General features: G+C 41.2%; 58 protein-coding genes and 7 tRNA genes (1 of these 65 cut by a window edge). 45 read left to right on the plus strand and 20 right to left on the minus strand.

Annotated features, from left to right (window positions below; genetic code table 11):
• Positions 1-114 precede the first annotated feature (114 nt).
• Both ACWIUJ_RS07635 and ACWIUJ_RS07640 read left to right on the plus strand, forming a co-directional pair.
• Positions 115-852 carry a C39 family peptidase gene (locus tag ACWIUJ_RS07635; protein WP_454170042.1) on the plus strand — a complete coding sequence of 246 codons (738 nt, stop codon included), beginning with the start codon at positions 115-117 and terminating at the stop codon, positions 850-852.
• Positions 853-991: 139 nt separating this feature from the next.
• Positions 992-1768: a hypothetical protein gene (locus ACWIUJ_RS07640; protein WP_454170044.1), complete on the plus strand. Its 777-nt coding sequence runs from the start codon at positions 992-994 to the stop codon at positions 1766-1768.
• A 26-nt stretch (positions 1769-1794) separates the two neighbouring features.
• On the opposite strand, the gene ACWIUJ_RS07645 is transcribed toward ACWIUJ_RS07640, so the two are convergent.
• Positions 1795-3099, minus strand: a complete 1305-nt coding sequence (locus ACWIUJ_RS07645; protein ID WP_454170046.1) for an adenosylmethionine--8-amino-7-oxononanoate transaminase — start codon at positions 3097-3099, stop codon at positions 1795-1797.
• A gap of 112 nt (positions 3100-3211) precedes the next feature.
• Between ACWIUJ_RS07645 and plsY the strand changes: the two genes are divergently transcribed.
• The 4 genes from plsY (at position 3212) to tenA (ending at position 7170) form a co-directional block, all read left to right on the plus strand.
• Positions 3212-3883 (plus strand): glycerol-3-phosphate 1-O-acyltransferase PlsY, encoded by a 672-nt coding sequence (gene plsY, locus ACWIUJ_RS07650; protein ID WP_454150059.1) that lies wholly within the window; start codon positions 3212-3214, stop codon positions 3881-3883.
• Between the two features lie 19 nt (positions 3884-3902).
• The gene (locus tag ACWIUJ_RS07655) at positions 3903-4280 is read left to right on the plus strand and encodes a dihydroneopterin aldolase (protein ID WP_454150057.1); all 378 of its coding nucleotides are present in this window, start codon (positions 3903-3905) and stop codon (positions 4278-4280) included.
• Positions 4281-4504: 224 nt separating this feature from the next.
• Entirely contained in the window at positions 4505-6325 is a 1821-nt protein-coding gene (locus ACWIUJ_RS07660) for a Na/Pi cotransporter family protein (protein WP_454150055.1), read from the plus strand.
• 173 nt (positions 6326-6498) lie between these two features.
• Positions 6499-7170, plus strand: coding sequence for a thiaminase II (gene tenA, locus ACWIUJ_RS07665; protein WP_454170048.1), 672 nt, complete (start codon positions 6499-6501; stop codon positions 7168-7170).
• A gap of 105 nt (positions 7171-7275) precedes the next feature.
• Here the strand turns inward: tenA and ACWIUJ_RS07670 are convergent, their stop codons facing one another.
• The gene (locus tag ACWIUJ_RS07670; protein ID WP_454170050.1) at positions 7276-8040 is read right to left on the minus strand and encodes a hypothetical protein; all 765 of its coding nucleotides are present in this window, start codon (positions 8038-8040) and stop codon (positions 7276-7278) included.
• Positions 8041-8171: 131 nt separating this feature from the next.
• Here ACWIUJ_RS07670 and ACWIUJ_RS07675 point away from each other — a divergent pair, with 131 nt between their 5' ends.
• The 7 genes from ACWIUJ_RS07675 (at position 8172) to arsR (ending at position 13755) form a co-directional block, all read left to right on the plus strand.
• Positions 8172-9248 carry an LptF/LptG family permease gene (locus tag ACWIUJ_RS07675; RefSeq protein WP_454170228.1) on the plus strand — a complete coding sequence of 359 codons (1077 nt, stop codon included), beginning with the start codon at positions 8172-8174 and terminating at the stop codon, positions 9246-9248.
• Positions 9249-9320: 72 nt separating this feature from the next.
• On the plus strand, positions 9321-10025 hold the full coding sequence (locus ACWIUJ_RS07680) for a F0F1 ATP synthase subunit A (protein WP_454150050.1): 705 nt from the start codon (positions 9321-9323) through the stop codon (positions 10023-10025).
• Positions 10026-10057: 32 nt separating this feature from the next.
• The gene (locus tag ACWIUJ_RS07685; RefSeq protein ID WP_454170052.1) at positions 10058-10630 is read left to right on the plus strand and encodes a thiamine phosphate synthase; all 573 of its coding nucleotides are present in this window, start codon (positions 10058-10060) and stop codon (positions 10628-10630) included.
• A gap of 105 nt (positions 10631-10735) precedes the next feature.
• The gene (locus ACWIUJ_RS07690) at positions 10736-11752 is read left to right on the plus strand and encodes a hypothetical protein (RefSeq protein ID WP_454150046.1); all 1017 of its coding nucleotides are present in this window, start codon (positions 10736-10738) and stop codon (positions 11750-11752) included.
• Positions 11752-12312 (plus strand): hypothetical protein, encoded by a 561-nt coding sequence (locus tag ACWIUJ_RS07695; RefSeq protein WP_454150045.1) that lies wholly within the window; start codon positions 11752-11754, stop codon positions 12310-12312. The genes ACWIUJ_RS07690 and ACWIUJ_RS07695 overlap by 1 nt, the downstream gene beginning before the upstream one ends.
• Positions 12305-12949, plus strand: a complete 645-nt coding sequence (locus ACWIUJ_RS07700) for a hypothetical protein (protein ID WP_454150044.1) — start codon at positions 12305-12307, stop codon at positions 12947-12949. The genes ACWIUJ_RS07695 and ACWIUJ_RS07700 overlap by 8 nt, the downstream gene beginning before the upstream one ends.
• Positions 12950-13074: 125 nt before the next feature.
• Positions 13075-13755: an acid response regulator transcription factor ArsR gene (gene arsR, locus ACWIUJ_RS07705; protein ID WP_454170230.1), complete on the plus strand. Its 681-nt coding sequence runs from the start codon at positions 13075-13077 to the stop codon at positions 13753-13755.
• Between the two features lie 39 nt (positions 13756-13794).
• On the opposite strand, the gene flgK is transcribed toward arsR, so the two are convergent.
• From flgK to thrC, 5 genes are all read right to left on the minus strand, one after another.
• Positions 13795-15618: a flagellar hook-associated protein FlgK gene (gene flgK, locus ACWIUJ_RS07710; protein WP_454170054.1), complete on the minus strand. Its 1824-nt coding sequence runs from the start codon at positions 15616-15618 to the stop codon at positions 13795-13797.
• 9 nt (positions 15619-15627) lie between these two features.
• The gene (locus tag ACWIUJ_RS07715) at positions 15628-16053 is read right to left on the minus strand and encodes a hypothetical protein (protein WP_454170056.1); all 426 of its coding nucleotides are present in this window, start codon (positions 16051-16053) and stop codon (positions 15628-15630) included.
• A 51-nt stretch (positions 16054-16104) separates the two neighbouring features.
• A complete protein-coding gene (locus ACWIUJ_RS07720; RefSeq protein ID WP_454170058.1) occupies positions 16105-16326 on the minus strand; it encodes a hypothetical protein in 222 nt (73 codons plus the stop codon).
• 87 nt (positions 16327-16413) lie between these two features.
• Complete coding sequence (locus ACWIUJ_RS07725) at positions 16414-16605, minus strand: hypothetical protein (RefSeq protein ID WP_454150038.1); 192 nt, start codon at positions 16603-16605, stop codon at positions 16414-16416.
• A gap of 2 nt (positions 16606-16607) precedes the next feature.
• On the minus strand, positions 16608-18155 hold the full coding sequence (gene thrC / locus ACWIUJ_RS07730; protein WP_454170059.1) for a threonine synthase: 1548 nt from the start codon (positions 18153-18155) through the stop codon (positions 16608-16610).
• 92 nt (positions 18156-18247) lie between these two features.
• Here thrC and ACWIUJ_RS07735 point away from each other — a divergent pair, with 92 nt between their 5' ends.
• From ACWIUJ_RS07735 to ACWIUJ_RS07755, 5 genes are all read left to right on the plus strand, one after another.
• The gene (locus tag ACWIUJ_RS07735; protein ID WP_454170061.1) at positions 18248-19870 is read left to right on the plus strand and encodes an ABC-F family ATP-binding cassette domain-containing protein; all 1623 of its coding nucleotides are present in this window, start codon (positions 18248-18250) and stop codon (positions 19868-19870) included.
• Positions 19871-19930: 60 nt separating this feature from the next.
• Positions 19931-20182 (plus strand): hypothetical protein, encoded by a 252-nt coding sequence (locus tag ACWIUJ_RS07740; protein WP_454170063.1) that lies wholly within the window; start codon positions 19931-19933, stop codon positions 20180-20182.
• Positions 20183-20190: 8 nt separating this feature from the next.
• Positions 20191-21204 (plus strand): DNA adenine methylase, encoded by a 1014-nt coding sequence (locus ACWIUJ_RS07745; protein WP_454170065.1) that lies wholly within the window; start codon positions 20191-20193, stop codon positions 21202-21204.
• A 67-nt stretch (positions 21205-21271) separates the two neighbouring features.
• Positions 21272-21445 carry a hypothetical protein gene (locus tag ACWIUJ_RS07750; RefSeq protein ID WP_454170067.1) on the plus strand — a complete coding sequence of 58 codons (174 nt, stop codon included), beginning with the start codon at positions 21272-21274 and terminating at the stop codon, positions 21443-21445.
• A 1-nt stretch (position 21446) separates the two neighbouring features.
• Positions 21447-22151 (plus strand): hypothetical protein, encoded by a 705-nt coding sequence (locus ACWIUJ_RS07755; protein ID WP_454170069.1) that lies wholly within the window; start codon positions 21447-21449, stop codon positions 22149-22151.
• Between the two features lie 17 nt (positions 22152-22168).
• On the opposite strand, the gene ACWIUJ_RS07760 is transcribed toward ACWIUJ_RS07755, so the two are convergent.
• Positions 22169-23602 (minus strand): M23 family metallopeptidase, encoded by a 1434-nt coding sequence (locus tag ACWIUJ_RS07760; protein WP_454170071.1) that lies wholly within the window; start codon positions 23600-23602, stop codon positions 22169-22171.
• 167 nt (positions 23603-23769) lie between these two features.
• Between ACWIUJ_RS07760 and ACWIUJ_RS07765 the strand changes: the two genes are divergently transcribed.
• The 3 genes from ACWIUJ_RS07765 to ACWIUJ_RS07775 are packed head-to-tail and all read left to right on the plus strand — an operon-like array spanning position 23770 to position 26390.
• Entirely contained in the window at positions 23770-24972 is a 1203-nt protein-coding gene (locus ACWIUJ_RS07765) for a peptidoglycan DD-metalloendopeptidase family protein (RefSeq protein WP_454150022.1), read from the plus strand.
• A gap of 21 nt (positions 24973-24993) precedes the next feature.
• A complete protein-coding gene (locus ACWIUJ_RS07770) occupies positions 24994-25665 on the plus strand; it encodes an NUDIX domain-containing protein (RefSeq protein WP_454170073.1) in 672 nt (223 codons plus the stop codon).
• A complete protein-coding gene (locus ACWIUJ_RS07775; RefSeq protein ID WP_454150019.1) occupies positions 25662-26390 on the plus strand; it encodes a plasminogen-binding N-terminal domain-containing protein in 729 nt (242 codons plus the stop codon). The genes ACWIUJ_RS07770 and ACWIUJ_RS07775 overlap by 4 nt, the downstream gene beginning before the upstream one ends.
• Before the next feature lie 28 nt (positions 26391-26418).
• Here the strand turns inward: ACWIUJ_RS07775 and ACWIUJ_RS07780 are convergent, their stop codons facing one another.
• Positions 26419-27639: a malic enzyme-like NAD(P)-binding protein gene (locus tag ACWIUJ_RS07780; RefSeq protein WP_454150018.1), complete on the minus strand. Its 1221-nt coding sequence runs from the start codon at positions 27637-27639 to the stop codon at positions 26419-26421.
• A gap of 224 nt (positions 27640-27863) precedes the next feature.
• Between ACWIUJ_RS07780 and ACWIUJ_RS07785 the strand changes: the two genes are divergently transcribed.
• From ACWIUJ_RS07785 to ACWIUJ_RS07860, 16 genes are all read left to right on the plus strand, one after another.
• On the plus strand, positions 27864-29231 hold the full coding sequence (locus ACWIUJ_RS07785) for a cation:dicarboxylate symporter family transporter (protein ID WP_454170232.1): 1368 nt from the start codon (positions 27864-27866) through the stop codon (positions 29229-29231).
• A gap of 153 nt (positions 29232-29384) precedes the next feature.
• A tRNA-Lys gene (locus ACWIUJ_RS07790) sits at positions 29385-29460 on the plus strand.
• Positions 29461-29478: 18 nt separating this feature from the next.
• Positions 29479-29553, plus strand: a tRNA-Glu gene (locus ACWIUJ_RS07795).
• 58 nt (positions 29554-29611) lie between these two features.
• A tRNA-Val gene (locus ACWIUJ_RS07800) sits at positions 29612-29687 on the plus strand.
• A gap of 66 nt (positions 29688-29753) precedes the next feature.
• A tRNA-Asp gene (locus tag ACWIUJ_RS07805) sits at positions 29754-29830 on the plus strand.
• 62 nt (positions 29831-29892) lie between these two features.
• Positions 29893-30081, plus strand: coding sequence for a 50S ribosomal protein L28 (gene rpmB / locus ACWIUJ_RS07810; RefSeq protein ID WP_454150016.1), 189 nt, complete (start codon positions 29893-29895; stop codon positions 30079-30081).
• A 16-nt stretch (positions 30082-30097) separates the two neighbouring features.
• The gene (locus ACWIUJ_RS07815; RefSeq protein ID WP_454150015.1) at positions 30098-31234 is read left to right on the plus strand and encodes a potassium channel family protein; all 1137 of its coding nucleotides are present in this window, start codon (positions 30098-30100) and stop codon (positions 31232-31234) included.
• Positions 31227-32447 (plus strand): bifunctional glutamate N-acetyltransferase/amino-acid acetyltransferase ArgJ, encoded by a 1221-nt coding sequence (argJ, locus tag ACWIUJ_RS07820; RefSeq protein ID WP_454150014.1) that lies wholly within the window; start codon positions 31227-31229, stop codon positions 32445-32447. Before ACWIUJ_RS07815 ends, argJ begins: the two co-directional genes overlap by 8 nt.
• A 20-nt stretch (positions 32448-32467) precedes the next feature.
• The gene (locus ACWIUJ_RS07825; protein WP_454150012.1) at positions 32468-33175 is read left to right on the plus strand and encodes a hypothetical protein; all 708 of its coding nucleotides are present in this window, start codon (positions 32468-32470) and stop codon (positions 33173-33175) included.
• Between the two features lie 50 nt (positions 33176-33225).
• A complete protein-coding gene (locus ACWIUJ_RS07830; RefSeq protein ID WP_454150010.1) occupies positions 33226-33477 on the plus strand; it encodes a YfhL family 4Fe-4S dicluster ferredoxin in 252 nt (83 codons plus the stop codon).
• A gap of 12 nt (positions 33478-33489) precedes the next feature.
• Positions 33490-34971 (plus strand): Ppx/GppA phosphatase family protein, encoded by a 1482-nt coding sequence (locus ACWIUJ_RS07835; protein WP_454170077.1) that lies wholly within the window; start codon positions 33490-33492, stop codon positions 34969-34971.
• A 1-nt stretch (position 34972) separates the two neighbouring features.
• Positions 34973-36160 carry a lipopolysaccharide heptosyltransferase I gene (waaC, locus tag ACWIUJ_RS07840; RefSeq protein WP_454170079.1) on the plus strand — a complete coding sequence of 396 codons (1188 nt, stop codon included), beginning with the start codon at positions 34973-34975 and terminating at the stop codon, positions 36158-36160.
• Positions 36161-36172: 12 nt separating this feature from the next.
• Entirely contained in the window at positions 36173-37102 is a 930-nt protein-coding gene (locus ACWIUJ_RS07845; protein WP_454150004.1) for a lipid A biosynthesis lauroyl acyltransferase, read from the plus strand.
• Between the two features lie 24 nt (positions 37103-37126).
• Positions 37127-38230, plus strand: coding sequence for an MlaE family ABC transporter permease (locus ACWIUJ_RS07850; RefSeq protein WP_454150002.1), 1104 nt, complete (start codon positions 37127-37129; stop codon positions 38228-38230).
• Positions 38231-39085 (plus strand): ABC transporter ATP-binding protein, encoded by an 855-nt coding sequence (locus ACWIUJ_RS07855; RefSeq protein WP_454170081.1) that lies wholly within the window; start codon positions 38231-38233, stop codon positions 39083-39085.
• Between the two features lie 13 nt (positions 39086-39098).
• Positions 39099-39548 carry a hypothetical protein gene (locus tag ACWIUJ_RS07860; RefSeq protein ID WP_454170083.1) on the plus strand — a complete coding sequence of 150 codons (450 nt, stop codon included), beginning with the start codon at positions 39099-39101 and terminating at the stop codon, positions 39546-39548.
• Positions 39549-39590: 42 nt separating this feature from the next.
• Here the strand turns inward: ACWIUJ_RS07860 and ACWIUJ_RS07865 are convergent, their stop codons facing one another.
• Complete coding sequence (locus ACWIUJ_RS07865) at positions 39591-41693, minus strand: methyl-accepting chemotaxis protein (RefSeq protein ID WP_454170085.1); 2103 nt, start codon at positions 41691-41693, stop codon at positions 39591-39593.
• A 274-nt stretch (positions 41694-41967) separates the two neighbouring features.
• Here ACWIUJ_RS07865 and ACWIUJ_RS07870 point away from each other — a divergent pair, with 274 nt between their 5' ends.
• The 3 genes from ACWIUJ_RS07870 to ACWIUJ_RS07880 all read left to right on the plus strand — a co-directional run bounded on the left by ACWIUJ_RS07870 (position 41968) and on the right by ACWIUJ_RS07880 (position 42560).
• Complete coding sequence (locus tag ACWIUJ_RS07870) at positions 41968-42276, plus strand: F0F1 ATP synthase subunit C (RefSeq protein WP_454170087.1); 309 nt, start codon at positions 41968-41970, stop codon at positions 42274-42276.
• Positions 42277-42363: 87 nt separating this feature from the next.
• Positions 42364-42448, plus strand: a tRNA-Leu gene (locus ACWIUJ_RS07875).
• Between the two features lie 25 nt (positions 42449-42473).
• Positions 42474-42560: transfer RNA gene (locus tag ACWIUJ_RS07880), tRNA-Leu, on the plus strand.
• 13 nt (positions 42561-42573) lie between these two features.
• On the opposite strand, the gene prfB is transcribed toward ACWIUJ_RS07880, so the two are convergent.
• Positions 42574-43665, minus strand: coding sequence for a peptide chain release factor 2 (gene prfB, locus ACWIUJ_RS07885; RefSeq protein WP_454170089.1), 1092 nt, complete (start codon positions 43663-43665; stop codon positions 42574-42576).
• Between the two features lie 23 nt (positions 43666-43688).
• The gene (locus ACWIUJ_RS07890; RefSeq protein WP_454149992.1) at positions 43689-44348 is read right to left on the minus strand and encodes a DUF305 domain-containing protein; all 660 of its coding nucleotides are present in this window, start codon (positions 44346-44348) and stop codon (positions 43689-43691) included.
• A gap of 129 nt (positions 44349-44477) precedes the next feature.
• Between ACWIUJ_RS07890 and ACWIUJ_RS07895 the strand changes: the two genes are divergently transcribed.
• Positions 44478-44553: transfer RNA gene (locus ACWIUJ_RS07895), tRNA-Glu, on the plus strand.
• A gap of 126 nt (positions 44554-44679) precedes the next feature.
• Here the strand turns inward: ACWIUJ_RS07895 and ppk2 are convergent.
• On the minus strand, positions 44680-45699 hold the full coding sequence (ppk2, locus tag ACWIUJ_RS07900) for a polyphosphate kinase 2 (RefSeq protein WP_454170091.1): 1020 nt from the start codon (positions 45697-45699) through the stop codon (positions 44680-44682).
• 91 nt (positions 45700-45790) lie between these two features.
• Here ppk2 and ACWIUJ_RS07905 point away from each other — a divergent pair, with 91 nt between their 5' ends.
• Genes ACWIUJ_RS07905 through ACWIUJ_RS07920 form a run of 4 tightly spaced genes read left to right on the plus strand, consistent with a single transcriptional unit; the run spans position 45791 to position 49888 of the window.
• A complete protein-coding gene (locus tag ACWIUJ_RS07905) occupies positions 45791-46468 on the plus strand; it encodes a CinA family protein (protein WP_454170092.1) in 678 nt (225 codons plus the stop codon).
• Between the two features lie 10 nt (positions 46469-46478).
• Positions 46479-47711: a hypothetical protein gene (locus tag ACWIUJ_RS07910; protein ID WP_454170094.1), complete on the plus strand. Its 1233-nt coding sequence runs from the start codon at positions 46479-46481 to the stop codon at positions 47709-47711.
• A gap of 35 nt (positions 47712-47746) precedes the next feature.
• A complete protein-coding gene (locus ACWIUJ_RS07915; protein WP_454170096.1) occupies positions 47747-48430 on the plus strand; it encodes a hypothetical protein in 684 nt (227 codons plus the stop codon).
• A 39-nt stretch (positions 48431-48469) separates the two neighbouring features.
• Positions 48470-49888 (plus strand): glycosyltransferase, encoded by a 1419-nt coding sequence (locus ACWIUJ_RS07920; RefSeq protein WP_454170098.1) that lies wholly within the window; start codon positions 48470-48472, stop codon positions 49886-49888.
• Positions 49889-49896: 8 nt separating this feature from the next.
• Here the strand turns inward: ACWIUJ_RS07920 and ACWIUJ_RS07925 are convergent, their stop codons facing one another.
• The 7 genes from ACWIUJ_RS07925 to atpD all read right to left on the minus strand — a co-directional run.
• Positions 49897-51480 (minus strand): glycosyltransferase family 2 protein, encoded by a 1584-nt coding sequence (locus ACWIUJ_RS07925; RefSeq protein WP_454170100.1) that lies wholly within the window; start codon positions 51478-51480, stop codon positions 49897-49899.
• Complete coding sequence (locus tag ACWIUJ_RS07930; RefSeq protein ID WP_454149978.1) at positions 51473-52237, minus strand: TonB C-terminal domain-containing protein; 765 nt, start codon at positions 52235-52237, stop codon at positions 51473-51475. The genes ACWIUJ_RS07925 and ACWIUJ_RS07930 overlap by 8 nt, the downstream gene beginning before the upstream one ends.
• On the minus strand, positions 52238-52645 hold the full coding sequence (locus ACWIUJ_RS07935) for an ExbD/TolR family protein (RefSeq protein WP_454149976.1): 408 nt from the start codon (positions 52643-52645) through the stop codon (positions 52238-52240).
• A 14-nt stretch (positions 52646-52659) separates the two neighbouring features.
• Positions 52660-53229 (minus strand): MotA/TolQ/ExbB proton channel family protein, encoded by a 570-nt coding sequence (locus ACWIUJ_RS07940; RefSeq protein WP_454149974.1) that lies wholly within the window; start codon positions 53227-53229, stop codon positions 52660-52662.
• 156 nt (positions 53230-53385) lie between these two features.
• Positions 53386-54672, minus strand: coding sequence for a hypothetical protein (locus tag ACWIUJ_RS07945; protein WP_454170102.1), 1287 nt, complete (start codon positions 54670-54672; stop codon positions 53386-53388).
• 184 nt (positions 54673-54856) lie between these two features.
• On the minus strand, positions 54857-55249 hold the full coding sequence (gene atpC / locus ACWIUJ_RS07950) for an ATP synthase F1 subunit epsilon (protein WP_454149970.1): 393 nt from the start codon (positions 55247-55249) through the stop codon (positions 54857-54859).
• A 10-nt stretch (positions 55250-55259) separates the two neighbouring features.
• Positions 55260-56170, minus strand: the 3' portion of a protein-coding gene (gene atpD, locus ACWIUJ_RS07955; protein ID WP_454149968.1) for a F0F1 ATP synthase subunit beta. It continues 487 nt past the right edge of the window; the window shows 911 of its 1398 coding nt (coding positions 488-1398); the start codon falls outside the window, past its right edge; the stop codon is at positions 55260-55262.

The raw sequence follows: 56170 nt of genomic DNA on the forward strand, positions 1-56170 counted from the left end.
TCATAATCTCTCTACCTCAAAGCCTCTTGATTCTAATGGAGTGAATCTATCAATGCCAGCTACACAAAACTATGTAGGAATGGTAGAGTTTGGGATAGGGTTTTAGAATCTCAAATGAAAGGAAGTGTGTTTGCAAGTATAGTGCTGGTGTTTGCGCTGATAAATGTGCTTAATGCACGCACGCTCCAAAGTGATAAGATTTTTATAGATGTAGAAGTTGCTTCTTGGGCGCAAATGCGCGATAGCAATCTCACCAAACAAGAGTATGATTATAGTTGTGGGGCAGCTTCGCTCTCTAGCATTTTTGCGCATTATTATGGGTTGGACAACGCAAGCGAAAAAGAAATCCTTGATTGGGTGCTCCTCTCTAAAGGCATTGACATAAATCAAAAAGAAGCAATCCAATTTGATGGGGAGATGAAGCAAAAGGCGCATTTGTCCTTTTATGATATGAGTGAGTATGCCAACTCTCGTAACTTTAAAGCATTAGGGCTAGCACTTGATATAGAATCTCTCTCTAAGCTCCAAACGCCCGTGATAGTGTATATAGTCGTGCGTGAAGTAGAGCATTTTAGCGTGCTTAAGGGTATGGATTCACAATTCGTGTATCTCGCTGACCCGAGCTTTGGGAACATTAAAATGAGTAGGGCGAAGTTTAAAGAAGCGTTTTATCCCAAACTACGCAAAAAAGGCGAAATCGATAACACGCAAGCCCTCAATAGACAAATGTTTGGTAAAATAATGGCGATACTCCCACAAGATAGCACAAGCGAGGCAAACGCGGAGTTTATGAAACTCCAAAAAGATTCTGGATTTGTGTATGAGGTAATAAAGGATATTACTACGCGATAAATTTTATAACTTATTACAAAAAGCAATGAAATATGAAAAGTTTGTAAATCAAGTATTTAAGCTAATTGATTTTTATATATAATCGCTTATGCCTTAATGCAATAGGCTTTAAGGTAAATTTTGCTTTAAGGGGTTTATAATGGATTACCTAATGGACGAATTTGCAAAATTTCTTAGCGCACTAGGCTTTATCACAATGGCAAATCTTAGTGCTGCAAGCTATGAGACGACCACCACAAGTGCGGATTGCAAAGAGCGAAATTGCTCGTATGAAAGCATTGGAGTCGGCGCGGCATATTATAACTTTAATGCGGGCGATGTCCTCTCTCCAGCATACTACTTGGTCGCTGATGGCAGGTATGTATGGAGTGCGAGAGCGCAAGTTGGACTTTTGGTGCGCGTAGGTATGGGCTCAAACAACCTTAGGGGCACATTTCCCACTACACTAAAGACAAAGGCTAGCTATTTTTTGCTTGATGCGAAACTCAAAGCTGGGTGGAATGTGCTAAGCAAGGATTATCCATTATTCTTAAATGTCTTTGGCGAGCTTGTTTCGCAAACCCCCACAAAGAGCTTTGGTCGTTCGTATAGCGTGGTTGGTTTAGAGTTAGATGGAAATATCCCTGTGGGAGGGAATCTAAAACTTACTTATGGTGCGAGTTATGGTGTATTAGTCGCATCATATTTCTATGACAATACACGGTCTAAAGTGCCAAACTCCTCTAGCAACTTTGAAGCAAGTGCCAATGTGGGTGTGAATTATGAATTTAGCAATGGCTATGCCTACTTTGCTCGCATTATTGGCAGATACCAAAGCATTGGTGCTTCAAGCGAGGCAACTTATGACAACACTCAAGTGAGCTATCCTAAGAGTAGCAACTACGCTGGAATGCTTGAAATGGGAGTGGAGTTTTAACCCTGCTTAATTAACCTATGAGATTCTCACAAGGTGCGGAGAATCTCATAGAGATTGAGAAAAATATAATCGATTTGTTCTTTAGTGGTGATAAAAGGTGGCATAAGGTAGATTGTGTTTCCTAGTGGGCGCAAAAGTAAGCCTTTTGCCAATGCTTTATTATACACTTCTACTCCCTTGCGCTCTCCCTCAAAGCCCACTATGTCAAAGGCGAAAATCATTCCCCTTTGGCGCACATTTGCTACGCAATCAAAGTTTTTAATCTCGCTCGCTTTTTTCCACATATACGCGCTTAAATTCGCATTGTTTTCTAACACATTTTGGGAATCAAAAATATCAAGCACCGCATTCGCACACGCACACGCAAGGGCATTGCCCGTGTAGCTGTGCGAATGCAAAAACGCTCTATGGCTCTGCTGATAGGGCGCGTAGAATTTCTCATATACCTCATCGCTTGTAACCACCACAGAGAGTGGCAAATATCCCCCGCTAATGCCTTTACTAAGGCACAAAAAATCAGGCACAACTCCGCATTGCTGATATGCAAACATACTGCCAACGCGCCCAAAGCCTACTGCGATTTCATCAAAAATCACATATACGCCACGCTTTTGGCACGCTAAAGTCGCATTTTTGACAAAGTTTGTGCTGTGCATTTGCATTCCCCCCGCACATTGCACCAAAGGCTCTATGATAAAGGCGATAATATCGGGGTGAGAATCAAGCAATGATTCCAAATCGTGCAATGCCTCTTGCTCGTTTGGATTGGGTGATTTGGCTTTAAGCGTTTTTAGTAAGATGGGCTCATAAATGTCTTTGTAGATTCCCACATCGCCTACGCTTAACGCACCTAAAGTCTCGCCGTGATAGGAATTTTGCAATGAAACAAACAGCGGGTTGCCTTTGGTAAGGTTAGGATTCTCTAGCACTTTAGCGTGATATGCCATTTTGAGCGCGACTTCTATCGCACTTGAGCCATTATCAGCAAAAAAGCACTTTTGGAGTTTAGAATCAAGCTTGCCACACAGACGCGAGGCAAGCTCGATAATGGGCTTATGGGAGAATCCAGCGAGGATTAAATGTTCTAACTCTTGGGCTTGGGCGTGGAGCTTTTGGCTAATGTAGTCATTGCAATGCCCAAAGAGATTAACCCACCAGCTTGAAATGCAATCCATATACGACTTCCCCTCAAAGTCATAGAGATATATTCCTTTAGCGTGTTGTATGGGGATTAGCGGGAGGATTTCCTCGTGGTCGTGCATTTGCGTGCAAGGATGCCAAATATGGCGTAAATCAAGCTCTTTTAATTGCGCTTGGGATAGGTTTTGCATACTTTACCTTTTATTGTCATAGAAATCTTTTTGCCAATTTTAAGCCAAAAAGAATAACACTTTGGTTAGAATATCGCTTTAGATTCTAAAATTCAAAGATAGTGGAGGACAAATGGGAATCTTTGGGGATATTGTCGATGTGCTGGGGAATATAAATAGTCTTTTTTACATTGTTGGGTATCTTATGGGTGGGATTCCATTTGGGTTGCTTTTGACAAAGATTTTTTATGGCATTGATGTGCGCTCTGTGGGCTCGGGGAGCATTGGAGCGACAAATGTGTATCGCGCGGTAAAAGAGATTAACCCAAAAAGCGCGAAAGTGTTTGCCGCTTGCACGATTTTGCTCGATGCGACTAAGGGGACGATAGTTGTCCTTGTGGCGAAAATGTTTGGGCTTAGCTTTGAGGCGCAGTGGCTTATTGCAATTCTTTGTATTATAGGGCATTGTTATAGCCCGTTTTTAGGCTTTAGCGGTGGTAAGGGCGTGGCGACCACTATTGGTTCGGTGATTTTGCTTATGCCTATTGAGGGTTTGTGTGGGCTTGTGGTGTGGGCGTTTGTGGGTAAGGTATTAAAAATCTCTTCACTTTCTTCGTTGCTTGGTGTATTTACGGGATTATCGCTCACTTTTGTTATCCCCTATGTTTTTGATTTGCCAGCTTGTATTGATATTAACGCGCAAATCAACTCACACATACCCGTAGTGCTTATCGGGCTATTTATACTTTATACGCATATTCCTAATATCAAACGACTGCTTCGCGGGGAAGAAAAAAAGATATAGTTGCGTTTAAGGAGGTCGTATGCGCTTTTGTGTGTATATTAGGGATTTAGAGTTTCGCACGATTATAGGCGTGCTAGAATCTGAACGCGAGAAAAAACAAGACATTGTGCTTAATGTCAAGATTTTTTATACCTATGAAAATGAGAGCAAAGATGCGCATAGCGTGGGGTTTTTAGACTATGCAGAAGTTGTCAAAGTCATTAAACACCACATTAAATCCAAAAAATATGGACTTTTGGAGGATTTGCTCATAGGGCTCAATGCGATATTGCGTAAAAAATTCCCAATGATTGAGAAAATGTCCCTGCAAGCCTTTAAACCAAGTGCTATTAAGGGTGCGCAAGTTGGGTTGGGATTAAAGAGCAATGCGAAGAGTTTATTGGCATTTTTTGCCTAGTGCGCGCTAAAATCAGCCTATTACGCACTCCAAGTATTATATCCCCTTGCTGGTGCTTAATAAAATTTTATGCTACATTTTTTTGCTTTTAATGTATAATTGAGCGTTTTTGCGTGATTTTACAAAGATTTTACAAATCTTAGTTAAATGCGTTTGGTTGCACTTTAATCAAAGATTCTACACCAAAATAGAGAATCTAAAAATTCATTGTAAAGGCGGTTTTTATGTTGGGTAAGTTTAGCAAGGCAATAAAGCAATATTACTTTTTTGTCATAGGGATATTAGTGATTTACGCGCTTGCTGTGAATGAGGAAATCGGCAAGCTGTGTGCGGGTGTGGCAATTTTGCTTTTTGGTATGCTCTTTTTGGGCGAGGGCTTTAGAGGATTTTCTGGAGGGATTTTAGAGAGAGTGCTCTCAAGCTGGACAAAGACGCCTATAAGAAGCGTGGCTTTTGGGACGATTGCTACGACTATAATGCAAAGCTCAAGTATCGTAACGGTGCTGGCGGTTACTTTTGCAGGAGTGTCGCTTATCACAGTAACGCAAGGTATTGGCGTTATGTTTGGTGCGAATTTAGGAAATAGTGCTGGCTCGTGGTTGATTGTGGGCGCGAGCTCTATTAGTATTTCTGCATTGGCGTTGCCTTTTATTGTGGGCGGATTGTTATTTAACTTTCGTCCAAGTAAGGCACAAAAATACTTTGGCAAGATTCTCGCTGGATTTGGATTTTTCTTTTTGGGCGTGTTTTACATTAAGGCTGGATTTGAGGGCTTTAAGGAAGTAATGGACTTATCTCAATACCGCTTAGAGGGGTATAAGGAAGTTTTTGGATTCTTGCTTATTGGTGCGGCGATGACAGCTATTATCCAAAGCTCTCACGGCTCTCTTGCCATTATCATCGCTGCGTATGCGGAGCAGCAAATAAGCTACTCAGGTGCGCTTGCTGCGGTGCTTGGCACGAGTGTGGGTGGTGTGGTAACTGCACTTGTCGCTTCGCTTGGCACAAATGTGGAGGGGCGTAGGTTAGCGGTAGCAAATTGTGTGTTTAACTTTACCACCGTGTTTATTGTCGCGGTGTTTTTCCCATATTTTGAAGCACTTAATAATATGGTGGGGGATTTGTGTGGGTTTGCTGAAGATTCTATGTTTCGCATAGCGATTTGGCACACACTCTTTAATCTCGTTGGAGTCGTGCTTTTAACGGCTTTTATCCCACTTATAGCAAAGATTCTTAACAGCCTTTTAAAGAGCAAGTCAAAATCTCAAGATGCACCGCTGTATATCAATGATGCGTTATTGCCTTACCGTGATACAGCCATAGAAGCACTCACTAAAGAAGTTAAACATCTTTATGACAATGCCTTTGCGATTATTTCGCACGCGATTGGATTCCACCGCACAGACATAAAGAGCGATAAAGAGCTTAAAGAAGTGGTAAAAAATAAAGATTGGCTTAAAGAAGACATTGATGTCAATGAACTCTATAACAACCAAGTAAAAACGCTTTTTAACAGCGTTATGGATTTTTCAAGCAAACTTCAAACTTTTGTCAGCGACATTGGACATATTGAGCAAATTACAGCGTTACAAATCGCTTCGCGTAAAATCGCTGAGGCGACAAAAAGCGCGGGAGTGCTAAGAGCAAACATAAAGAAATACTCTACGGGTAGAAATGCGGCTATGCAAAAAGAATACGATGAAATGCGCCTTGAAGTGGGTTCGCTTTTAAGACTTATTGAGCAAATTAAAATTGCACCTAAAAAGCGACAAAAGAAAGCAAAAAATATGCTTAAGGATTACAAAAAATTCTTTAAAGCCCAAGATAGAAATGCGTTTGGCATTGTTGAGCGACTTATCCAGCAAAAGGCTATTAGCTCGGCAAATGGGACATCGCTTCTTAATGACATTTCCTTTATCGATAATATTGCCAAAGAGCTTATCTCTGTGGCGAATAATATGTATGGTTTAGTCGATGTGAATGTAAAAAAGAAGAAGGGCAAAAACAAACACTCAACGCTTGTAGAGTGGAACTTAAAAATGTAGAGCATTGCTCTAACAACCTCCACAGAATCCCAAAGGGGATTCTGTCTTTTTCGCCTTTGGTTTAAAATTATCAGTATTTTTTAAAAAAAGTTAAATAAAAATATGTTTTTAGGGCAATATTTACTTGAATATATTAGTATGTGTGCTCCAAAACAACATTATAAGGAGCAATTATGAGCACAAAAAAACTTTTTTCTTCTCTTGTAGAAGCAAATGCAGATATTTGGGACAAATACATTCATCATCAATTTGTCAAGCAAATCGAGGCGGGCACATTACCAAAAGAAAACTTTTTGTTTTACCTTAAGCAAGATTCTATTTATTTGTTGCATTATGGGAGGTGTTGTGCTTTGCTGGCAAATAATGCCACCAATACCACCGAGCTAAAATTCGCCACAAAGTATCAAAATATCGCCATTGAAGTGGAATCTCAACTCCACACGAGCATTTTGCAATTTGGCATTGAACACTTAAATGCGCGTGATGAGAGTATAACAAATATCGCTTATACGCGCTATATGCAGGGCGTGGCAAGTAGCGGGGACTACCTTGATATGCTTGTGGCTTTAAGTAGCTGTGCGATTGGCTATGGCGTGATTGGCAGGGAGCTTGGGAGCAGGCTTGATATTACCAAACTTGATAATCATCCATATAAAGATTGGATTTGCACTTATGCGGGCGATGAGATTCAGGTGTTGGTGCGTGAGTTTGAGGAGTTTGTAGATAGTTATAGCCACGCCGTAAATGAAGAGAAGTTTAAAAAACTTAGCGATATTTTTTACACCGTCACGCGATTAGAATGTGCCTTTTGGCAACACGGATTAGAGATGAAAATGGATATTTAAGGTCGCTTATTACAAGAAAGTAACGAACTATTGAGTAAGGGTGGAGCGAAATTGTATAAATAGAAAGCAAAAAGGCTTTCTATTTATATTGATTGTGTGAAGAGGCTAAAATACATAGCCTAAGATGATTGACGCTCTCCAATAAGGGACTTGAAAATCTTTTGTCTTAATATAAGTGTTAAGCGCGGTAAAATCACCCGGGTCTCGCGTAGTGCTATTAAGGTTGCCCATCATATAGCGCACACCAATGCTAAAGGTGTCTTTAAGTTTAAGTCCAAGTCCGCCACCATAGACAACCCCTTGATACACAGCATTCGCACTCCAATTATTTTGTGTATCACTCTTAAAAAATGTATCTGTGAGTGAATGATAAGAATATCCAGCCATCGCTTGGATATAGAATCCTCCACCAAAATGCACACCCAACACAGCGGGAATCTGCACTCCCCAACCGCTAAAATTTGTCTCGCCTAGCAGTTTGGTCCCATTTGGCAATTCTGTTTGTGGCGAAGTGGCAAAAATGTTACTATCTCCACGAGCTCGGAGATACACAGGCACGGTGATTTCCACACCCACATAAGGATGCAACCCACCCGCACTAGAGACCGATACAATGTAGCTAGAATATCCAACATCAGCGGAGTTTAAAATCATATCGCCAAGTGATGAGTAAGAATAGCCTAAATGCCCCTCATTATAGAGAATCCAAGTCGCAGAGCTACTCGCACTACTCGCCTTTATCACGCGTCCGCTTCCAAAGTTTGAAAGCAATGAGCTCTCCGCACTTTTGTATGAGTTAAATGGGCTTGCGCCAAACACACTACAAACTAAAGAAACAAGCACAACGCTTGTCATAACTAAGAATCGCATAAATGCCTCCTTGATATAAGGTAATTTAGATATTATCTCTAAGTTTAATAAATCGGCGAAAATATTGGCGTTTAAATAGTGGAAAATTGCTATAATGCGTAGATTCTATAAAATTAAGCGGGGTTTTGGCAATGTTGTTTCGATTTATTGCTTTGCATTATCTCAAGTATTTTTGCATTATTTTTAGCGCGCTTGAGTTGTTTTTTGTAACTATCGATACGCTTCAATATATTGATAAACTTCCAGATTCTGCAAACTTATTAGTGTTGTATATTTTTTATGATTGTGTCTATGCGATGAGTTATACTTTACCCATATCGCTTGCATTAAGCGCGATTGTATTCCTTATAAACTTGCTTAAAACAAACCAATTAACAGCACTCCTTGCGCTTGGATATTCTCGTTTGCGGATTTTATTTCCTGTTGTTGCGGTGTGTGTGTTTTTTACTTGTGCGCATATTGGGTTAAATTGCACGCCACTTGCCTATGCGTTAGAGCAAGTGGAGCTTATCGTGCATAATCAAACGCTTGTAAATGTCCGCACTGATGTGCTTTTAAAGTTTGATGACAAATACATTTATATGGGGGAGATTTTTCCACTCGAAGATGGTGGTGCGAGGGTGGAGAATATCAAAATCTTTGAGCTAGATTCCCTAGAACTTCGGCAATATTATAGTGCTAAGAGTGGATTTTTTGTCAATAATCAGTGGCGACTTAGCGATGTGAATTTGGTGAGCATTTCTCCGCAACTACAAATCGGTAGCAAAGCCATAGATAAACAAGAAATCGCCCAATTAGAGCTATTAAAAGGATTTCGTCCAAAGGTGCTTGATACCTTTGCCAAAGACAAGCCTCGTGTGTCTATCATTGATGCGATTGATACACTGCGAATCTCCATAAAACAAGGCACAAGCTCGACTAAAATGCGTGGCATTATCTATGCCTTAGTCGTTGCACCATTTTTTGTCCCATTGAGTATTCTTGTCATTGCGAGTTTTATCCCTTCTTTAGCGCGCTATGAGAATCTTGCGATACTTGGATTTTCTTGTGTTCTTGGTGTGCTTATGGTTTGGGGGTTATTTTTCTCTTTTGCTGAATTTTCCACAGCGGGCTTAATCCAACCAGAAATGGGCGTGCTCGCACCATTTTTGATATTATTTGGTTGCACTTTGCATTTTTTGCGTAAAATCAACACAAAATTCATATAATTTTATTGTTTTAAGAGGTTTTTTACTTTTCACAAGGCATAATATTGGGAAATTTTATGCAAGGGCAATGTTATGGAAGATAGAGTTTGGACCATTGCGGGGGCGTTTTACCCGCACTCATTAGAAAAAGTGTTTTCTCATCAAGATTTTGTGGTGGCGGTTTATACCGTGTTGATTAGTGTTTTGCTTTTGGTGTGTGCGAAGCTCGCCACAAGCAAGATGCAACTTGTGCCTAGTGGCGTGCAAAATGTGTTTGAAACACTTATCAGCGGAGTGATTAACTTCTCAAAAGACATTGTGGGCGAGGAAGTAGCAAGGAAGTATTTTCCACTTGCGGCTACCATTGGCTTACTTGTGGCGTTTGCTAATCTTATTGGAATTATACCGGGTTTTGAAGCACCGAGCTCTAGCCTTAGCTTTACACTTGTTTTAGCGTTGGTGGTATTTTTTTACTACCATTTTGAGGGCATTCGAGCGCAAGGAGTCATCAAGTATTTCAAGCACTTTATGGGTCCTGTGCCTTGGCTTATTCCCTTAATGTTACCTGTGGAGATTATTTCACACTTTTCACGCATTATTTCGCTTTCTTTCCGTTTGTTTGGGAATATCAAGGGCGATGATATGTTTTTGCTTATTATGCTTATGCTTGTGCCTTGGGTTGTGCCTGCATTGCCGTTTGCTATTTTGACTTTTATGGCATTTTTGCAAGCCTTTGTGTTTATGATTCTCACTTATGTCTATATTAGCGGAGCGGTAGCAGTAGATTCTGACCATTAAGCAGATAATCGGCTTAGGCTAAGGCACATTGAATGGGCGTGTTGCAATCTTTGCTTATCACGCCCAGCTATTACACTTCGCGTGATTGCGCTCAAAATCTCGGTGCTATTTTAGATTCTCATCAAGTGCATTACGCTATGTATCGGTGTGATGATATGTCTTTGGCTGAGGATTTTGCCCTGCAGTGTAAAAAGCGTGGCATTCGTGTGGTGTTAAACGCTACTTTTGACAACGCCAATCCGTTAGTCATTTTAGATTCTCATCTTTTGCGCCATTTTGATGGAATCCACCTAAAAGGTGCGTATTTTACTTGCATAGATTCTATCGCGCGTCATTATGGTGGTATCATTGGATTTAGTGCGCATAGCGTTGATGAGGTATATGGGGCGTTGCGCAGCGGTGCGCATTATTGCACACTTAGTCCTATTTTCTCCACGCCAAACAAACCCGCCCCATTGGGCATACAATCTTTGCACGCCCTACATATTCAAGCACGAGAGAAGACATTTGCCTTAGGTGGCATTGTAAGTGATTCTCACATTGCTAAAATCACGAGCATTGAGCACATTAAGGGCTTTGGCTCTATTCGATATTTTTTCTCCTAAATATGTGATTTTTGCCCAAATAGCCATAATAAAGGAACGATATTTTTATGTGCTAAGGGGTAGAAATTTTATACAATAACTTTGTAAGTAAGTGAGGTAGGTATTTTGGGCTTATCATCTTTTCTTCGTCCTTTTTTTTCGACTGCGTTTATTGGCGTAGATGTTGATGGGAGATTTTGCAAGGTCTATGTGGTAGCTCGCAAAAATGGACAAACAAAGGAAGAGTTTTGCAAAGAATTTAAAGCCTTTGATAATAAACTGCCTGCTGAAGCCGCAAAGCTCATTCGCGCATACAAAAGAAAATATCCATTTACTTATCTTGGCTCAATATCAAAGACCTACAATCAAGGCGTGATTGATACGACACAAAGGGTGAAACTCTCAAAGTTTGGCATTAAGCCCGATGAGAATTTATTTATACGAATGCATAATTGGGCGTGTTATATACAAAAGCGCGCTGTTGCAGAAAGTCGAGCGCGCTATCTTCAAGCGTTGGGGTTGGATTTTTTATTTTCCCCATTTATTGTGATTTATACCATTATCGCACACAAAATGCTTCGCACTAGAAATTGCTTGTATGTGCTACAACAAAGGTCTAATATCAGCTTGCTTGTAGCGGATAAGAAAAATGTTTTTTTTGGCGGATATTTCCCATTAAGCAGCGATTTGGAGGGCATTGGAGATGATGATGACGAGCACAGCGAGATTAGCTCTATTTTAGATATGAAAAATATTGATGGGCTTGCTGGGACTTCCCCAGAGGAGTTACGCGAGTTAGGAGAGTTAGATGGCATAGATGAGGAAGTCCTTGAACAAGAGATTGCGCCAAAAGAGCTCAAAAATAGAAAAAAAGCTCAAGGCGAGCAAGCAAGGATTGAGGAATTGCGTGATTTGGCGCGTGCTAATGATACGAGTGAGATTATCACAAATTGCGTGAGTGAGTTTTATAGTAATGATATGTATAAAAGCGATTTTTTGGACAAAATCATTCTTCTTGACACTTATGGAATCTCCAATCAAGCTGTCGAGCATATAAGAAACTCGCTTTTAATGGATATTGAAGTGCGCCCCGTGGATATAACAAAAACATTGATAGAGCTTATGCAAAGGGAGAATCCATAATGGCATCATATAGTTTCATACAACCAAAAGCAAAGTCGATTTTTCGCCGTTTTACAAAATTTTGGCTTTTTTATATTTTGCTAATGATTGTTTGCATTGGTGTGTTTGATAGATTCTTAGAAACGCGCATCGATGGGAAGCAATACGAAGTTGTCGATATGGACGACCAAACTAAAGAGGTAAGTGAAAAAATCACCGCGACAAAGGAATACATCGCACGCCTTACTTACGAGCACAACACAGTTGCGCTTATTGATGAGAAAGTGGGTGGCGAAAAATCTACAAACCAGCGGTTTAGAGGTGGTTTTGAGCGATTAGTAAATCTTATCCCAACGCAAATTACGCTTAATAGTATTCGCATTGATGAGAGAAAGCTAGAGCTTAAAGGCATCACGCCCTCCCAAGAAGTGTATAAATTTTTGCTAGAAGCACCGCTTAAGGCGAGCTTTGATGAAAGTAGGGTGGATTTTTTCCCTTTGCTTAATGGCTGGTTTCATTTTACTTCAGTAAGCAAGCGTAGCGAGCCATTGCGAAAGCCTCAAGGAGAAGAAGATGAATGATTACAAAAGTGAATTTACAATAAAAAACACCCTCTTTTTCTTTGTTTTTGTGATAATTTGTGTCATTGGAGTAGTCAATGTGCTTTTGCCTCGTATAGAGACTTATAAAAAACAACTCACAGAAAATCGGCGCGAAGAGCTTATCTATAATCAAGCTGTGAATGAATACAACAAAACCAAAGCCGCACTTAAATCTCTCATTGAGGAAAATGCCCAAGCTTTTGATAGACTTTATGCTGACACACCGACAGAAAAGCAACTCCAAGAACGCATAAAACATTATTTTGTCTCACTTAAAGTGAAGAAAAAAGAGACCAAATCAGACAACAACATTTCTTATACGAAGTTTGATATTTCTGGCTTTATGGCAAACAACACAAAAGTGCTTGAATTTTTAGAGCAAATTGGCAATTTAGAAAATATTGTGCAAATTAACGCTCCTTTAATCGTGCGCGAGGATAAGGCAAGCAAGACACTTAGCGTGTTTTTTAGCCTTGAGATTCTCCAAAGCCACTATACGCCAAGCGAGATTATTTTACAAGAAGATTTGCAATACAAGCACCCAAGCAAGATACCAGCGCAATCAAGCCAAGATTCTGGAGCAATGTTGCAATTTGTGTTAGGGTTGCGCGATTAAATATATAAAGTGCTTTACTTAATTTTATCTTAAAGCATTTTGTTATACAATACGCTAAATTTCGGTTTAGCAAAACCAAAGGAGAATAAATGTCAAAAGAGACCCAAAAAGAGCCAACAAAAGAAATGTTGGAAGTGTTGATGATTGAAGATGATATGGAGCTTGCCGAGATTCTCACAGAATACCTTAAGGGGCACGATATGAATGTAACCAATTATGATGAGCCCTATACAGGAATGAGTGCCGTCAATGCCAAGCATTTTGATATTTTACTGCTTGATTTAACCCTGCCAAACCTCGATGGATTAGAGGTTTGCAAGCGTGTAGCGAAGCAGAAAAATATCCCAATCATTATCTCTTCAGCAAGAAGTGATGTCGATGATAAGGTAAAAGCCCTAGAATATGGCGCAGATGATTATTTGCCTAAGCCTTATGACCCAAAAGAGCTTGTAGCGCGCATTAACTCACTTTTGCGCCGATATGCGAAGAAAAATCCAAAAGAGCTTGGTAGGGAAAAAGAATCAATCTTTAAAATTGATAAGCAAACAAGACAGGTGTATTTTAAGGATAAAATGCTTGAACTCACAAGAGCGGAGTATGAGATTCTCACACTGCTTATTGGCAAAAAGGGGCAGGTGTTTTCACGCGAGGCAATCGCCATAGAATCTGAAAGTATCAACCCAGAGAGCTCAAATAAAAGCATTGATGTGATTATTGGGCGATTGCGCTCTAAGATTGAGGAGAATCCAAAATCGCCAAAATACATTATATCCGTGCGCGGAGTAGGCTATAAACTTGAAGCGTAGGGATTACGCAGATTCCCTAATCTTTTTTAAGCGCGGTGATTATTGCTTTATGCTTAGGAGCGTTTCTATCATTCTATCAATGGTAGTGATGACTTTGGCATTTGCCGCATAACCACCTTGAAATTTAATAAGATTTACCATTTCTTCATCAATGCTTACTTGTGAAATAGAGTGGTGCTCTTTTTTCACCGCGCTTAGCACAGCGTCTTTGGTTTCTTTAGTGCGCTCTGTTTGTTCGGTTTGTGTTGCCACGCGCCCCGTTACAAACTGAAAATACTCAGAAATGCGCATAGTTTTTGGCTCTTTGGCTAAAAATGGATAGAAATCCACCTCATCATATTGGAGTTGTTGCATCATATTTGCCACTTCAAAGTTCCCAGCCACAGGAGAGAGCCAAGGTCTAATCAACGCTGAATCGCGTGCATATTCAGGGTTGAGTGCGATATTTCTCGCACTATTCCCATCAAAAAACCGATTGATTCCAAGTGCGCCCACAAAGTTTGTGCCATTATCTTTGATACCTACATACAAGCCTTGTGAAGGGTTTTTCGCAGCAACGACAAATTGGCGTCCTGTCGGGTGATAGTAGGCTTGGAAATAGTCATCGACATCGTTGAGTGCATTGTTATCTGCATTATCATCAGTGTTTGCATTGATAGCTTTGATAATATCATTCATCGTGGTGATACGGTCTATGTTGATAGTTTTGCGCACGATTTCTTCGCCCTTTGTGTTATACACGATAATATCAAAACTCCCCTCTTTAATGTTGTAGGGGGAATCAATAAGCGCAGCGGTATTCCAAATATCCAAAATGTCGCTTTTAATATCGTGTGTGGCACTTTGGGCGTAAATATGGTTGGTTGCTTCAATAAGCCCCCGTGCAAAGACATCAAGGTGGTTGATATAATCTTGAAGTTTTCCAAGTGGCGCGTCATAAGTCCCATCACCAAAAAGAGCGATAAGCGAGCCAGCCTTGCCTTGAGTAAGTTTATCAGTGATTTCTATGGTTTTAAAGTCATCACCTTGAAAATACACATGCGCTAAATTTGGCGCATTTTCATCTGTTTTTACGATGATTGGGTGGTGCATTGCACCATCGACAATGTTAAAGCCGTGTGCGACATTAAGCACATATTCATCATCAAAGTCCGCCATTCTAGGCGCGATTGGATATTTTGTCCATAAGTGGTTTTTAAACACATTTGCCCCAAGCAACGATTGAATATTAAATTCAAGTTCATCGCGCCTATCGCGCAATTCATTTGCCTGCATAAATTGGATTTGGTCTTCCATTTCTTTAATTTTGCCGTTAATTTGTGCGATTTCTTTAGCGTTGGCATTGACTTCTTTAATCACCACTTCTAGCTCCTCGCTTGCCTTTCTTTGGAGGATTTCTAGTCGCCTGCGTGTATCGGTGATAGTTTTGACTAGCGTTTGAGCGTCTTTTGCAAGGACTTGCTTTTGTGCTGGGTCGGTGGAGTATTTTGCTAAATCTTTCCAAGAATCAAAGTATCGCTCCAAATCGTTGTAGATTCCCACTTCATCGACTTCTGGGAAAAATGCACTCGCCTCGCGCAAATACTCAAAATGTGTGTTGTAAAATTGTGATTCTTCGCTTGCTCTACGATAGCGTGAAAATACAAATTCATCGTGCACTCTAGCGATAGTCTCTACGCTCACGCCACGCCCGATATTTACCCCTTGATAATACAAAGGCTTCTCTGGGCGCACGATTGTGCGCTGACGACTATAAAACTCATCACTCGCGTTTGAAATATTATTGCCCGTTACATCTACCATTACTTGATGGGCAGATAATCCCGTGTATGAAGTATTTAGCGATGATAAAATGCCGCCCATATTAGACCTTTATGCGTTAATATCTAAAATATGGCTTTTGGGCTTGCTTGCTGTATAGTCGTGATTCTCATAAGGCACGAGAGCTTTAAGCAATGAGGTGTAAAACTCACCCACAGCAAATACGCTTTGTGCGTAAGATGAATTGATGTCTTTGAGTGTTTTAAGTGCGCTTTTTAATCGCTCTAAACCCTCATCAACTTCAGAATCTAGCAATTCACTCATTGGTGTATCGGGGTTTTTTTCCATAAGTTCGCGCATTTGCGATTCTAAAAGCGATTTGTTGGTTTCAAATGATTTAATAAGGAGCTTTTTTTCCTCATTGCGTGCAAAAATTGCATCATTGTTTGCCAACGCAATGTCAGCGACATCTTCTTTGGTGAGGATTATAAGTTTATCTAAATCACTAATGGCTTCTTGTAGATGTTGTAATAGCATTGCAATCTCCAAATGCGCTCTCTTTGGGATTTGACTCCCCAAATGCGCTTTTTAGAGATTAAGCAAATCTAATGCCATTTTCTTAGAAGTTTCGGGGATATTGATTTCGTATTTATCTTGTGCTATTTGGTCTTTGATACGCTTTGCTTTGTCAGTATTTGCAGATTCTAGCACGCTTTGGCTTTTTGTAGAATCTTGGGTTTTTGCACCCTTGTTTTTCGTATCGTTGTTGTGTGCGGCATTGATAGCACTCGCATTTACACCTGTAATCACTGCTACTCCTTAAATCTCTATTTGCCTTAAGCCAAAATCGGCGAAAGTTCTATGTTTTTAAATCAATTTGTGTTCCCTTTTGTGTGGCTACCTCGATATTCCGCGTTTGCCAATCTCTTTTTGGAGGTCTTTAACGCTTGTTGGTCCTAGATTCTTTGCCCCTTCAAAGAGCGCGTCTTGAGAATCTCTAAAGGTATAAATGCCAAGCAAAGCCATCGCATAAAGAAAGAAAAAAAATGCGATGGTTGGAATAAGCCAATTTTTATTCACAATATTCATTTTTACCTCCGTTGTGTAAGCCACTCTATAATGTGGGGCTTGACTTCTTTAATGGCTAGCTCTTGGCTTTGCGCAATGGGCTTGTCAAATAGCGAGCTAATATTGCTATGCAGGGTAATCTGAGAATCTAAGCCCTGCAAGAAAGCAATAGCCTCCTTGTCGCCATATTTATTTATCTCCTTAAGTTTCCCTAAATCGTTTGATTTGTGAGAAACTTTAGAAATTTCTTTATCCTCTCGTAATGCCATTGCAATGGTGGGAGCAAATTTGCTCCATTCCGCAGTGGAGCAAAGCACAAACTTGCCACCCACACTTTGCTTAAAGTCTTTATATGCCTTTAATCCACACGCCGTATGGGAATCTAATACATATCCATTCGCATACGATTCTCTAATGAACTCTTTGCATTGCTCATCTGTGCAAAAACTCGCGCTAAAATGCTCTTGAAGTGCTTGCAACTCTTTGACATCAAGGGCATAAACTCCATTTTTTTGGAGAGATTGCATACATTGTGCCGTGCGTTGCGCGCCAAAGAGTGCAAACAAGACCCGTTCCACATTGGAGCTTTTGATAATGTCCATTGCAGGGGAAAGCGATTGGATAAGGTTTTTTGTCCTAATGTCATACACGCCTGTGGTGAGGAATTCATAGAGAATCTTGTTGGGGTTTGACGCGCAAATTAGGCGGTTTATAGGCACGCCCATAACTTTCGCATAAAATGCCCCCAAAATATTACCAAAATTTCCACTAGGCACGATAATGTTAATGTGTGAGAATGCGGGATTTTCCAAAGACACTTCCTCGCGTCGCAATAACTCTAAATACACCCAAATGTGATAGACAATTTGAAATACTATACGCCCGATATTTACGGAGTTCGCAGCCGATAGAGAAATGTTGAGATTTTGCAAGGTTGCATTAAATTCATCATCGCTAAGCAAGGTTTTAAGTGTGCTTTGCGCATCATCAAAGTTGCCTTGTATGCCAATTACCTTGAGATTTGGGGAATCTTTGGTTACCATTTGTAGTCGTTGCACATCTGAAGTGCCCTTGCTTGGATATAGGCAGACTACATCGATATTACTCGCATCTTTAAAACTCTCTAATGTCGCTGGTCCTGTATCGCCACTTGTCGCCACGAGGATAAGATACCTTTTATCCGTGCTTAGAGATTTTATAAGTGAGCCAAATGGCTGGAGAGCCATATCTTTAAACGCTCGAGTGGGTCCGTGATAGAGTTCTAGCACGGTAAGATTCTCATCGTAGCGTTTAAGTTGCACGGGCGTGTTTGCGTCATCAAAGTTTTCATAAGTTTGGAGCGCATCGCGTAAAAGTCCTTTGGGAATGTCTAATCCCAAAAGCGAGAAAACCTCCTCACATAGCTCTTTGTAAGAGCATTTGCTAAGTCTTACAAGCTCGTTTTTGTGTAATGTCGGTAGTGCAGAAAATGTATAGAGACCACCACTTGCCGTGCTAGGAGAGAGAATCGCTTCACAAAAGCTCTTATAATCCCCTCCACCACGAGTGTCTATCATCTTTGTTGTTTTCATTTACTTCCCTTTTGTGTGTGAAATTGGTGTAATTGTAATCTTTTTGTTATAATAGCGCGTTTTGTGTGAAATTCTTACTTTAAGGACAAAAAATGCTCCAAACAATCAATCTCTCAATGCGCTATCCCACCAAAAAACTCTTTGAAAATGTGAATTTGAGTTTAGATTGCGGCAAACGCTACGGGCTTATCGGCGCAAATGGCGCGGGAAAATCTACGCTATTAAAGATTCTCTCAGGCGAGGACGAAGCCACAAGTGGCGAAGTGGTAATCGCCCCAAATGCAAGGCTTGGCGTCCTCAAACAAGACCAATACGCCTATGAAAATCTAAGCCTAAAAGACGCCGTGCTTATCGGCAATAAACGCCTCTATGACGCAATCAAGCGCAAAGAGTGGCTTTATGAAAATGGCGATTTAAGCGATGAAAAGGTAAATAACGAGTTAGGCGATTTGGAGATAATTTGCGCGGAGGAAGACCCTACTTATGAGTGCGAAGTGGTGATTGAGCGGATTTTGGAGGATTTGGGATTCCCCGCCAAAAGCCACCAAAACCTTATGAGTAGCCTTACAGGCGGGGATAAATTTAAGATTTTGCTTGCACAAGTGCTGTTTCCAAAGCCTGAAATCTTATTGCTTGATGAGCCTACAAACAACCTTGATTTGCCCTCAATCGCGTGGTTGGAAAACAACTTAAAGCATTATGAGGGCGTAATCGTGGTGATTAGCCACGATAGGCATTTTTTAAATTCTATCTGCACGCATATTTTGGATATGGATTTTGGAGGCGTGCGCGAGTTTAGCGGGAATTATGATGATTGGTATATCGCAAGCACCTTGATTGCCAAACAGCAAGAAGCCGAGCGCAACAAAAAACTCAAAGAAAAAGAGGAATTAGAAAACTTTATCGCCCGATTTAGCGCAAATGCGAGTAAGGCAAAGCAAGCCACTTCGCGCCAAAAGCAGTTAGAAAAACTTGATATTTCCGCGCTTAAAGTCAGTTCACGGCGCGACCCCAGCATAGTGTTTAAGCCAAATCGCACCATCGGCAATGAAGCCCTAGAATGTGAAAATATCAGCAAATCTTATGGCGACAAAAAAGTGCTAGAAAATGTGAGCTTAAAAATTTTGCCAAACGATAAAATCGCAGTGATTGGACCAAATGGCGTGGGGAAAAGCACTTTGTTGCAAATCCTTGTCGAAGTCTTGAATCCAGATAGCGGAAGTGTGAAATGGGGCGCGACTACACAGCGAGGCTATTTCCCACAAAATGTAAGCGAGGAAATAAAGGGCGAAGAAACGCTCTTTGAGTGGCTAAGGGCATTTGATAAGCGCAAGGAAGCGGGCGAAATCCGCAATGCGCTAGGCAGAATGCTCTTCTCAGGTGAGGAGCAAGAAAAGCAGGTAAATCGCCTAAGCGGTGGCGAAAAACACCGAATGGTGCTAAGCAGGCTAATGCTTGAGGGCGGGAATTTTTTAGTGTTAGATGAGCCTACAAATCACTTGGATTTGGAGTCTATCATCGCGCTTGGCGAGGCGTTGTATAAATTTAGCGGGAATGTGATTTGCGTAAGCCACGATAGAGAGTTGATTGACGCATACTCAAATCGCATAATCGAGCTAGTCCCGCAATTTGATTCTAACGGAACGAGCTTGCCTGCCAAAATCATCGACTTTCGCGGAACTTATGAGGAATATTTGGAATCTAAAAATATGTAAATTTGTTGGTTTGATTCCAATTTTCAAACGATATAAGATTAAAAATTCAAAGGATATAAAATGACAATAGTTGGAATAAGAGAAGGGATTGTATTTGAAAATACATATATTCTGCCTCAAATTGATGTGCTAAACAATGGTGGTAGCATTATTGTAGATTTAATAAGGGAGGGAATCAACAATGGGACAGGAGATTTATTTAGAGATGGCTCTAGAGGAGGAAAAAAAATAAGTTATTTGTGTGATAAATACAACATTGAAAAAATATACACACATGGTTTAATCACGCAAGTTAGAATCAGTTTAAAATAACAAACCAAATGAACTATATAGGCTCGAAATTAAAGTTGCGCGACTTTATTGTGGATTCTATCGCGCAAAAAGTGGCAAAATCTAAACCACTGCGCGAATGCGTATTTTGTGATTTGTTTGCGGGGACAGGGGCGATTGGCAGGGCGTTTAAGCGCAAGGTGCGTAAAGTCATCGCAAATGATAGGGAATTTTATAGCTTTGTTTTGAATAAAAACTACATAGCAAACCACACGCCGATACAAAATCTAGACGCGCTTGTGGTAAATCTCAACAACCTGCAAGGGATTAAAGGCAAAATCTATGAAAATTACGCGCTAGGTGGGACGGCAAATAAAGAACACAAAAGACTATATTTTAGCGATTCTAATGCGATGAAAATCGATGCGATTCGCACGCAGATTGAGATTTTTAAGCAACAAAACGCCATAGATTCTAACGCGTATTATTTTTTGCTCGCTTCACTGCTAGAATCCGCCGATAAAGTCGCAAATGTCGCCTCTGTGTATGGTGCGTTTCTAAAAAATCTTAAAAAATCCGCGCTTAAAACTATGGAATTTAAGGGCGCAAATTACGAGATTAACGATAATTCGCACGAGGTTTTTAATGAAAATGCAAGTGATTTGATTGCCAAAATTTCAGGCGACATACTCTACCTTGACCCGCCTTATAATGCCCGTGAATACGGCGCAAACTATCATTTGCTAAACACAATCGCTTTGTATGATGATTTTGCCCCGCAGGGCAAGACAGGATTGCGCGAGTATGCAAAAAGTGATTTTTGTAAAAAGGACAGCGCGTTAGATGCGCTAGAAAATCTTATCAAAAAAGCGGATTTTGAATGGATTTTTTTAAGTTACAACGATGAGGGGATTTTGGGATTAGCACAAATCGCAAGTTTGTTTAAAAATTATGGCAAATATGAGCGAGTTAGCAAAATCTATCAACGATTTAAGGCAGATTCTACGCGCAACTACAAGCAAGAATCCACAATCGAGTATTTGCATATTTTGCGAAAGAATTAGTGAGTTTTTGATAAAATCCAAATTTTATCAAAATTCAAAAACGAAGCGCAAGAAAAGGAAAAATGAGATGAAAAGATGTGCAAGATTTATACAAATTGTGCCGTTTGGATTTGCAATATTTGGCATAATCGAGCTAGTCCCGCAGTTTGACAAAAACGATAAAAACGGCGTGAATCTCCCTGCCAAAATCATCGACTTTCGCGGAACTTATGGGGAATATTTGGAAAGCAGGGGGATTTAAAATGTTTAGCAATTTTTTAAGATTACTAGCATTCGTGCCTATATTTGCATTTATAGGTTGCTCTAGCAGCACTCAATCTATCATAGATTCGATATATTTTAGTTCTGGGCACGGTGATTTTTTGCGGGAGGGATTTTGCGGGATATATCACGCGCATTGGGATTTATCAAGCGATGACGAATTGGTAAGCAAAATCAAAGCGGAGAAAAAACGCTGTTTTGCAAATCTATCAAATTCGTGTGATAGCGGAAATATGCGTGATTGTGCTGCTTTTGGGTATTTGTTGTGGGACGAATACGATGAATTTGATAAATACGAAGAACTATTAAAAAAAGCTTGTGATGGAAAATATGGCGGTGCGTGTGGTAGATTGGCATTTCTTAACGATGACTTGGAACTACGCAAGCAAAGCTGTGAATATGGCGATTTTATGAGCTGTTATTATCTTTGGTGGAGCAATGATTGGATTAAAAAACGCGCCAAAAAGCTATCTGCAGAGGCGTGTGAGACAATGCAAAAAATTATCGCTACAAAGCCAGATTATGACATTTATATCAAAGGCGTGGGCAATCTAAAAGACTTAAAAAAGGTTGATATGTTTGATAAGATTTACATTCAGGGAATTGGCTTGGAGAGTGAGTTTGAGAAAATGAAAGATTGGCTTTGTGGTAAGGAAAAGTTAATAATGAAAGAATTAGAGGATTGATTTTGCGATGATTTATATTAAAATTGGCTTTGTGGCGTCATAAGGGAGCTATCCTCTCGCCCCTCTTTAGAATCTTTAAAATCTTGCAAGGCTTGCAGAAGCACGGCGTTAATGTTGCTCTCTACCCAGCTTGGAGCAAGCCATTCTTTCGAGCACATCACAGGGATTCCTTGAATGAGAATCTCCAAGTGCAAATGGTCGCCAAACGCCCATCCACTAGAGCCCGTGCGCCCGACCTCATCGTTTATATACACTCTATCGCCTACTTTTAGCGGAGATTCTTCCATATGTGCATAGAGTGAGAACATTCCCATTCCGTGATAGATAATAGCCGTTTGTCCGTGAATGGTAAGATATTTTTTAAAGACGACTAGCCCGTCATTGGAGATAAAAATCGGCGCGTTCTTCACACTTGCTAAATCCACGCCCAAGTGATAGGAAATATTAAGCAATTCTTTATTGATGTAATAACTTCGTTCATCGCCAAATGTCCCGACAGTGAGCGCACCTCTAAGCGGTCTAAAAGCAAAAACAGAATCAAGATAATTTTTAGTGATAGTGCTGTTTTTGGTTGCTTCTAGGATTTGACGTTCATCATCTTTGCGCATTATTTCGTTGATAAATAAAAATCGTTCTTTATCATCATTGAAGTCTGTCGTCTTTTTGCCAATGAGTTCGAGCAAACTTGGAATCTTGGTGTTGAGAAATTGCTCTTTTAGGTGAATGTTAGACTTCATAATGGGATTAGCGAAACTTTTGGCGATGGGGAGGGAAATTTTTGTGGTGTTATTTGCTTTATCTTTGGCGATAATCTTGCCATCAAAAAAGGTGTTAGGCAATGACCACGCTATTAAAGTAGCATAGAGCTTTTCATTTTCTTCAAGTTTTAATTCTGTCGCATTGTATTCAAACGCGCTAAATTCATCTTTGCCATTGCTTAATACAACAGAATCTAGCGCAATATCTTTGACACTAAATACTACCAACGCGCTTCCACCGCGCCTAATCTGCGGAGAAGTGCCAAAGATTCTCACTTGTGGAGCGTCTTTATCGACAACGAGGAAAATATTTACACTTGAGCTATTGCCAATGAAAAGGTTGGCATTACTCCAATCATTGACTTTCACCCTGTATTCAACCACTACGCCATTTTTTAACTCAATCGATGGTTTTGGCAGTGGGAGTTTGAGTGTTTTAGATTTATTGAGCACCACTTCTTTGTTATGCACGAGCAAGTCATTGTCTAAGAAAAGCTCTATTTCATAGCTTTTAATGCCACTTTCATCACTAAATTCAAGCACAATTTCATCTTTTAGATTCCAAAATTCTGGGGGAGTGCTATCAAGGCTTGGTCCATTGCGCTCAAAAATAGCATTGCTAATGAGATAGAGCACAAAAAACGCAATAATAAGGCTTAAAAACGCAATAAAGATTCCCCTTTTTGTCAGCATAGTGTTTCCTAGATTTTTGATTTTAAAAATGATATTGTATGAAAAAATAGCTTAAAAGGCTATTTTTAGGCATTATTTTTATACAAATTTGAAATTTTTGTGTTAATATAGGCGTTTTTGATTGTTAGTTGTTTGTAAAAATGCTTAGAAATAAGGAGATTCCTAGTATGAAGTTTTTTAAAATGTTGTGTGGGTGGCTTTTTGCTACCAAGTTATTGGTTGTAAGTGCTTTTGGTGCGGTTGTGAGTGATGGAATCTGGCAAAGTGGTGATACTTTGTTTGGGTTTTTCCAACGATATAATATCCCAACGAGCGTATTTTATGACTTGTCCCCGACTGATAGGGAGCTTACTAGCGAGATTTATGCAGGTGTGCGTTATTATACCGCACTTGATAATGAAAATAATCTTGTCCAAGCCCTCATTCCTATTGGCGATGGTATGCAGATTCACATTTTTCGCTACAACGACCATTATAAGATTGATTTTACGCCCGTTTCGTATTTCCAAAGTGAGCAACAGCTCCTTATATCTATCCAAAAATCCGCATATCAAGATATTTTAGAGCTTACCGATGATACAGGATTGGCTAATGAGTTTATTAACGCGTATAAAAATAGCGTGAATTTCTCTAGCGCGGTGCATAAGGGCGACCATCTCGCACTTATTTATAATCGTAAATACCGCTTGGGCAAGCCATTGGGTAACGCACAGATTAAAGCAGCGATGATAGAGACTGGCAAAAAGCCAAACTATCTTTTTGCTTTTACCAATGGGCGTTATTATGATATTAACGGCAAGGAAATCGAGGGGTTTTTGCTTAATATCCCTATTATTGGTGCGCGTATTAGCTCTAAATATTCATTAGGACGCAAACACCCTATCTTGGGATTTGTGCGTCCGCATTATGGTGTGGATTATGCTGCACCTAAAGGCACGACGGTAAGTGCTGCGGGTAATGGGACGGTGGTGTATGTCGGTAAAAAGGGCGGTTATGGCAATGTGGTGGAGATTAGCCACGAGGGAGGTATAAAAACGCTTTATGCGCATTTAAATTCATTTGCTCCAAAATTGCGAGTAGGACAAAAAGTAAAAAGAGGGCAATTTATCGCTAGAGTTGGTTCTACTGGGCTTAGCACGGGTCCGCATTTGCATTTTAGCGTGTATAAAAACAATCGCCCTGTAAATCCACTAGGTAGCATCAAAGCACAGACAAAAGAGCTTCCGCCAGAGGCAAAGCAAGAGTTTTTTGCGCTTGTGGAGGGGTATAAGAACGAAATTGAGCTTATTGTGGCTAGAGCGGGAGAATCGCAAGAAGATTCTCTAATGGTGAGCTTACCATCTTGCATAGATTGCAAACCACAACAATAGACATTGTTGAAATGGATTGCTTTGATTGATGAGAGGATTATCTTGCAAAAAGATGATGTAGTTTTGTCTAGTGAGCAAATCGCACGAGGCGTTAGAGGGATTGTCCCCACGCATATTACCGATATGTCTATGCAAGAATGTCTGCATTCAGTTTATGTTAAACCCAAGCGGATATGCTATAATGAAGATGGCATACAAAAAACTTGGGATTTTATTCAAAGCCTTGATTCAGTGGCGATTATTTTACACCGCATAGATATTGATGCGTTAGTGGTGGTGGTGCAGTTTCGTCCGCCTGTGTATGTGAATGGACAAAATGACGGCTATACTTATGAGTTGTGTGCGGGCTTGCTAGATAAATGCGATAAAAGCATACAAGAAGTCGCAGCAGAGGAAGTCCAAGAAGAATGTGGGTATCAACTTAACCCAGAACAACTCCATAGCGTGGCGGAATTTCACACTTCAGTCGGCACAAGCGGAGCGAAGCAATATATTTTTTATGCTGCCGTTACACAAAATGACAGAATCTTGCGAGGTGGTGGGGTAGATGGCGAGATTATCCAAAGTGTGCTTATTGCTCGGGCGGATTTGGAGGCGTTTTTACACAATTCATCATACATAAAGACACCGGGTCTTGGATTTGGAATCTTATGGTTTTTACAACACACCACAAAAAAAGGAAAAATACAATGAAAGCAATATGGATATTTTTGATATGGGGACTTTGCGTCTGTGCTTTGCAGGCAATAGAAACAAAAGCATTAAAAAAGAGCATACAATCCGTGCAGGGCAGTGAAATAACCTTTGAAGCGGGGAATCTCAGGGTTGGTGAAAGCGGGATTGTGCTAACACAAAGCAAAGAATATGAAATCATCATCGCCAAAGCGCATATAACAGGCATACAAGACAAAATCGCCACCGCGAAGTTTAGTGCCTTTGATGCAATCCCACAAAAATACCTTCCCACACCATCTGCTACGCCTAAAATCGGCGATAGTGTGATTTTTAGGAGTTTTTATAATCGTGGTATTGCCATTGCCCCAAACCAAGAAAGCTATCAGCATATCGTGCGCTCTAATTCTCAAGTGCAGTTTATGCACATCGATTTATTTGCCGCATTTATGAAACAAAAAAATCTTAATGACCCAAGCCCTAAGGTTTTTAGGGAGTTTTGTCCTCGTTATAGTGTGGGATTACTTTTTATAATGGATTCCGTGGGTGTGAAAGTGCTTGATTGCGAGAGTTTCGTGCTTTTAGAATCACAAAATCTCCCAGCACAAAATGACACAACGCAAACACTAAATCCGTTTTTTTCTCGCATTACCTCGCCAGATAAGCGACTTGGCGGGCGATTTAAGTCAAACAAATCAAAAGAATATTTTAGTTTTTATGATGAGTTGCTAAGAGAAGCAAAGTAATAATGAAGCCAAAGGCTGTGGCTTCGTTTTATACTCGCGCTACTCCAGATTCTATCGCAGCCTTTGCCACAGCATTAGATACGACTTCATTTAGTCGTTCATCAAAGGCTGATGGGAGCAAATATTCTCTACCAAAACTCACACTATGTCCTAGCAGTTTTTGTAATTTATTTGTGATTGGCTCTCTTGCAAGTTTTGCAATGGCATTTGCCGCAGCAAATTTCATTTCCTCATTTATCTTGCGAGCTCGCACATTGAGCGCACCTTTAAAGATATATGGGAATCCTAGCACATTGTTGATTTGGTTTGGGAAGTCGCTTCTGCCTGTGGCGATAATCGCATCAGGGCGGGCGCGTTTTGCCACATCGGGCATTATTTCAGGGATAGGATTGCTTAGTGTGAAAATGAGTGGATTCTCGTTCATCTCTTTTATGTCCTCTTCACTGAGTAGATTTGCTTTTGAAAGTCCCAAAAGCCCATCAGCTCCTCTAAGCGCGTCTTTGAATGTGGGATAGCGTCCATTCACGGCAAATTCTTTTTTCATTTCGTTTAAATCACTTCTATCCTTGGTAATCGCACCTTTAGAATCAAACATTATAATTTCTCCTATACCTAATGCCTTATACATTCGCGCGCACGCGATAGCCGATGCTCCTGCGCCAAAAACGACAATACGCATATCTTTTGCTTCTTTTTTAAGCAAGTGCAGGGCATTGATGATTCCCGCTGTGGAGATAATCGCTGTGCCGTGCTGGTCATCGTGCATCACAGGAATATCAAGCTCTTCAACTAATCTACGCTCAATCTCAAAACATTCTGGAGCTTTAATATCCTCTAAATTGATACCACCAAAAGTGGGCGCAATAGCCTTGACTACCTCGACAAACTTATCTACATTTTTTTCATTCACTTCAATATCAAATGAATCAATCCCCGCAAAAGTTTTAAACAAAATCGCTTTGCCTTCCATTACAGGTTTGCTCGCAAGCGCACCAATATCACCAAGCCCTAGCACCGCTGTGCCATTACTGATGACAGCTACAAGATTACTCTTAGAAGTGTAGTCATACGCGCTTAGTGGGTTTGCTTCGATTTGTTTGCAGGGCACAGCCACACCGGGTGTGTAGGCTAAGCCTAACTCATCAACAGAATCTAACGCTTTGCTGGGTTGGATTCTCACCTTTCCTCCCTTGTGGTAGGATAGAGCTTGAGGATAGTTCTTTTTGAGGTTTTCTAAGTCTGTTTGCATTTTGCTCTCCTTGTGGCATAAAATTCCTTAAATTTGTAGCAAAACTTTATTAAAAATGGGATAAATCCCGCGCAATTCGTTACAAATTTTCATTTAAGATAAACTTAACTTAAACTTTTAAGCAAGAAACAAAGGTTTTTAGGGCATACTAAATCCGCATATAAAAACAAAGGGAAGCAATGATAACAAAAAGCAACGAAGGGAGCTACAAACAAAAGCAACAAATGAGCAAGGGCATTGCGAGAAGCCTTGTGTTTTGGGTGTTTATTGGCATATTTTTAGGCGTGGTGTTTGGGAGTATTGGGAGCTTTTATGATACTGCGCCAAATGCCACAAACAACGACATAATCAGCTTTTTTCACCATTTTAGCATAGCTAGCAAAGAATACACCATTGACCCCTTTATCAAAGGGCTAAAGCTTTTAATGGGACCTATCATTTTCCTTACCATCATCACGGGTATCACGCGCCTAGAGGACTTAAAGACTTTGGGGAGTTTGGGGCTAAAGACGCTGATTTATTTTGAGGTGGTAAGCACTTTTGCGCTTGTCATCGGCGTGCTTTTTGGCGAGCTCATTAAGCCCGGGCACGGAATGCACTTAAAGGTAGAATCTCTAGATTCTGGAGATGTGGCGGGCTATATCGCGCAGGGCTCAAGTATGCCAAGTAGTGCTGGCGGAGAGATTTTGCACATTTTAAAAACAGCCATTCCCCACGACCCTATCACGCCATTTGTGGAGGGTAAAATCCTCCAAGTGCTTGTAATGGCGATTTGCGTGGCAATAATACTTAGCTTTACAAGCCCTGCGATAAAAGAAAAGGCGTTAAATTACTTAGAATCTATGCAAGAGACATTTTTCAAAGTCCTAACCGCGCTGATTTGGTATTCGCCATTAGCGACATTTGGGGCTATGGCTTTTTTAATCGCTAAGTTTGGCTTTGCCTCCATTAGCGGTATGGCACAGCTCCTTCTCACGATGGCAGCTGCCGTGCTTGCCTTTATCTTTGTGATTTTGGGGCTTATCTGTCTAATGGGCAAAATCAATATCTTTAAACTAATGCGCTTTGTGTATAGAGAGGTGCTAGTCGTCTTTGCGACTTCTAGCTCTGAGACTGCGCTAGCCCCCCTAATGCGTAAGCTCGAAAAAGCGGGAATCCAAAAGGCAAGCGTAGGGCTTGTAATGCCTGTGGGGTATAGCTTTAATTTGGACGCGACAAATATTTATCTAAGCCTTGCGGTGATTTTCCTCTCTCAAGCCTTTGACATTCCTATCACTATCGAGCAAACTATCACGCTAATTCTTATTTTGATGATAAGCTCTAAGGGCGCAGTGGGCGTAACGGGAAGCGGGTTTATCGTGCTAGCAGGGACGCTCTCCGCGCTTACGATGGGCGATGGCTCGCACCTAATCCCCGCTGTAACGGTGGCAGCCATACTTGGAATCGATAAGTTCTTAAGCGAAATGCGAAGCGTGGGCAATCTCTGCGGAAATGTCGTAGCGTGCGTAATGGTTAGCATTTGGGATAAGCGCGTGGATATGGAAAAATTCCGCTATGCGCTTGATAATCCTGAAGAATTTCGGGTGTTGTAGAATCTATAAGTTTGATTGTCTGTATTTTGCACGATAAATGCGAAAAATGGACTGCTAAATGCTTAGATTCTGCGTGGCTTTTTGTCGCATTTTATAATGCCTATTGACAAAACCGTGCAAAGTTACTATAATTTCGGTTTGCAAAAAACAAAAGACCCGTTAGCTCAGCTGGTAGAGCAATTCCCTTTTAAGGAATGGGCCGTTGGTTCGAATCCAACACGGGTCACCACCAAATAAGCAATAAAATGGTCCCGTCATCTAACGGTTAGGATACCACCCTTTCACGGTGGCTACAGGGGTTCGAATCCCCTCGGGATCACCACAAGTTCTTTTAGGATTTGCGTTTGTGTGCGAGGCTTGGTGTGAGTTAATCTGCACGAGGTCGCTTAGCTCAGTTGGTAGAGCGCCACCCTTACAAGGTGGATGTCATAAGTTCGAGTCTTATAGCGACCACCATTTAGGTCTAATAATCCTAACTTGTGTTAATGGAGATGCCCATTATGGCATTATAAGGAATAAAATGCAGCGGTAGTTCAGCTGGTTAGAATGCCGCCCTGTCACGGCGGAGGTCGCGGGTTCGAGCCCCGTCCGCTGCGCCACTAGATTTGATAAAATTGGTGCAAAAGACCAGAACAAAATACAAAAACCAAAAGGATATTCTATGGCAAAAAAGTGTTTTTTTACATTTAAAGGACCAATGGTTGGAAACAATGTCAGCCACGCAAACAACAAGACTAAACGCCGTAGCCTCCCAAACTTACGCTCTATTCGCATTAAGCTTGATGATGGCACTAGCTTTCGCGCGAAAGTAGCAGCTTCAACACTTCGCACGATGAGAAAAAAATCCTAGAATCTAAGGCAACCCCTTGCCTAAGCAATCAAAGTTTTTCACCAAAAAGCTGAAATCTCCGCATAACTTCAAAGCAGATGTCAGCTTGGGAGATGAGCTTTACGCGCAGTTAAAACCATTTAGAATCCCACTTATTTTATTACAGCTTTTTATCATTTTTGGCACGATTGGATATTTGGTGCTTGAGGATTATGATTTGATGCAGGCGTTTTTTCAAACGACTTATACTTTTACTAACACAGGATTTGGTTCGCTTAATGAAAAACATTTCTCCACGCTTACGATTATTTTCACAGCGATACTAATGATTAGTGGTGCGGGGATTGTTACTTTTAGCGTGGCTTTTACTTTGAGTATTTTTAATAACAGCAACCTTATTAACCTCATAAAGGAGCAAAATATGATTTACAACATTAGCCGACTAAGCAATCATTATGTGATTTGCTATCATAACGAGCATACAATCGAGCTCTCCAAGCAATTTAGAGAATCTCAGATTCCCTTTGTGGTGGTGGATAACACACCAGACTTTGAGATTGCTGCACGCAAGCATAAATACCCCTACTACATCATAGGCGACCCGTATCGTCAAGTCTCAATGCTAAAGGCCCATCTTTCTTCGGCTAAGGGGATTGTTACCTTTTCGCCTAATATCGCAGAAAATATCGCACTTATAGCTAGTGTGCGCCTTTTTGAAAAGGAGCTTAACCGCAAGCCTTATTATATCATCGCAAATGCCAACACACAAGAAGAAACCGATAAGCTAAAAAAGCTAGGCTGTGATTTTGTGGTTTCGGCTTCACGTCTTTTAGCTCAAAGAATCTCAGCTATGGCAATCCGCCCTGATATGGAAAATTTGCTTGAGCAGTTTTTATACAAGCGCAATACACAGCTTGATTTAGAAGAAATCGTTATCCCACGATACAGCTGGCTTGTGCTACGCAAACTCAAAGAAGCGCATTTCCGTGATGTGGCAAATATCTCTGTGGTGGGAATCACACAAAAAGATGGCAAATATATCAATATGCCAAAAGATGACACGGTGGTTACAAGTGAGTGTAAAATGCTTGTGATTGGAGCTTCAGAGGATATTAAACTCACCAAAAGGCTTATTATGCGTAATCAAAAGCCAAAGGAGGTGGATTATGTCTAGTGGATTCTCTATTTTTCCCATTAAAGGTGGCGTAAGCGCGCCAAATGGATTTATAGCTGATGGCATAAGCGCAGGGCTAAAGGCAAATGACGCGCTTGATGTCGCGTTTATCTATGCACAAGATGGGTTTAATGCTAACGCACTCTTTACTACCAACACTTTTGCCGCCGCACCAATCGTGCATTTTAAGCAACATTGTGTAGATTCTCATAATCAAGCGCGTAGCAATTTTTTACTCATCACCACAAAAAATGCTAATGCTATGACAGGAGAAGCTGGCGTGCAGGATATTTGTGAAATTACGACCGCTTTGCAATCGCAATTTAGCTTTATCCAAAATCCCATTATGGCGAGCACAGGCGTGATAGGCGTGCGCCTGCCAAAGCAAAAGATTATCCAATCTTTTAGCAACTTTTGTTTTGAGAATCTCCATAGCGATGCTCCAAATCGCGCTGCAGATGCGATACGAACCACCGATGCTTTTAGCAAGCAAATCGCACTTAAAGTCGAGTTGGAAAATGGCAAGGTTTTTACACTTGGAGCTATGGCAAAGGGTGCTGGAATGATAGCTCCAAGTCTTGCCACAATGCTGTGTTTTATCACTACTGATGCGGACATTCCCACCCAAGATGCCAAAGAGCTTTTAGAATCTATTGCTAAGCCAAACTTTGATGCCATTAGCGTAGATGGCGATAAAAGCACCAATGATTCGGTGTTTTTGCTAAGCAATGCTAAAAGTGGAGCGTATGATAAAGAGGCATTTGCCAAAGCCCTTGATATGGTAACGCACAAACTTGCCCTTGATATTGTGCGTGATGGCGAGGGCTCAAGCAAGGTGGTTGCCTTTAAGGTGTGCGGAGCGAGAGATAGCGCGCAGGCAAAAGTTGCGGCAAAGGCTTTAAGCAATTCTTTGCTTGTCAAAACCGCCATTTTTGGTAAAGACCCAAATTGGGGGCGCATTGCTAGCACGATTGGAGCGTGTGGAGTGAGCGCGAAAGAAGAGCTTTTAAGCATTAGCATTGCTGGCGTGGAAGTGTATAAAAAAGGCGCAATTCTCTTTGATGAACAAACAGAATCTAAAGCTACAAAGGCAATGGAGCAAGATGAGTTTGCCATAGTGTGTGATTTAGGCATAGGCGATGGCGCATACACTGCGTATGGTTGCGATTTAGGGCATAAATATGTAGAAATAAACTCAGATTACCGCTCTTAAGGCATTTATTTGGGGTTTGTATGGAGATTCTCTATGATATACGCCATTTCTCAGACGCGCTTAACGCGCTTAACGCAAGGGAAGCTGTGTTGGATTATGATTCACTTGGGCGCACACTTGCGTATAGTCCTTTTACCTCGCGCATTGACTCATTTGAGGAGCTCAAAGTCAAGACTTCAAAACAAAGCGTGATAATACAGCCCTGTGAATTGCATAAGTTTATACAATGCGCACAAAGCCTAGATAGCAAAGATTTAATCACCATTGATAGCTTTAGAATCTATCAGCATATACGCGCATTCGATTCTCAAAATGACGAAAGGCTTAGTGATAGTGTGTTTGAGCATTTGGAGTTTCTTAGCCATACGCGCCGTTACACCACAAACCTTATCCTCCACAAAGATATTTTTCTCAAACCCTATCAAATGATAGAATCTGCACTATATGGTGCGGATTGTGTGCTTATTGATAGTAGCTTTGTGAGTGGCAAGGAGCTTGATTCTCTTCTTGTAATGGCGTGCAAGCTAAGACTTTTGCCAATCGTGCTTACGCGCGATACAAACGAGCTGAAAAAGGCTATTTTTGCCAAAGCCCGAGCAGTATTTTTACCAAAGCAAAATTTTGAGCAACTTCTAAGTGCGACACCCAATTCTTTGCTTATTTGTAGTGATTTTGTATCAAATTCACAAGCACTTGATATAAGGTTTTCATTTTTAATGGTAAATTAAAAAGATTTTAGCTACAAATACTCTTTAATTTCTATTTTTTAGGAGAAAGTATGGCGTTAATGATTACTGATGAGTGTATCGCGTGTGATGCGTGTCGTGAGGAGTGCCCAAATAGTGCGATTGATGCAGATGACCCATTTTATATGATAGACCCTGATTTATGCACAGAATGTGTGTGTAGTTATGATGAGCCAAATTGCATTAGCGTGTGTCCCGTTGATGCGATAGTCTCAGACCCTGATAATATGGAAAATATCGAGGAATTGCGTTATAAATTCGAGCAACTCCAAAAGGGTGAGTAGCAAGGGGTATAAATGGCAAAGATTACAGCGGTTATTGATATTGGCTCAAACTCTGCGAGAATGGCGATTTTTCGCCGCACAAGTCGCTTTGGATTCCATTTATTATATGAGATTAAATCTAAAGTGCGTATTTCAGAGGGTTGCTATGAGCATAATGGAATCTTGCAAGAGATTCCAATGCAACGAGCTATCAACGCCCTAAGAGAGTTTTTAGAGGTTGCTAAGGCGCATAAGGCGCGTAAAATATTTTGCGTGGCGACTTCAGCCATTCGCGATGCACCAAATTCTAAAGAGTTTTTGGCACGAGTTAAAAAAGAATGCAAACTTGCCATAAAAGTCATCGATGGCAAAAGCGAGGCGATGTATGGCGGGATTGCGTGTGCGAATTTATTGCACGCTAAAAATGGCGTTACTATTGATATTGGTGGTGGGAGCACGGAGTGTGCGCTCATACAAGATGGCAAAATCATTGATACCATTTCGCTTAATGTGGGCACGATACGCATTAAAGAACTCTTTTTTGACAAAAATGCCGAAATCAAAAAGGCAAAGGAATTTATCACAAATGAAATGACAAAAATACCCGAGCATTTTAAGCATTCGGTGGTATTTGGCGTTGGTGGGACGATTAGGGCGTTGGCAAGGACGATTATGAAAGATGAGGAGTATCCATTCCCGCGTCTTCACGGCTATGAGTTTGATACCAAAACCCACAGAGCATTTTTTGAAAAGATTTATAGTGCCCCCATTCATAAGTTAGAATCGCTTGGAGTTACCCCAGATAGACTTGATAGCATTAGAAGTGGTGTGCTTATTTTTGATTTATTTTTAGAGCACCTGCGTGCGGAGAATATCATTACAAGTGGCGCAGGCGTAAGGGAGGGTGTGTTTTTAAATGATTTATTGCGTAATCAACGCCTGCATTTTCCTCCTGATTGTAATCCTTGTGTAATGAGTATCCAAGATAGATTCTGTTTAGAGCCAAAGTTTGCGCGGTTATTAAAGGTTGAGGCATTGCGCCTTTTTGATGTGCTGTTGCCGTTGCATAAGTGCAAGGAGGATTTGCGCTACTTGCTTGGCGTTGGCGCATTTTTGAGTCCCATTGGCAATGTGCTTAATTTTTATCAAAGCAATTTGCACGGCTCATATATTTTGCTTAATGGTTTGGAGTATGGATTCTCACATACGCAACGCGTGATTATCGAGCTTTTGGTGGAATTTAGTGATAGAAAAATCCCAAAAACCGCCCCTCTTCTTAAAGATTTTGTCTCAAAAGGCTCAATAATGGAGCTTGAAAAGTTGCAATGGATGAGTTTTATTATTGGATTAACGCATTGTATTTTCAAAACCCAAGTGCCAACGAAAGTGCGCTATGAGCTTAATCATCATACCTTGCGTGTATATACCACTGCACCGCTTTACCTTGCGCAAGAGGGATTACAAAAATTGCAAAAACCATTAAACAGCCTTGAAATAGAAATCATTAGGGAATAGAATGCCAACAGGAGAGGATTTAAAACAAAACACCACATATCACATTGGATTTAAGCCCTTGCGCGTTGGTATTATTCGCCTCTCAAGTCTTGGAGATTGCGTTGTGAGTGCTGCGTTTTTGGCGAATTTTAGAAATACACTTAGGCAAAATGGCTTTAAACCACATATTTCTTGGTTTGTAGATTCTCGGTTTGCTGGGATTTTAGAGCATTCCCCGCAAATTGATGACCTCCATATACTCACTATGAAACATATCCCCATAAAGCAAGTTTTCTCTCAACTTAAAAAATTAAGCACATTAGAGCCTTTTGATGTGCTTATTGATATGCAGGGGCTTATGAAGTCCGCGCTCATAGGCAAGTTTATTAAAAAGCGATTTTTTGTAGGGTTTAGTGCGCGTAGCGCGAGGGAATCTCTTAGTGCATTTTTTTACACCAATCGCGTGCATATTGCATATAAAGAGCATATTTTGGTAAGAAACGCACTCTTACTTCATCAAAGTTTAGAGATTATCAATGAGCATTTTGGTGCGTCTCATTCTATCTCGAAAAAATCTTTAGATTCTTTCTCTTTGCCACAATCGCTACAAGATTTTTCCTCTCCACGCACCTTGCTTGATGATATGCTTTCTTTGCGCACGAGGAGTTTTGATTTTGAGGCGAGCACGCCAGCACTTTTACCATACCCAAAAATCCTGCTTGTTTTGGAATCTTCAAATCCCACAAAATGCTATGCTACAAGGCTTTTTGCAGAATGTATTGATATTATTTCAAATGAACTCAAGCGCACACAGCACAAAAATGTCCAAATTGTGCTTTTAGCTCATAGTGAGCCCACAAAATGCGAGGAGATTATGAGCTTAGTGAAGCAAAAGGACAATCTCACGCTTACGACGGTTACAAATCTTTCTCTTGATGAGGTCAAATCACTCATTACGCGTGTGAATCTTGTCATTGGTGGGGATACGGGCATCACACATTTAGCGTGGGCGTTAGGCATCGCTTCTATCACGCTGTATGGGAGCACGCCAATGGAGCGGTTTGCGCTTCTTAGTCCTCAAAATATCGCCTTGAGTGAAAACAAAAATCCACGCTATCAAAAAGATGATTTTTCTATCAATGATATTTTGCCAAGTCAAATTGCATATTGCGCTTTACAACTTTTAGAATCTAGCACCTCAAGGGATTAAAAGGAGGTTGTTTTGACAAAATTGTTGAATAAATGCGCCTTTTATATTTTAGATGGCTTTACTACTGCGCTTGGATTTTTTTTAGCAAAAATTCCTCATAGTTTTTTTGTTTTTCATATTAAGGCATTGGCGTGGGTTTTAAATACGCTTGATAAACGGCGCAAAAATGACGCTAGAGCGAATTTAGACTTTGTGTTTGAGCAAAGTATGAGCGAGGAGCAAAAGCGTGCAATCATCAAGCGGTGTTATCAAAATTTTGTCTTTATCCTTTTAGAATCTGTGCGCCTTCCATTTTTGCATACTGCCACTTATGAAGAGCGATTTTCATTTCACAACGAACATTTTATTGTAGATTCTATCGCACGCGATGGTGGAGCGATTTTGGTTTCTGCGCATTTTGGCTATTGGGAAGCTATGGCGAGTATTTTACCCCCACGCTATACAATGTGTCAAATGGCTTCACTTGGCAGGCTTACGCAATTTGAGAGTATCAACGCGCTTATTATTAAGCACAGAGAGCTAAAGGGCGTAAAAATGATTGACAAAAAAGGTGCGATGCGACATTTAATCAAAATGTATAGCCAAAAAAATGCCCTTGTGGGAATCTTAATTGACCAAAACATCGGTTCAAGTGAGGGCGTTGAAGTGAAGTTCTTTGGCAAGCGTGCTACGCATACGGTTATTGCTTCTGTGATTTCTCGCCGTTTTAAGGTGGCAATAGTGCCTGTTTTTATTGACTACAATGAGGATTATTCGCGCTATAATGTGGAGTTTAAAGAGCCAATTTATGCGAGAGATTCTACAAATTTGCAAGATGATATTTTGCACGCTACACAGGCTCAAGCTGATGTGGTGCAAAGCGTGATAGAATCTAACCCCTCGAGCTATTTTTGGTTTCATAAACGATTTAAATCATTTTATTCTAAAATTTATACGCGCTAAATTTATAGGACAAGGGGATTTTGAATGTGTGGATTTGAAGTGAGGCAAGAGATTCCCATTTTACGCGTTGCGCTTAAGGGCGAGTGGATTTTCACCACCAAAAAGGCAAATCTCAATGCGCTCAGCACCCTTCTTGCAAGGGCAAGTGAAGTGGAGATTGATTTTGGCTTAGAGCCAACGATTGATTTTGCTTTTTGCGCGTTATTAAAAGATATTTTGCAACACAAACCCCATAGCTTTATCAACCAAAATAAACGCACACAAGAGATTTTTGCTATTTTAGAGGATTTTCCACAGGGTTATATCCCACCCAAAAAGCCTGCTACCTTTATCGATGATATAACGCATTTTATTCACGCGCTAAAAGAGACTTTTGAGAAAAGTGTGGATTTTTTAAACTTTACAGGGCTTTGTATTTGGCGGTTTTTTGTAAGCATCACACAGCCAAAGAGACATTTTAAAGTCGCCTCTATCTTTTATCATATTTGGCATAGCGGAGTTTTAGCTTTGCCTTTGGTGCTCGTGGTAAGTATGATAGTAAGCTATGTCATCGCTATGCAAGGAGCAATCCAGCTCGCCAAAATGGGCACGCCAATTTTAAGTGTGGAGATTGTCAGCAAGCTCACATTGCGCGAGCTCGGTCCATTTGTGATGGCGTTAGTGATTGCTGGGCGTTCGGCTTCGGCATTTACCGCACAAATTGGCGCGATGAAAATCACAGAGGAAAATGACGCGCTTCAATCTATGGGCTTTGATGTCATAGATTATCTCATCACGCCTAGAATCTTCGCGCTTGTGCTTATGATGCCTTTAATGGTGTTTTTGGTGGATTTGGTGGGGTTGCTTGCTGTGATGCTCGCACTCAATGTGCAAGCAGGCATTAGCTTTACGCAGTTTTGGGAGCGGTTTTATGAATTTGTGAATATTTCACATTTTCTCGTTGGCATTGCTAAAGCCCCGTTTTTTGGGCTTGCTATTGCGTTGGTTGGGTGCTATCGTGGATTACGCGTGGATAATGACACAGAATCTTTGGGCAAAGAAACTACCGCAAGCGTGGTAAATGCGATATTTTTCATTATATTTATCAATGCGGTTTTTTCATTTATCGTTACTGCATTAGGAGTGTGAATGGGCATAAAGAAACTCTCAAGTAATATCGCTAGGGGACTATCTCATACACGCGAGATTACGAAGAATCTCCTTAAAACACAAAAGAGCGAGATTGATATAAGTGGCGACATACTCATTGAGACAAGAGGGCTTTGCACGGATTATGATGGGTTGCCAATCCATAGGGATTTAAACTTTTGCGTGAAGCGAGGCGAAATCTTTGGAATCTTGGGGGGCTCTGGTAGTGGTAAAAGCACACTTTTGCGCTCGATGCTTTATCTTAAAAAGCCAAGTGGTGGCGAAATCAACATTTTCTCTCAAAATATTTGGAATCTAGAGCCAAATAAGCGCAATCTTATTTTAGATAGATGTGGGGTGATGTTTCAATTTGGCGCACTTTTTAGCTCAATGAGCGTGCTTGATAATGTCGGTGTGCCACTTAGCCAAAAGGGATATTTCCCGCCCGCGCTTATTGATAAAATCGCGTTATTTTGGATTGAGCTTGTGGGATTGCCCGCAAGCTCCGCACTAAAGCCTCCAAGTGAGCTAAGTGGTGGTATGAAAAAGCGTGCCGCACTTGCACGCGCGCTTATTAGTAGCCCTGATATTTTATTCTTAGATGAGCCCACAAGCGGGCTAGACCCAGAGAGTGCGCAGAGATTTGATGAGCTTATTTTGCATTTGCGTGAAGTGCTTAACATTACCATTGTAATGGTAACGCACGATTTAGATTCTATTAAAGACACGGTGGATAGGTTTATTTTGTTAGAAGATTCTCACATTGCCTTTGATGGCTCACTGCAAGAATACACTACGCGCAATTTGCAAACTAAACTTTTTTCCAACAAGCGCGGAGAGCGCATTTTACAATAGGATTGCACGCGCGGTGGATACAAGGTTAAAAAAATTCCTCACAAAGCAGTATTGCCTAAGTCTTAGCGTGCGAGAACCACAAGTAAGAGAATCTAAAGAAAATCAAAAATCTAAAGCGTTTTGTGGTGGCGTGCATAGTGCGAGTTGTTTTTATGCTTTTGATGAGGAGAATCTCACACTTATCATTAAAAGCGAGCCAACAACGCGCCATATACAACTAGCACAAACTTTTAGCATTGTGGGGATAAATATCGCTAAAAGCACACTTAAACTCCTTGCCATTAAGGGTGCGCAGATTCGCGCGCAATTTGGAAATGCCACCAAAGAGCAAGAGAGATTGTATTATCAAAAATTCCCCTATGCCAAAGCGTTGAGCGGGGAAATATACGCATTAGAAATTTTGTGGGCGAAATACAGCGATAATAAATTTTTTGGTAAGACTAAAGTGGAGTTTTTTAGGTAGGGAGTTTTGGGATATTTAGGGCGGGGGATTCCCCCCTAGACCCTAGTATTTTTTCTTGTTTGTATCTTCTAAGATTTCATCAGCGATACCATTTACTCTCTTAGTGATTTCATTTGTCGCATTTGCCACTTCGACATTTTCTTGCGTTACGCTTTCTAATTGAGCGATTGCTTCGTTAATCTGTCCTAACCCTTCGGTTTGCTCTTTGATAGATTCACTCATTTCATTGACAGATTGCACCAATATATTGACATTTGCTTCGATTTCGCCCAGTGATTTAGAAGTTCGCTCTGCGAGTTTTCGCACTTCATCAGCCACCACAGCAAATCCTCGCCCGTGCTCACCCGCTCTTGCAGCTTCAATGGCAGCATTAAGCGCGAGGAGGTTTGTCTGGTCTGCGATGTCTTTAATCATTCCTACGATATTTTTAATATCTTCAGCTTGATGTGTGCATTCTGTTGTTTTATCACTGACATTTTGCATTGAGCTACTAATCTCCTCTACCGCAGCAGCACTTTGCTCTAGTGAGCTTGCTTGCTTTTGAGAGCCTTCGGTTAAGCGCGCCATTGATTCTTCGAGTATCTTGCTCTGCTCGCCGAGTTCTTTGGCGAACGCCGCTGAATCTTGGAGCATTTGCACGATAGAATCCCCGAGTTGATTCACACCTTTTTCTAATCCTTGAGGATTCTCAATTCTTGGTGTGAAGTCGTTTCGCTGGTAAGAGGCAAAGACTTTTGATGGATTCTCCAAATTGCCACCGACAAGCTCATAGAGCGCGTTACTCATCTCATTCAAAGAATCTTTTAGCCTATTGGTTTGAGGATTGCCACTTGAAGTCTCTATCTTGCCACCAAATCGTCCCTTTTTGGCTTCCTCTACCATATTGACCACTTCTTTTATGAGTTTGGCATCTTGGTCGAGGGATTTTTGGGTGCGCTCGATATTTTCATTCAGCGTTACTCCCATTTGCCCGAGTTCATCAGAAGCATCGACAATTTTAAGCAACGCAGGCTTGGTAGAAGTCTCAAAGTTGAGGTATTTAAAGACATCGCGCAAGCAATGACCAATTTTACCAATCCTTGCCACCACTTTGTTTCTCACATACCAAAGCATAATCGCCGCGATAACAAGGAGCGAGATAAATGCTGAGAGCACGATAATGTTACGCAGGTTTCTCACAGGGGCAAGCACAGAATCTTCTGGAGCAGCGATAATCATACTCCAATACACATCACTACCGGGTAATACCTCAAAGGAATGCAACGCAGCATAGCCCTCCAATCCTTGAGTAGTGTGATATATATCCACATAATTTCTGTGTTCTTTTGAAGCCTTAAGCATTGGGGCGACAGTTGGGGCTTTATTCACATCAACGAGATTTTGTCCTTGAATGCTTTCATTTTCGTGTAAGATGATTACTCCATCATCTTGGAGGAGGAATGGAAATGCACCCTTGATATGTCCGTGATGAAGTCTATCAATAATGTATTGTCTAAATTCTTTGGTGCGCACAAGCACGCCGATAACGCCGACAACTTTAGAATTACTAGAATCCCACACAGGGATATTGATAGAGATTCCATACATTTGTTTGCCATTGACGGTTTTGTGGTTAGGTGGGCTTACAGAGACCTTTCCACGCTCAAATGCGAGTTGCACACCCCTAAAGCCTGTTATTATAGGGTCTGCATCGACTATTTGCCCATCGGCTGAGAGGTCATTTTCTGGGGCTTCAGCGAGGATAAGCATTTCCCCATTTGGCAAGCGGTGCTTAGAGTTATTGATACCTCCGCCTAGCACGCTTGTATCCTTTAGATACAGATATGTCCAGCTTGCTGTGGTAGTGGAATTAAGCGAGCCTAGCATAATTTTCTCAAGCATATTTTGATTTTTTGTCGTAGCCAATAGCTCTTGTATAGGCACTCGAGCTGTCCTCGCACTCGATATGGCATCGCCCATCGCCCCTTCCATATAAAACGCATATTTTTCTGCGATATTAGCGATAAGCGCGTTGCTTTCATTATTTTGCACATCAGCAGAGCGTTGATAAATGATATATGCCATTATTGTCAAACAAACAAATACAATCCCATTGATAAATAACACCATTTTAGTGGCAAGACTAATGTTTTTTAAGAATCCCATTTCTTTCTCTCTCCTTGTAGGTTTATATATTTTGACTTTAAAGTCGCCGTATTGTAGCATAAGGGCAGGGCGAATATCAATACTTAGGGCTTAATTAGCGTGAAATTTAGCAATGAGAGATTGATTGTGTGTGGATTTGAGGTATTTTACGCATAAAAATCGCTCATTTAAACATTCTTTTATAAAAGCCTTGCTACAATTAACACGCCAAAGTTTTAGTAGGGGAGTAATCCGAAATGGCTTTGAGTAAAATTAACTTGACAAGGAGTATGCAATGAAAGCTTTATTGCTCTTAGTTGTTGGTATGGTCGGCGTGGCGTTTGCCCAAGATTTAGGTGTAGATATGATTAAGTCATATTCTGTAGCTGGAGCTGTGATTGGCGTTGGTATCGCGGCACTTGGTGGTGCGATTGGTATGGGGCACGCGGCTGCAGCGACAATCTCAGGGACAGCGAGAAATCCCGGAATCAGCGGTAAATTGCTAGGAACGATGTTTATCGCGCTTGCACTTATCGAAGCACAAGTGATTTATACGCTAGTTTTGGCGATTATTGCGCTTTATAGCAATCCATTCTTATCATAAGAATTTTGCGCTAGATTCTCTTTAATGCTTTGTCATTTTGGGAATCTAGCATTTTTTATTTTTGTTTTAGAATTGTATTTGTTTTACGCGCTGGTGGTGGAATTGGTAGACACGCCATCTTGAGGGGGTGGTGAGGCAACTCGTGCGAGTTCAAGTCTCGCTCAGCGCACCATAGATTCTATCTTTATGCTTTAATTGCCGGGGTGGTGAAATTGGTAGACGCGCCAGACTCAAAATCTGGTAGGGGCAACCCTGTGTCGGTTCAAGTCCGACCCTCGGCACCATCTTATTTTAAGTTTATTCTTTCATCACCAGCACCGATTCGATGAGCGCGTCTATATCCCCGTCCAAAACCCCTGCCGTGTCGCTTGTAGCGTAGTTTGAGCGCAAATCTTTGACTTGCTGATAGGGGGCTAGCACATAGGAGCGGATTTGGTGTCCCCAGCCGATTTCACTTTTTTCCCCCGTGTTTGCGCTCTCTCTTTGCTTTGTCTGCTCGATTTCATAGAGTTTGGATTTGAGCATTTTTAGCGCGGTGGCTTTGTTTTTGTGCTGACTTCTATCATTTTGGCATTGCACGACTATGCCACTTGGGAAATGCGTGATACGAATGGCAGAATCGGTTTTGTTAATATGCTGTCCGCCCGCACCACTTGCGCGATATGTGTCGATTCGATAGTCTTTTTCCTCTAGCTCGATTATTATGTCATCGTTGATTTCAGGGCTTACCTGCACGCTTGCAAAGCTTGTGTGCCGATTGGCATTAGAATCAAAAGGCGAGATTCTCACTAGCCTATGCACGCCTGATTCTGCCTTTGCATAGCCAAAGGCATTTTCGCCTTTAATGATAAATGCCGCGCCTTTGATTCCCGCTTCCTCGCCGTCTTGATAGTCCAAAATCTCGACTTTATACCCCCGCCGCTCCGCCCAGCGCAGATACATACGATAGAGCATACTCGCCCAATCCTGCGCCTCTGTCCCGCCCGCTCCGGGCTGAATAGTGATAATGGCGTTGAGTGCGTCATTTGGGGAGTTTAGCAAAATCTCTAGCTCGGCTTGCAAGATAGCGGATTCTAGCGCGCTTGATTCTGCGAAAAGCAATTCAAGCGTATCGCTATCGCCCTGCGCGCTCGCTAGCTCAAAAAGCTCTGCGCTATCGTTTAGATTGTTGCCTAGTGTGGTGTAGGATTGGAGAGTTTTGGTGATTTTGGTTTTTTGCTTGGATATTTCGCTCGCTTTTTTGGCGTCTTCCCAGAAGTTTGGCGCAGATTCTAACGCCTCTAGCTTGGCTAGCTCCTCTTGCAAAATAGAGGGCTTGATAATCTCGCCGATAGTGGCGTATTTGCTTTGCAAAGTTTTTAGCAATTCGCCATATTGATAAGAATCCAAACAGCCCTCTTGTAAGCAAAGTGTTATTTACGCTTCTTTTTGTCAATGGTGTCTATAAGTTTTTGCATAGTGGCAATTTCGTTTTGTTGGTCATCGATGATTTTTTGTGCGATTTGGCGCACTTTTTCATCTTTGGTGTATTCAAGCACGATAGTAGAAGTGTCAATCGCACCTTGATGATGTGCAATCATCGCTGCAAGAAAATCTCGCTCTACATTGCCACTTTCTTTAATCGCCATTCTGTGCATCATCATACCCATTGCTTTAGCATTTTTTTCAGCAAAGCCTTTATACTCTTTTGAGGAAATTTTAGTAGTTGTTACGCTTTTGTTAGCGATTAACTCTTTGAACTCTGCAATTTCACCCTCTTGAGCTTTGATGATGTTTTGTGCGAGCGTTGCTGTCTTGCCACTTTTTACCTTTTGGAGCAAGAGATTAGCAGAGTCAATCGCACCTTGATGATGAGGTATCATATCACTCAAAAAGTCAATCTCTACGCTTTTTGTGCTTGAGGGCTTTTGTGCGTGCATAGGAGCGTGCATAGCCTCGATGATTTTACCAGATTCTGTTTGAGCGGAATCTTGTGCGTGATGATTGTGATGGTCGTGATGCGCGTGTGCATCTGCACCAAAAAGGGTAGCCATTCCAAATGTGAGTGTGAGAAATACATACAAACTTTTCATAATGTGTCCTTTAGGTTGAATTTTGTAAGGCATTAAATTATAATGTAATAAAAGCAAAAATCATATAAAAGTGCAGAGAAATAGTAAAGAATTTACCATTTTGTGAATCTAAATTGCTTATAGTTTTTTGACCCCTTCATCTAGAGGCCAAGGATACCGCCCTTTCGAGGCGGGAACGCAAGTTCAAATCTTGCAGGGGTCGCCACAAAACCTCACTGCTACACCACAATCTTTCATAATGAAACGCTAGTGCTTTAAAATATTGTAATTTTGTGAAATTTTAAGAATTATGATGGGATAAGTTAGGCAGGGGAGATTCCCCGCCTAAACCTTAAGATTGTGTGTTGTTTGAATCTTTAGGCTTTGGAGCTGGCTTTGGCGTAGCTGGCTTTGGTGTGGGGGCACTCGCCTTTTTTACTTCTTTTTGCTTTTTGCTTTCTTCGCGCTTTTTCTCTGCTTTTCGCGCTTCCCTTTCTTTTTTCTCCTCTTTTATTTGCTTGAGAATGTCTTGTGTCGGGTCGCTATTGTGTCGCTGATACTCAGAGTATTGCCATACGATATGTGGGTCAGGGAGCATACAAACGCTTGTTTGGTCTTTGCCATCATAGTCGATTTTGCTTAAAAGGTCGCGGGCAATGTTAATGCGTGCGCGCTTTTTATCATTAGTATTGACAATCACCCAAGGGCAAAAATGTGTGTGTGTGCGTGCGAACATTTTTTCAAATGCTTCTGTATATTCGTCCCAAAGCCCTAGTGACTTATCATCGACAGGACTTAGTTTCCACATTCGTAGCGGGTCAGTTTTACGGCGAGAGATTCTGCGTTTTTGCTCCTCTTTGCCTACATCTAAGAAATATTTAAAAATCATTGTCCCGCTTGCTATGAGCATTTGCTCTAAATTTGAGACTTGTGTGATGAATTCTTTATACTGCTCCACGCTACAAAAGCCCATTACGCGCTCCACTCCAGCGCGGTTATACCAACTTCTATCATAAAAGACAATCTCACCACCGCTTGGCAAAGTAGAGATATAGCGTTTGAAATACCACTCTGTGGCTTCTCTATCGCTTGGTTTAGGAAGTGCTACGATTCTGCACCCTCTAGGATTTAAATGGTCTCTTAATGCCTTGATTGTGCCACCTTTCCCAGCTGCATCGCGCCCTTCAAAGATGATGACAATCTTTTTCTTTTTTTCATTTACCCAGCTTTGGAGCTTGCAAAGCTCAATTTGGAGCTTTTCTAGCTCATCAAGGTAAAATTCCTCTTTCATTCGCCCATTTTTCTTACGATACACATCTCGTATATCTTTTTCGTTCTCAGGTCTTATGACCAATTGCTTGTCTTTTGACATACTGCCTCCTTTTGTAATTTGATATGCCAATAATGCTACCATAAATTTTAGTTTTTTTGTCATAATTGCGTATTTGATATAAAGGTGGTGTATGAAATCTACACAATGGCAGTTTATCTTGCTTGGCTTTGATGTTGAAGATTGCGTGTTGCTCCTTTCTCCTTATGCGAGCAAGTATGGTGTGCGTTTGGAATCTCGTGCCTTGCTTTTATATGCTGTGCCACAAGATGACACAGATTGCACAAGCGTGGAGCGATTTTTTGATGAGGTTTGCAAGATATTTGGACAAAAGCTCATTGTAGGAAATCTAGGCGAAGCAGTGGTGCGCACCTTAACCAAGAGCGAACAAAAAGTAGGCATTGCAGAGAGTTGCACAGGCGGACTTTTGGCTCATCAGCTTACAAGCATTAGTGGCGCATCGGCAGTGTTTGATTGTGGAATCATCGCGTATGCTAACGACATTAAAGAGCGTGTCTTGGGCGTAGATTCTCAAAGTTTAATGCAATTTGGTGCGGTAAGTGAAGTAGTCGTAGCGCAAATGTGTGAGGGAATCTTGCGCGTGAGTGGTGCGGATTTCGCGCTTGCTACAAGTGGTGTGGCAGGACCAAGTGCGAGCGAGCACAAACCTGTGGGACTTGTGTTTATCGGCGTGAAGCAAAGGGGCGAGCGTGCTATCATAGAGCAATGCAACTTTGGGAATCTCCCTCGAGCACAAATCCAATATCTTAGCGCGCAAAATGCTTTAGCATTACTATTACGCCATATTTAATGGGTGTGATATGCCAAGTGCTTCTTTGCCAACTTCGACACAAAGTCCTATCAAAGCCCATATTGTCTTTGTTTGCATTTTGCTTGCCTACATTGCAAGTTTGCTCTTTAATATCAATGAAATTAGCGTGCATCATAAGGAAGTATTTGGGCTTTTTTATAGTGATGAAGTGCTTTTTAAGGTAGCAAGATTTGCGCATACAAACTTTGGTGGCGATGATTTTGCTCTGCGCGCGCCATTTTTGTGCTTGCATAGTATCAATGTAGTGCTGTTTTATGTGATTTGTTTGGATTATTTTAAAAAGCCCTATGATAGTGTGCTTTGCGCACTAACCTTTATGTTTTTGCCCGGTCTTATGTTTAACTCCATTTTGATTTCCAAAAGTAATTTGGTGATTTTCATCGCACTTTTATGCGTGTTGTGGCAGGTGAAATTTAAGAAAAATGCGTATTTTTTGCCTGCCATTAGCATTTTTATCGACCAAAGTTTTAGTATTTTGTTTTTAGGTTTGTTTTTTTATGCGATGAAAAACAAAAACACTTCGTATATGTTTTTTGCTCTTATGTGCTTTGGGGTAAATATGAATATCTTTGAGCTTGGCATTGGTGGGCGTCCGCAAAACTATTTTGTCGAAACTTTAGGGAATCTTGTTTTTTTGTTTTCACCATTACTTTTGTTGTATAGTCTTTACGCGCTTATTGATTCTTTACGCAGAGGTAGCGATTTAATGGGAATCATAAGCCTTGTGGCAATCGTTTTTGTGCTTCTTTTATCCATTCGCCAAAGTGTAGATTTACAGACATTTTTGCCTTTGGGGGTATTTTGTATCCCTGTGGCAATCAAAAAAATGCTTAGCGATATTCGTGTGCGATTGCGATTCTTTAGACGCCCATATATTATGCGCTTGGTGATTGTTTTGTTTTTTACATTCGCTCAAAGTGCGATTTTATATGGCAACAAGTTTTTGTATCTTTTCCCTGTGAAGACACATTTCGCGCATTCATATTATTATGGCAAAGAAATTGCTGAAAAACTACGGGGAAAAGGCATTGATTCTATCCGAGCAGATGAATATCGCATTGGTATGCAGTTGCGCTTTTATGGCATTAGTAATGACTCGCTAAGAATCTTGCGCTCTATTGATGTGGCAAGCGTGGATAAAGTCTTACCAGAGCGACTAATCACTGTGGAATACTTAGGGAGAATCATTATGGCGTATGAGATTGTTGATTTTGCACAATGATATTGCAATGATATTGCACGCAAAAGGGGACAAAAATGAACTTGCTTGAATTTGCTTTTGTGTTTAGTATTTGCGCGATTTTTTATGCTTTTGCCTTGCCTAGTCAAAACCAAAACCTACTTATCGCACAAAAATCACTCCATCACCACCTTCAGCACGCTCAGATTCTCGCACTTAGCGACAATCGCCATTTTTTACACACTTCGCACATACACACTCTTGCTCAAAATTATCCAGCAATCCACCAAGGGCGTCTCCTCTCTCAATCCAAAAATGCACTATGGCAGTTTCAGCTTCACTTAGGCAGACAAGTTTATACGACTTTTAGTTATTCTGTGTTTATCGATACGCCAAGAGCAGCGAAGAGCACGGACTTTGATTCTCGTCCTATGGCAGGAGACATTATCGCAAAAGACTTTAGTTCTCGGTGTATAAGTGGATATAACAACACAAATATTTCTACGGAATGCAAAAATAACGCGCTTTTTGAAGCACGGTTAGCAGAGAGCATAAATGTGGAGAATCTACAAATTTACGCGCCCAATGTTTGTATCGAGCGTGATACGGCGAGGCTCTATTTTGATTCTTTTGGGCGGAGCTTTTGTGCGAAGATTCCAACGCCATTGCCAAGTGGATTTCAAATCCGTGTAGTGCGAAACGCACTATATAAAGATATTTGTGTCTTACCAAATGGGAAAATCACAAACGCATCGTGCTAAAATTTCACTATAATTATTCTATTTTATAAAGGAATCTTAATGCAAACCCCCATTGTCTCTATCATTATCCCTATTTATAATGTCGCGCCCTACCTCAAAGAATGTTTAGATTCTATCATACACCAAAGCTATGAGAATCTCGACATTATCTTAGTTGATGATGGAAGCAGTGATGAGAGTTTAGACATTGCGCTAGATTTTGCTAGGCGAGATAAGCGCATTTTTGTGATAAGTAAGCCAAATGGAGGACTAAGCTCGGCGCGAAACTTTGGACTTGAATGTATCAAAGGCACTGCGTTGCGAGAGTTTTTTGAAATACAAAATCCCTTTGCGGAGAGAGGGCTTAAGGCGAGGGTAGAATCCACATTAAATTCCACAGAGCTAAACCCACCCCCAAACCCCATCCGCAAGGGAGGGGGCTTAATAGATTGCGAACAAAAATCTTATGCAAGTGAGGGGGAAGTAGAGGAAAGCAAATCCGCAATAAATAGGGAAATAAAATCCCTCGCTCAAACCCACACATTTACCAAAACCTACAAAACAATTACAACACAAGAGCTAGACGCGCATTTTAGCCAAATCGCGCCACATTTCATCAAAAGCGATTTGGAGCGTATCAATGACTTTATCACCCAAGAGTTGCCAAAAGACGCGCTTATTCACTTCGTAGATAGCGATGATGTAATCACAAGTGATTGCATACAAAAATGCGTGGCAAGACTGCTTGAAGGGGGTTTAGACATTGCCGTGCATAATTGGCTAGAATATGATGACACCACCAAACAATCCACAAAAGGCGCGTATCTCTCCAAACTCAAACAAAACGAGTATGACACGGGATTAGAGCTACTAACGCGCAATCGATATTATGATTTCTTTTTTGCGTGGCAAGGGCTGTTTAGAGCGGAGATTTTAAACCGCTATGCTTTGCGCTACACAGAGGGTATCTACCACGAAGACCACGACTTTGGGACATTGCTATTTTGCCTCGCCCACAAAGTCGCTTATACAAATGAGGGGCTGTATGTGTATCGCAAGCGCGCCACTTCTATCATCAATGTCCAAAAGCAAGCTGCTTTCCCCGCACAAATCCCTAGCTTTTTAGAGCCGTTGCGGGGGGATTTTAGCGATTATAAATCTTTGCGAGAGTATTTTAGGGCGTATTGCTTTGTGCGACTAGGCTTTATCATTTGGGGATTTTATGAGGCGCAGCTATCGCAAAATGGCGGGCAAGATTCAGAATTTAGGGCGCGATATGAGGGGTTTTTTAATAGCGTGATTTTAGGCTATGCAATGAAAGTCTTTAAAACCCCGCTTTCAAAAGATACATTAGGGATACAATCAATGCTTGCAACGCTTAAATTCCCTAAAATATCGGTGTGGTGGCATTTCCTCAAAGATTTGCACCGCCAGCCAAAAAAACTCGCCCATATTACAAATATTAGGTATTTGGTTTAGCCCTTTTGTTATGGCTTTTGCAAACCCATTTTTGCCCATTTGCTTTTGTGGCTTATTGCGTCTAGGTAGATTTTGTGGTTAGATTCTAGCATTGTGCGCGGGTTTTCTGCGTGGTAGAGATGATAGGCGATGGCGTTATGTTTCACGCGCCGTAATTCTCCGCCCTTAAACAAAAACCTTGCGACAAATTCGCTATCTTCGCGTCCCCAGCCGACAAACTCTTCGTTAAAGCCATTTATCGCCTCACAATCGGCTTTATAAAAGCTCATATTGCACCCGCGAACGCCTTTTATCAGCTCTTTTTTGCGAAAAATTTTGGCGGTGGTTTTGGAAAATGTGTAGATGAGATTCGCGTAAAAGTCGCAATGTGTGGATTTCAAAGAGTGCGAATCAAAAGCCAAAGCATAGTTTTTAGATTCTAAAATATTCGCTGTTTCAGCTTCACGCAAAATCACGCGTGAGCCTTGCAAAAATACGCCACGCTTTGCGAATCGCAAATGCTCTGCCACGAATCGCGAATCGACAATCATATCGCCATCGATAATGATAATGTAGTCGCCACGCGCGGATTTTATGGCTTCATTGCGAATCTGCGCCAAACGAAAGCCCTTATCCTCGTGCCAAATATGGCGCAACTCGCAGGGAAAATCCTTTGCGTAAGATTGTATGACTTCGCGCGTATCAGCTTTGCTCCCGTCATCGGCGATTAGGACTTCTTTGGGGAGGGGATTTAGATTTCGCACAGAATCAAGCACGAGGGAAAGTCGCTCTTTTTGATTGTAGGTTGTAATGATGAGCGTGGTAGTTTGTGGCGTGGCGGATTTGTGGCGTTGCACTTCATAGAGTTTGGCGTATTTGAAAAACGAGCCAAGCGCGTTGCAAAGGCTTAGCACAAAGCCTTTGTAGCCGTAAAAAACGCCTTTTTTGAAAAAATAATTTTTCACAAAGCTCCACGCAAAATGCGTAATTGCTTTTGACATTGTGGCTTTTTTGCTACTATGGGCGTTTTGCTCGGCGTATAGCGTGGTGTAGCGTTGCAGTTTATCAAGTAACTGCGCGATTCCACCGCACGCATAATGTTTGATATGCCCTTGCAAGCGAATCTTTTGTGCGTTTGGCGGGATTATCACGCTCTCATGCACAATGTTTTCATTAAAGCGCGTGAAGTTTTTATTGAAAATCCGCCATACAAAGTCCGGACTCCACCCGCACGCCTTTATCCACTCGCCTTTATAGAGATTTTTGCGCGAGATGGCGTAGATATTTTGGGGTTGCAAATTTTGGGCTTTGATTGCGCTTAACGCGCTAGATTCTAGCACTTCATCGCTATCAAGTGAGAGAATCCACTCATTTTTAGCATAGCTCACACAGAGATTTTTTAGCGCGCCAAAGCCGATAAACTCGCTTTGTTTGATGTGCAGTTTGCCATAATTGGCGTTAAAATCCTGCGCGATTTGCAGTGTGGCGTCCGTGCTCCCATTATCGAGTAAGATGATTTCATCAAATTCGCGCAAAGATTCTAAGCACTCTTTTAGCGTGGCTTGGGCATTTTTTACGATAATGCAGACTGAGATTTTAGCGGGGCTATTCATTTGGTGTGATTCCAGCATTTGTGTTAGAGCGATTTTTGGTTATATTGCTTTTGAACTGAATGTCAATGCTACGCGTCTTTTTAGGCGGAGGAAATGGATAATCCTTAAGCGAGCGCAACACAGAATCAAGCGTGCTATCAAAGCTATTATCTTGGCTGTATCTCTTCACGCTATAAGTCATTTCACCTTTTTCGTTAATGTGGATAAGTGCCACGCCTACCAAATCAGGCGGCAAAAAGGTTTTATTGCTGTCCCATTGTTTTTGGAAAATTTGTTGAATCTGTGCGTAATATTCATCAAACTCGCCCTCATTGGAATCTTGACTATTTGTGATAGCGATAGTATCCATTGCGTTGAGTCGTTCTTGTATATTTTTACTTTGCTCGATGAGTTCTTGGATCTTTTGAGTGTCAGTGTTTTGCGCCATTTTCTCTCTATTGTCTGCGATTTCCTCGCTCTTTGGCGCGTTATCACTATCGATGTTTTCAAACATTTCATTCACGCCAAGCCCTTCAAGCGGATTGTTTTTGGGAGTTTGTATTTGTGGTTGTGTCTCTTTACTTATATCGAGGTAGGCTTGGAGGTCGATAGATTCTATGGTTATGGCACTTTCGCTTATGGAGGCGTATTTGGTAGGCACGAGAACTAATCCAGCAAAAAGCCCAAAAGCAAGTAATGCCATTAGGCAAAACGCAATCATTCCACTAGAAACAAAAAGCAAAAAGTCATTACGCTCGCGCATCTCATACCTTCGCATCTACCCTCCTGTAACGAGCGAAACCCTCAAAAATCCAGCTTCTTTAATCACTTTTAATATAGTCATCACTTCTTCATAACGCAAATTTTTATCCGCACGGATAAATACAGGGAGCGATTTATCAAGGCGAGCAGATTTAAGCGTGAAGTTATCTGCGAAACTAAAATAATCAAACACTTCATCGCGCACAAAGATTTTTTTATCCACGGTGGCACGCACTTCGATGATAGAATCGCGCTCTAACTTTTTGCTTTTACTCCCGCGTGGTAGAGTGATGTCCTCTTGGTAAGTAACGGTAGGAATCCCAATCATCAAAATCGCCAAAAGCACGAGCATCACATCGACAAGTGGCGTGATATTAAGCTCTGGCTTATCATCTAATCCTAATTCGTCATTTTCCTCATTCATATTTGCCCTTAAGGTTATCGTTGCGCGCTTAGGATAAGGTTTATTTGCATTTGGATACATACGCTTAGGTTGTAGGATTTGCGCTTGAGCAGTAAGTAAAATGAATACGCAGGAATAGCAGTGAGAATCCCACAAGCCGTAGCCACGAGTGCCTTTGAAATAATAGGCGCGATAATATCAAAGCTCACTCCCCCGCCACTTAGGTGCGAAAACGCCTCTAAAATCTCTACCACCGTGCCAAAAAGCCCGATAAATGGCGCGGTGGAGGCGATAATGCTAAGAATCACTAAGCCTTTTGTCGCTTGCTGAAGTGCGCGCGTTTTCCAAATGCTTAAGATATTAGAATCTAATCTAGTCGTATCGTAGTTTTGGGTGATGACTTGCAAGATTTTGCTTTGTGGCAGAGTGTGCGGGCTAGCGATGAGAATCTCTAGGTTGGTATTTTCGTTGTTTAGCCAATCATTGAGACTGAAGTTTTTATAAATATAAATCCATAGCGTGATAAAAAGATACACTGCTAGCCAAAAAATGACTATGAGCGTGGGAACAGAGCTTTTGGTAATAAACGAAACGAAAATATCCATTGGCACTTCCTTGAGTGATGATAAATTTGCTATGTGGAATTATAGAATCTAAATTGTAATTTTGGTGTGTTTTTGCGGGATTTTGTTGTGTTTTTTTGGTTTGGGTTCGATGTGTCTTGCTTAAAAAATTATGGGAATTTTTAAGGGACACCAAAACTATTGAAGTTTATAGTTATCACAACCTAATTGTAATCCCAAATCACAAGCTTTGCCGTAATATTGTTTGGCAAGAGGGTAATTTTGCCTTACACCAAGTCCAGCATCATAGAGATGCCCTATATTGTTACACGCGCCTGCGTGTTTCAAATTACACGCTTTTTTGTAAGATTCCATTGCTTTGATAAAATCTTGTCGCGCACCCTCACCTTTGTGATATGCTAATCCTATGCCAAAACAGCCACTTGATTTTATTATTCCATTAGTAGCTTTTTGACATAATGTGTTGTTGATTTTGTTGGCGTTGAAATAATCTTGTTTCTCATTGTAAATAAAAGCTAAATTGACACAAGAAGAGTTTCTCCCATTGCAAGCAAGTTTGAAATATAATATCACCCTATCATAATCCTCCCCAATTATTTCATAGAGTAATCTTCCAATATTGTGAAAGATTTCAGTAGAATTTTTTGCCTTTTTGGCAAGAGCTATGGCTTCTTTGTCGCGCTCAGCAAGAGCGTAAAGCATACTCATAGATGAGGCACATTCTGTATCCTTTTCACATTGGTTGAATATTCCAAATGGAGAATCCTCTTTATTAGCTAGCGAAGGATACTCTTTTGCCACTTCCTCAGAGAGTTCAAAGAATTTTATGAATGTTTTTGCAAGCTCTTTTCCTTCTTTACACGCATTTGCATTACTTTCTTTAAAACACTTATCAAGTGATTCTTTCCATAGGTCATCGAAATCCTTGTCATCTTTGTATAGTGCCATAATAGTTTTTATAAGTTCTTTACACACAGAATCTTCAATGCCATTTTGTAAGCAATCTTGGAGTGCTTCCTCCTCTTTACTCATAGTCTTCTTTGTCATTTTAGGAATTGTATGAAATCTTGCAATATTACTCCACACTTCCACTCCCCTGCCTAAATCACTCAAAGTGAGGAGAAACTCATACCCACCCGCTATTTTAGTGATTTTGCCAGAGAGGGAGTAATCAGGTGCGAGCAATTCGCCCTTTTCTTTAGTCGTGTAGGGGTCAAACTCCGCATTATCTCGTAGTTTGCGAGATTGTTTAATCATTGTGTCTATACTCGCACCACTCCCGCCCACTGCGCTACTAAAGGTGATTTTGTGGTTCTGTGAAAGGGCGAGTTTGAGTTTGGCGATGAGTGATTGTATATCAATGGCTTCACCCGTGTAGTTTGCAATATCTGAAATGGCGATGACTTTTGGCTTTTTTAATCTCTCGCTAAATTTCTCTAGCGCATTGGCGTGGGATTGTATCATCGTGTCAATGGAATCTTGCGGGGTTTGTGGTGCATTGCACGCGCAAAATATGCTAATACAACAAATGATTACAAGCGTTAAACACGCGTGCGGGGGGGGGGGGGCAATTTAAGCATTTCAAATCCTTAAATAAGATAAAATTTGTTTAGCTACCTTTGTTTCTTTAAGTGTGGAAAAGCAAGCCTTAGAGCTTGCTTTTTACGGTGCTTTCTATACGCGATACGACAGAAGCCATAGCCACAGTATCGCTACTTGCTTCCTCTAAGAGCTTTTTAGCATCTTCAATCGCGCTAGCAATCTTATCTTGCGTGCTTCCGCTGATAGAGACAGCACCATCGGCGATGATATTCACCTTTTGTGGTGAGACTTCGGCATAGCCCCAATTTATAGCTATAAGCTCTGTCTTGCCATTTGCTCTCTCTAGCTCCACGACACCTGTCTTAAGTGTGGAGAGCAAGTTGCAGTGTCCGGGATATACACCAAACTCGCCTTGAGAGCCCGGCATCACCACCCACGCTACCTTACCATCATAAATCTTACCATAGGGCGTGATGATACTTAATTCCAAATGTTCCATAGCTTTGCCTTTATGCTTTGAGTTTCTCTGCTTTTTCTAGCACTTCACCAATGTTGCCCACCATATAAAACGCATTTTCAGGGATATGGTCGTATTTGCCCTCTAAGATTCCCTTAAAGCCCTCTAATGTCTCCTCAAGTGTTACATACTTGCCCGCAGAGCCCGTGAAGACTTCTGCCACAAAGAATGGCTGAGAGAGGAACTTCTCAATTTTACGCGCTCTATCTACGGTCTGCTTGTCCTCCTCAGAGAGCTCGTCCATTCCCAAGATTGCGATAATGTCTTGCAAATCTTTGTATTTTTGTAAGATTTGTTGCACTTCTGTGGCGACATTGTAGTGGTTTTCGCCTACGACTTGTGGGTCTAAGATTCTCGAAGTGGAATCTAGCGGGTCTACCGCTGGATAAATGCCCTTTTCAGCAATCTTTCTATTAAGCACGGTAGTCGCATCAAGGTGAGAGAACACACTCGCAGGAGCTGGGTCGGTCAAGTCGTCAGCTGGCACATACACCGCTTGGACCGAAGTAATCGAGCCTTTTTTGGTTGAGGTGATTCTCTCTTGGAGCTTGCCCATTTCGCTTGCAAGTGTCGGTTGATAGCCCACCGCCGATGGAATCCTGCCGAGCAACGCACTCATTTCTGCACCAGATTGCGCATAACGGAAAATATTATCGATAAACATAAGCACATCTAAGCCTTTTTCATCACGGAAATATTCTGCCATTGTAAGTCCTGTAAAGGCGATTCTATTTCTCGCCCCAGGTGGCTCGTTCATCTGTCCGTAGCATAGAGCCACTTTGTCAAGCACGCCACCTTCTTTCATTTCGTGGTAGAGGTCGTTCCCCTCTCTTGTGCGCTCGCCCACACCAGCAAATACGGAATAACCGCTGTGTTTATACGCCACATTGTGGATAAGCTCCA

This window comes from Helicobacter sp. 23-1046, assembly GCF_053654635.1.

What these genes read in the sequence shown, in the direction of transcription:
- ACWIUJ_RS07695 (WP_454150045.1), top strand. Translation starts at nt 11,752, where the DNA reads ATGGCATCATATAGTTTCATACAACCAAAAGCAAAGTCGATTTTTCGC.
- rpmB (WP_454150016.1), top strand. Translation starts at nt 29,893, where the DNA reads ATGGCAAAAAAGTGTTTTTTTACATTTAAAGGACCAATGGTTGGAAAC.
- atpC (WP_454149970.1), bottom strand. Translation starts at nt 55,249, where the DNA reads ATGGAACATTTGGAATTAAGTATCATCACGCCCTATGGTAAGATTTAT.
- ACWIUJ_RS07890 (WP_454149992.1), bottom strand. Translation starts at nt 44,348, where the DNA reads ATGAAAAGTTTGTATGTATTTCTCACACTCACATTTGGAATGGCTACC.
- ACWIUJ_RS07755 (WP_454170069.1), top strand. Translation starts at nt 21,447, where the DNA reads ATGTTTAGCAATTTTTTAAGATTACTAGCATTCGTGCCTATATTTGCA.
- ACWIUJ_RS07780 (WP_454150018.1), bottom strand. Translation starts at nt 27,639, where the DNA reads ATGCAAACAGACTTAGAAAACCTCAAAAAGAACTATCCTCAAGCTCTA.
- arsR (WP_454170230.1), top strand. Translation starts at nt 13,075, where the DNA reads ATGTTGGAAGTGTTGATGATTGAAGATGATATGGAGCTTGCCGAGATT.
- tenA (WP_454170048.1), top strand. Translation starts at nt 6,499, where the DNA reads ATGAGCACAAAAAAACTTTTTTCTTCTCTTGTAGAAGCAAATGCAGAT.
- ACWIUJ_RS07825 (WP_454150012.1), top strand. Translation starts at nt 32,468, where the DNA reads ATGGAGATTCTCTATGATATACGCCATTTCTCAGACGCGCTTAACGCG.
- ACWIUJ_RS07645 (WP_454170046.1), bottom strand. Translation starts at nt 3,099, where the DNA reads ATGCAAAACCTATCCCAAGCGCAATTAAAAGAGCTTGATTTACGCCAT.
- ACWIUJ_RS07835 (WP_454170077.1), top strand. Translation starts at nt 33,490, where the DNA reads ATGGCAAAGATTACAGCGGTTATTGATATTGGCTCAAACTCTGCGAGA.
- ACWIUJ_RS07760 (WP_454170071.1), bottom strand. Translation starts at nt 23,602, where the DNA reads ATGCTGACAAAAAGGGGAATCTTTATTGCGTTTTTAAGCCTTATTATT.
- ACWIUJ_RS07915 (WP_454170096.1), top strand. Translation starts at nt 47,747, where the DNA reads ATGAACTTGCTTGAATTTGCTTTTGTGTTTAGTATTTGCGCGATTTTT.
- waaC (WP_454170079.1), top strand. Translation starts at nt 34,973, where the DNA reads ATGCCAACAGGAGAGGATTTAAAACAAAACACCACATATCACATTGGA.
- ACWIUJ_RS07865 (WP_454170085.1), bottom strand. Translation starts at nt 41,693, where the DNA reads ATGGGATTCTTAAAAAACATTAGTCTTGCCACTAAAATGGTGTTATTT.
- thrC (WP_454170059.1), bottom strand. Translation starts at nt 18,155, where the DNA reads ATGAAAACAACAAAGATGATAGACACTCGTGGTGGAGGGGATTATAAG.
- ACWIUJ_RS07855 (WP_454170081.1), top strand. Translation starts at nt 38,231, where the DNA reads ATGGGCATAAAGAAACTCTCAAGTAATATCGCTAGGGGACTATCTCAT.
- ACWIUJ_RS07765 (WP_454150022.1), top strand. Translation starts at nt 23,770, where the DNA reads ATGAAGTTTTTTAAAATGTTGTGTGGGTGGCTTTTTGCTACCAAGTTA.
- ACWIUJ_RS07700 (WP_454150044.1), top strand. Translation starts at nt 12,305, where the DNA reads ATGAATGATTACAAAAGTGAATTTACAATAAAAAACACCCTCTTTTTC.
- ACWIUJ_RS07725 (WP_454150038.1), bottom strand. Translation starts at nt 16,605, where the DNA reads ATGAATATTGTGAATAAAAATTGGCTTATTCCAACCATCGCATTTTTT.
- ACWIUJ_RS07750 (WP_454170067.1), top strand. Translation starts at nt 21,272, where the DNA reads ATGAAAAGATGTGCAAGATTTATACAAATTGTGCCGTTTGGATTTGCA.
- ACWIUJ_RS07670 (WP_454170050.1), bottom strand. Translation starts at nt 8,040, where the DNA reads ATGCGATTCTTAGTTATGACAAGCGTTGTGCTTGTTTCTTTAGTTTGT.
- ACWIUJ_RS07945 (WP_454170102.1), bottom strand. Translation starts at nt 54,672, where the DNA reads ATGATACAATCCCACGCCAATGCGCTAGAGAAATTTAGCGAGAGATTA.
- ACWIUJ_RS07680 (WP_454150050.1), top strand. Translation starts at nt 9,321, where the DNA reads ATGGAAGATAGAGTTTGGACCATTGCGGGGGCGTTTTACCCGCACTCA.
- ACWIUJ_RS07925 (WP_454170100.1), bottom strand. Translation starts at nt 51,480, where the DNA reads ATGAATAGCCCCGCTAAAATCTCAGTCTGCATTATCGTAAAAAATGCC.
- ACWIUJ_RS07635 (WP_454170042.1), top strand. Translation starts at nt 115, where the DNA reads ATGAAAGGAAGTGTGTTTGCAAGTATAGTGCTGGTGTTTGCGCTGATA.
- ACWIUJ_RS07660 (WP_454150055.1), top strand. Translation starts at nt 4,505, where the DNA reads ATGTTGGGTAAGTTTAGCAAGGCAATAAAGCAATATTACTTTTTTGTC.
- ACWIUJ_RS07930 (WP_454149978.1), bottom strand. Translation starts at nt 52,237, where the DNA reads ATGCGAAGGTATGAGATGCGCGAGCGTAATGACTTTTTGCTTTTTGTT.
- ACWIUJ_RS07850 (WP_454150002.1), top strand. Translation starts at nt 37,127, where the DNA reads ATGTGTGGATTTGAAGTGAGGCAAGAGATTCCCATTTTACGCGTTGCG.
- ACWIUJ_RS07940 (WP_454149974.1), bottom strand. Translation starts at nt 53,229, where the DNA reads ATGGATATTTTCGTTTCGTTTATTACCAAAAGCTCTGTTCCCACGCTC.
- ACWIUJ_RS07870 (WP_454170087.1), top strand. Translation starts at nt 41,968, where the DNA reads ATGAAAGCTTTATTGCTCTTAGTTGTTGGTATGGTCGGCGTGGCGTTT.
- ACWIUJ_RS07675 (WP_454170228.1), top strand. Translation starts at nt 8,172, where the DNA reads ATGTTGTTTCGATTTATTGCTTTGCATTATCTCAAGTATTTTTGCATT.
- ACWIUJ_RS07785 (WP_454170232.1), top strand. Translation starts at nt 27,864, where the DNA reads ATGAGCAAGGGCATTGCGAGAAGCCTTGTGTTTTGGGTGTTTATTGGC.
- ACWIUJ_RS07640 (WP_454170044.1), top strand. Translation starts at nt 992, where the DNA reads ATGGATTACCTAATGGACGAATTTGCAAAATTTCTTAGCGCACTAGGC.
- plsY (WP_454150059.1), top strand. Translation starts at nt 3,212, where the DNA reads ATGGGAATCTTTGGGGATATTGTCGATGTGCTGGGGAATATAAATAGT.
- ACWIUJ_RS07735 (WP_454170061.1), top strand. Translation starts at nt 18,248, where the DNA reads ATGCTCCAAACAATCAATCTCTCAATGCGCTATCCCACCAAAAAACTC.
- ACWIUJ_RS07935 (WP_454149976.1), bottom strand. Translation starts at nt 52,645, where the DNA reads ATGAATGAGGAAAATGACGAATTAGGATTAGATGATAAGCCAGAGCTT.
- ACWIUJ_RS07740 (WP_454170063.1), top strand. Translation starts at nt 19,931, where the DNA reads ATGACAATAGTTGGAATAAGAGAAGGGATTGTATTTGAAAATACATAT.
- ACWIUJ_RS07830 (WP_454150010.1), top strand. Translation starts at nt 33,226, where the DNA reads ATGGCGTTAATGATTACTGATGAGTGTATCGCGTGTGATGCGTGTCGT.
- ACWIUJ_RS07775 (WP_454150019.1), top strand. Translation starts at nt 25,662, where the DNA reads ATGAAAGCAATATGGATATTTTTGATATGGGGACTTTGCGTCTGTGCT.
- argJ (WP_454150014.1), top strand. Translation starts at nt 31,227, where the DNA reads ATGTCTAGTGGATTCTCTATTTTTCCCATTAAAGGTGGCGTAAGCGCG.
- ppk2 (WP_454170091.1), bottom strand. Translation starts at nt 45,699, where the DNA reads ATGTCAAAAGACAAGCAATTGGTCATAAGACCTGAGAACGAAAAAGAT.
- ACWIUJ_RS07715 (WP_454170056.1), bottom strand. Translation starts at nt 16,053, where the DNA reads ATGCTATTACAACATCTACAAGAAGCCATTAGTGATTTAGATAAACTT.
- ACWIUJ_RS07910 (WP_454170094.1), top strand. Translation starts at nt 46,479, where the DNA reads ATGCCAAGTGCTTCTTTGCCAACTTCGACACAAAGTCCTATCAAAGCC.
- ACWIUJ_RS07745 (WP_454170065.1), top strand. Translation starts at nt 20,191, where the DNA reads ATGAACTATATAGGCTCGAAATTAAAGTTGCGCGACTTTATTGTGGAT.
- ACWIUJ_RS07655 (WP_454150057.1), top strand. Translation starts at nt 3,903, where the DNA reads ATGCGCTTTTGTGTGTATATTAGGGATTTAGAGTTTCGCACGATTATA.
- ACWIUJ_RS07685 (WP_454170052.1), top strand. Translation starts at nt 10,058, where the DNA reads ATGGGCGTGTTGCAATCTTTGCTTATCACGCCCAGCTATTACACTTCG.
- ACWIUJ_RS07905 (WP_454170092.1), top strand. Translation starts at nt 45,791, where the DNA reads ATGAAATCTACACAATGGCAGTTTATCTTGCTTGGCTTTGATGTTGAA.
- ACWIUJ_RS07920 (WP_454170098.1), top strand. Translation starts at nt 48,470, where the DNA reads ATGCAAACCCCCATTGTCTCTATCATTATCCCTATTTATAATGTCGCG.
- flgK (WP_454170054.1), bottom strand. Translation starts at nt 15,618, where the DNA reads ATGGGCGGCATTTTATCATCGCTAAATACTTCATACACGGGATTATCT.